Source organism: Streptomyces himalayensis subsp. himalayensis (assembly GCF_013778455.1).
Taxonomy (GTDB): Bacteria; Actinomycetota; Actinomycetes; order Streptomycetales; family Streptomycetaceae; genus Streptomyces; species Streptomyces himalayensis.
On record NZ_JACEHE010000006.1, the window covers coordinates 287,542 to 345,212 of the forward strand.

A 57,671-nucleotide genomic window follows, 5' to 3' on the forward strand; every position below is an offset into this window, starting at 1 on the left:
GCGCAGGGCCCGTTCGAGGATCGCGGCGCCTTCTTCCGCCTCCGCGACCGTGAGCGACAGCGGCGGGGCGATGCGGAGCACGCTGGTGCTGTGGCCCCCGCCCTTGCCGATGAGCAGCCCGCCTGCGCGGGCCTCCTCGAGCACGGCGGCGGCCGCCTCCAGGTTGGCCTCGTCGGTGCCGGGCTTCACCAGTTCCACGCCGATCATCAGGCCGCGGCCGCGCACTTCCCGTACGGTCGGCAGCTGGGCGCAGATGCCGCGCAGCCGCTCGATGAGCAGGCCGCCGACGCGCCGCGCGTTGCCCTGGAGGTCGTGCTCCAGCAGGTACGAGAGGTTGGCGAGGCCCGCGGCCATGGTGACCGGGGAGCCGCCGAACGTCGAGATGGAGTTGGCGTCCAGGCAGTTCATGATCTCGCCGCGGGCCACGACGCCGCCGATGGACATGCCGTTGCCGATGCCCTTGGCGAAGGTGAGGATGTCGGGCGGTCCGGACTGTCCGTGTGCCTGCCAGCCCCAGAAGTTGTCGCCGGTGCGGCCCCAGCCGGTCTGCACCTCGTCGGCGATCCACAGGATGCCGTGCCGCTGGAGGACCTGGCGGAACGCCGCGTACAGCCCGTCGGGCGGGGAGGTGAATCCGCCGACGCCCTGGATGGGTTCGGCGATCAGCGCGGCCACTCCCCCGCGGGTCTGGCCGAGCATGTCCTCGAGGTCGGCGACGCAGGCGGCGATGAAGTCCTCGTCGCTCAGCGCCGCGAACGGCCCGCGGCCGCGGACGCCGCCGTGCACGTACAGGGTCTGCAGCGGCGAGAGGCTGGTCGGGGACCAGCCGCGGTTGCCGGTGATGCCGATCGAGCTGAAGGAGCGGCCGTGGTAGCTGTTGCGCATCGCCAGGATCTGGTTGGAGCGGCGGTACGTGGTGGCGATCAGCAGGGCCGTGTCGTTGGCCTCCGTGCCCGATGTGGTGAAGAAGACCCGGGCGTCCGGGATGCCGGAGAGGGCCGCGATGCGCTCGGCCAGCTCGACCATCGGCCGGTTGAGGTAGAGCGTCGAGGAGTGGATGATCCGCCCGGCCTGCTCGCTGACGGCCTTGGTGACCTCGGGCAGGGCGTGGGCGGTCATCGTGGTGAGGATGCCGCCGAAGAAGTCGAGGTACTTGTTGCCCTCGGCGTCCCAGACGTGCCGGCCCTCGCCGTGCGTGATCTCGATCGGGTCGTCGTAGTAGAGGGCCAGCCAGTCGGGGAGGACGGCGCGGTGGCGGTCGTAGAGGTCTTTCACGGCTGTACCAGTCCTTCGTACGCGTCGGGTCGGCGGTCCCGGTAGAACGCCCACTGGTTGCGTACCTCGTCGATCAGGTCGAAGTCGAGATCCCGGACGACGAGCTCCTCGGCCTTATCGCTCGCGACCTCGCCCACGAACCGGCCGCGCGGGTCGACGAAGTAGCTCGTCCCGTAGAAGTCGTTGTCGCCGTACTCCTCCTGGCCGACGCGGTTGATCGCGGCGATGAAGTACTCGTTGGCGACGGCGGCCGCGGGCTGCTCCAGTTGCCACAGGTACGCGGACAGGCCGCGCGAGGTGGCCGACGGGTTGTAGACGAGCTGGGCGCCGTTCAGGCCGAGCTGCCGCCAGCCCTCCGGGAAGTGCCGGTCGTAGCAGATGTACACGCCGACCCTGCCCACGGCGGTGTCGAAGACAGGCCAGCCCATGTTCCCGGGCTTGAAGTAGTACTTCTCCCAGAAGCCCTTGACCTGCGGGATGTGGTGCTTGCGGTACTTGCCGAGGTACGAGCCGTCGGCGTCGATCACGGCCGCGGTGTTGAAGTAGAACCCCGACTGCTCGACCTCGAAGACCGGGACGACGATCACCATGCCGGTCCCGCGCGCGAGGTCCCGCATCCGGCCCACCGTGGGGCCGTCCGGCACGGGCTCGGCCCAGCGGTAGTGCTCGGCCTCCTGCACCTGGCAGAAATAGGGCGCGTTGAAGACCTCCTGGAACCCGATGATCTTCGCCCCCTGGCGGGCCGCCTCGCGTGCGTGCTCCTCGTGTTTGGCGATCATGGATTCGGTGTCGCCGGTCCAGGTCGCCTGGACCAGTGCGGCGCGTACGACGTTGGCCATGAGCTGCTCCTTCGACGGGAACGTCCGAGAGCCTCTACGCCCGTAGAAACGGGGTGTAGAGGCCGAAAGTAAGCCGCCTCGGGGAGCTGGGCAAGACCATTGCCGTTAACCCGCTGAGTCGATCATGTTTCGCACCCGTGCGGGTGAGATGGGAGCAGGCGCGAGACCCATTCCTGTGTGAGTGCCGCGCGCCCGCCCGCGCTCACGCCCGCCCGTACCCGTTACGCCAGCCCGGCCACCCGGAGTGCGTGCACGACGTCCCAGTGCCGCTCGTCGGACACTGCCTTGACCGCGTCCAGGAGCAGCGGCACGAGCCGCTCCGGGTCACTCTGCGCGCAACGGGCCACCTCCTCGGGGGTACGGACCCGCACGTACACGTCGAGCAAGACGCGGGCCTCGCGGTGCCGGCCCTCGTCGACGAGCCCGACGACGGCGTCGCCGATCTCCCGCGCGGGCCGGACCAGGCCCTGGCGCAGGATCTGGTCGCTGTCCGAGGTGCGGCCCGCTGCGGACAGGGCGTCCGCCGCGGCGACCAGCCGGTCGAGCGGCAGCGACGCGGCCTCCCACAGCAGCGTGGCCCAGTCGGCGCCGAGTCCCGCGCGGTGCAGCTCGGCGGCGAGCAGCGGGAAGCGGGTGGGGGCCCAGTACGCGGCCTCGACGAGTACGGCGTGGGCCTCGCCACTGCGGCCCTCCGCACGCAGCCGGACCAGGCTTTCGACGGCCGCCGTGACGGCCCGGCGTGCCTCGGCGTCGAGCGGCTGGCGCTGCCGGGTGCCCTCGGAGTCCTCGGGAGCTCCGGCGAACCGGGCGCCGCGGCGTGTGCCGACGGTCGTCGCCGGGGCGGGCATCACCGGCACGGGCATCGCGGGCTCGGCGAGGGCGGTGTCCGGCTCAGCCTCGATCCCGGCGAACCGGGCGCTGCCGCGACGGCGTTTGGCGCGGGCCTCGGCTTTGGCTTTGGCTTTGCGACCCTCGGCCTTGCGGGGCTCAGCCTCCCCGGTCTCGGCCTCCCGGGTCTCAGATGCACGGTTCGCGGACCGGGCAGCGGGGTCGTGCCCGGTGTCGCGGGTGGCGCCGGGGGCAGGGCCTCCGGCGGGGGTGCCGGGACGATAGCCGGGGGCGGGCGTGGGGTCGTCGCCGGCCACGCCGGGACGGTAGCCCCCGGCAGAGGCTGGATCGCCACCGGCCACGCCAGGACGATAGCCCCCGGCAGACGCGGAATCGCCACCGGCCACGCCAGACCGATAACCCCCGGCAGACGCGGGACCGCCACCGCTCACGCCAGACCGATAACCCCCGGCAGACGCGGGACCGCCACCGGCCACGCCAGACCGATAACCCCCGGCAGACGCGGAATCGCCACCCGCCACGCCAGACCAGTAATCCCCGGCAGACGTGCGATCGCCGCCGGTGGCGCGGGAACCATAACCCTCGGCAGACGAATGGCCGGTCCCTGTGCCCTCGGGTGCGTACTGTCCGGCGGCGGACGCGCCGCCCCCGGCGGCGCCGCCGTACCCGCCGGCGGCTGCGCGGCCCGGGGCACCCGGCCCGGGGGCCCCCGCCGACGGATGGGCCGGTCCTTCCCGCCGTTGCGCCTGCCTGCCCGCGGCCGCCGACGGTCCACCGGTCGCGGGCGCCTCGTCCTCCGGGCGGAACCAGTCGTCGGGGGCGATGGTGCGGCCTGCAGCGACGGAGTGGCCCTGGCCCGGCCGCCCGGGGCCCGTCGTGCCCACCGGTGCGGCGGGATGCTGCCAGGCCGTGGGATCGTCCGGCGCCCCCGGCCTTCCCCGCACCTCCTGGCCGTCCCGGGTAAAGGCTTCCGCGCCATTCCAGAGCCGGTCCACGGTGGCGATCCGGGAACGCAGTTCGGCGCAGCGTGCGGTCGCGCGCTCGTGGTCGTCGCGGGCCCAGGCCAGGTCGAGTCGGAGGCCCTCCGCCTCGTCCGGCGAGGCGGCGTCGCGCAGCAGCTCGCCCAGTTCCGCCTGGCGCTCGGCGGCGTACCGCTGCTCGCTGAGCATGACGTCGAGCCGGTCGCCGAGCGCCTCACGGCCCCCCGGCCTGGCGTCGTAGGCCGCCAGTGACGCGGCGTGCAGACTGCGCGCCTGCACGGTCTCCGGCCCGGCGACCCAGTCGCCGCGGTCCGCGGCGAGGTCCTGGATCAGGGACTCCACGACGTCCCAGGGCGGCACCTCTCGGCCGTCCAGGCAGGCCTGCATTCCTTCGGGGTCGCGCTGCCAGAAAACGGCACACCAGCCCGCGTCCTGATCGAGCTGCGTCACGAGCCGTCTCAGATAGGCCGCGAACTCCCGGACTTGATCCGGGAGTTGTTCCACTGTCATCGAAGTCCGCCCGTATCAGACTGGAATCTTCCGGTCCGCCAGGAAACACCCGCCGTGTTACAGGAGCGCTACGAGCAGTTTTCAGTGACGCCGCAAAGCTCTCTGGCGGACTGGTTCATGGCTGTGCGGCGGCAGCCCGAGACCCTACGACGCCGGCCGCACCACCATCGCCGAGCCCCCACCCCGCCGTACCGTCTCGGCCGCCGCGAGCCAGCGGCCGTCCGTCAGGCGCTGGACTGCGGTGGCCGCGCCGATTTCCGGGTTCTGGCGGAAGCCGTGGCCGATGGACTCCAGTTCCGCCTTCAGGGGGCTGTTCCACAGGCCCGGTTCGAGTTCCGTGGTCGTCTGGTTGCGCTGGCTGGCCCTGGGGGCGGCGATGGCGTCGACCAGCGGCAGGCCCCGGTCGAGGAAGCCCGTCAGGGTCTGGAGCACGGTCGTGATGATGGTCGCGCCGCCGGGCGAGCCGAGGGCCACCACGGGCTTGCCGTGCTGGTCGAGGACGATCGTCGGGGACATCGAGGAGCGCGGGCGCTTGCCGGGGCCGGGCAGGTTCGGGTCGTGGACATCGGGGCTGGCGGGCGCGAAGGAGAAGTCGGTCAGCTCGTTGTTGAGCAGGAAGCCGCGGCCCGGCACGGTGATGCCGCTGCCGCCGGTCTGCTCGATGGTGAGGGTGTACGAGACGACGTTGCCCCATGTGTCGGCGACCGTGAGGTGCGTGGTGTTCTCGCCCTCGTACGTCGTCGGGGCGGCCTTGTCGCCGGCCGTGCAGGCGGCCGGGTCGCGCGGGTCGCCCGGTGCGAGCGGGCTGGTCAGTACCGCGTCGTCCTTGATGAGGCAGGCGCGCGAGTCCGCGTACTTCTGCGACAGCAGTTCCTTCGTCGGGACGTCCTCGAAGGCCGGGTCGCCGACCCAGCGGCCGCGGTCCGCGAACGCGATCCGGCTCGCCTCGATGTAGCGGTGCAGGTACTCGGCCTCGCTCGCCTTCGACAGGTCCGTCCGCTCCAGGATGTTGAGCGCCTCGCCGACCGTCGTACCGCCGGAGGACGAGGGCGCCATGGAGTAGACGTCGAGACCGCGGTACGAGGCCTTCGTCGGCGCCTGGCGCTTCGTGCGGTAGGCCGCGAGGTCCTTCAGCGAAAGGTCACCGGGCCGGGCCACCCGTCCCGAGGACGGGTCCACGGGCGGCTCGTTCACCGTACGCACGATGTCCTTCGCCATGTCGCCGCTGTAGAGCGCCCCGACGCCCTTGCGCCCCAGCTCGGCGTAGGTGGTGGCCAGATCGGGGTTCTTGAAGATCGAGCCGACCGCGGGCAGCTCGCCGCCGGGCAGGAACAGCTTCGCCGTGTCCGGGAAGTCCTCGAAGCGGGCCTGGTTGGACTCGGTCTGCGAGCGGAAGGTGGCGTCGACGGTGAAGCCGTCGCGGGCCAGCCGCTCGGCCGGTTTCAGCAGCGAGCCCAGCGACCGGCTGCCCCAGGCGTCGAGCGCGGACCGCCAGGTCGCGGGGGTACCGGGCGTACCGACGCTGAGTCCGCTGGTGACCGCGTCGGCGAAGGGGATCGGCTGGCCGTTCTCGAGGAACAGTCCGGAGTCGGCGGTCAGCGGCGCCGTCTCGCGTCCGTCGATGGTCTGGACGGTACGGGACCTGGCGTCGTAGTAGACGAAATAGCCGCCTCCGCCGATGCCCGCCGAGTAGGGCTCGGTGACGCCGAGGGCCGCGGCGGTGGCGACGGCCGCGTCGACGGCGTTGCCGCCCTTCTTCAGGACCTCGATACCGGCGGCGGAGGCGTCGGCGTCCACGCTGGAGACCGCGCCGCCGTACCCGACGGCGACCGGGGTCTTCTCAGGCGGAGCCGTCTCCGAGGAGGGCGGTGCCGCCGCGCCCACCGACACCACGGCCGCCGCAACAGCCACGAACGACAGACTCCGCGCAACAGGGCGACGCATCCGTACCTCCAGTCGACACCGGTCCCGGCAGCGTAACTGCACTGCCATGCTCCCGTCAGGACCACCTTGAACTCGAACGCGAGTACGCGCGACCGCTAGTGTTCTGAGTTAGGAATTCCGCATCGCCGGCCGGCAAGCGATCGTCGCATCACCTGGCCGTAGACTCCCAACCGGCGCGTATTGATCAACGCGAAGACCGCCCTGGGAAACGGGCCTGTCAGTGCCGAATACCTCAAGCGGCACCTGCTGCACCAGGGCGTCTACCTCGAACGCATCCGCGGCGACCGGGTACTGCACGAGGCGCTGACCGTCGGCGCCGACCCGCTGCACCTCGCCCTGCTCTTCAACCTGTCCCACACGACCGCGAGCCGCTATGCGGCCATCGCCCAGAACCTGCTCGACGACCAGATCGAGCAGACCGCCGAGAGCGAATGAGTATCCCGCCGATTCAGTGCCGTTTCCGAACCCCGGGGATGCACGTCAGCGCACTGTTCGCGAGCTGCGCCCCGACGCCCCGGAGGCCGGTCCGTGCGGCGAGCGTTCAGGGGGTGTCCGGCGTCGGCTTGCGGGCCAGGTCGTAGGCGAAGCTCACTGTTTCGGTCAGGCTGCCGTCGATCATGTAGGGGCTGAGCTCGGCGCTGAGGTCGGCGTCGAACTCAGCGGCGCGGTCCGCAAGCACAGACGGAGGCAGGAATGACGTCGAGCGGACGTGGCTGGCGAGTTCGTCGGTCGTCCAGCGGTGCTCGACCGCGAACCGGTGCCGTTCGGCGGGCTCGAAGCCGGCGCGAAAGAGCACGTCCTGGTCCGGGTCCTCCTGCCGTTGGCTCTCCGCGCCGGGCGGAACGCGGCTGGATGCGTCGAGGGTCTCCTGCCACCTGCGCAGCAGCCTGTCGAATGCCTGCTGCCAGTCCAGGGAGCCGGCCCACGGGCTCGTCGACCAGCACAGAGCCAGGCAGCCGCCGGGCTGGAGCCAAGCAAGGGCGCGCCTGGCGACGACGTCGCGGCGCAGGCGGTGGAAGGCGTTGCCGATGACGATCAGTTCGAAGCTTCCTGGGTCCGCGTCCAGCTCCTCGGCGTCGGCGGTGATGGCCCGGAGGCGGGCCGCGTCCGCGATGGCGGCCGCCTTGGCGCGGACCGCGTCCGTCATGTCGGGTTCGGCGTCCACGGCCCATACGTCCGCGAACCGGTCGCGCAGCGGGAAGGCGAGCTGACCGGTGCCGCAGGCCAGGTCCAGAAGGCGTCCACGCCCGGAGGGGGCCGTGCGGCGGGCCAGGTCGGCGAGCATCGCGTCAGGGTAGGGAAGACGGAAGCGGTCGTAGTAGCTCGCGGTGCCCCGGTACAGGTCGGGGTCGAACCTCACCTCGTTGGCCATGCGGCCACCCTCCCACGGGTCCGCCCCGCCAGGCGGCTTCTGATCCGTCCCCGGGCCATCGTGGGGCAACGAACCCACCGCACTTTCATGCCTGACTGCCGAAGACGCCGTGGGTCCCGGTGAAAGCACCTCAGTCACGCTGAACTCACGGCTGACGTGCCGGTAAGAACCGTGTCACCAGCCGCAAACGGCGGTGATCAGCCCCCTTACCTGGACGGCCGGGGCGGTTCTGCCGTGTTGGTCGTCTCGGCAAGCGCGAGGCGACCGCCCTTCAGCTCGGGCACGTAGTTGTAGATTGTGTTCCTCGAGACGCCGAGGAGCTTCGCAATCGAGGTGACGGTGTTCTCCGGGCGGGCGAGCAGGTCGCGGGCGTGACGTACCGTACCTGCTCGTCGGCCATGGCCGGCGGGCGGCCGAGTCGGGCGCCGCGGGCACGGGCGGCGTCCAGGCCCTCATTAGTGCCCTGCACGATGAGTTCGCGGATGAACTCCGCCAGGGCCGCGAACACGTGGAAGACCAGGCGCCCGCCGGGGCGTGGTCGTGTCGAGCGCCTCGTGTAGCGAGTTGAAGCCGATGCCGCGCTTGCGCAGACCGGAGACGATCGCGATGAGGTCCTGGATGGAGCGACCGAGCCGGTCCAGCGACGGGACGACGAGGGTGTCACCCTCGCGCAGGTAGTCGAGGGCCTTCCACAGTTCCTCGCGTTCGGCATTTGCCGGACTGCTTGTCGGCGAAGATCCGGATGCATGCGGCTTCGGTGAGTGCATGGATCTGCCGGTCGAGCAACTGTCCCTTGGTGGACACGCGTGCGTATCCCACGAAACCGCCGGTCCGTACGGCCGGAACTGGGGCGAGAGGGCCGGCTGTGTCGTCGTCCTGGGGTGGCTGCACCCGCTAGACCGTACAGAAAAGGGTGCTCCTCAAGTTCTTGAGCATGTCGGCTTTTTGACACCGTTTTATGGGCATGATCCGGTGCCGATCCGGCTTCGAGCCCTCGCTTACCGATCTTGCCCATCAATCGGTCGATAAATGAGCAGCGGCACCTCGCAAGCGAGCTGAACCGCAAAGACAACTTCGCGAAGGTCTCTTTGCGAAGAAGTCTTTGCGGACTACCGTGTGTCGCATGGCTGATGCAGTGGAGAGGCCGGATGGCCCGAACGTTGAAGAGGACTCGGTTGTCCTGGATGCCAAGGGGCTGCGTGCCCTGGCGCATCCGGTGCGCGTGCAATTGGTCGGGCTGCTGCGGAAGTACGGCCCGTCGACGGCCACCCGCCTCGCGGAGCGGCTGGGTGTGAACTCCGGTACGGCCAGTTACCACCTCCGGCAGCTGGGCGCGGCCGGTTTCGTCGAGGAGGACACCGAACGCGGCAACGCGCGAGAGCGCTGGTGGCGTTCGGTGCACCGGACGACCTGGTTCAACGATCCGGAGCTGGCGGAGCGGGAGCCCGAGGCCACACTGGCCTACCTGCAGTCCGTCGCCGCCATCTACACCCTGCGCACGCAGCAGACCCTGAGCGGGCTTCAGACGATGCCCCGCGCATGGCGAAACACCTTCGATATGAGCGACTGGGCCCTGCGGCTCACGCCCGAGGAAGCCGCCGCCCTGTACCGGGAGTTGGGGGAAGTCATCGCGCGCTACCGGCGAGACGCGCCGGAGACGGCAGCGAGTGCCCCCGAGGGAGCCGAACGGGTCGCTGTGATCACGCAGATCCTGCCCGAACTGGATGCGCCTGCCGCGTCGTCGCTCCCTTCCGGTCCTCAGGAAGAGGAAGGAAGCCCGACGTCATGACCGACGACGCCTCGGAGCCTGGCGGCATACCCGGCAAGAGGTCCTTACGCCCGCTGGGTGGGGTGCTGGCGGCCATGGCCGTGTCGCTGACCGGCACGCGGATCTCCGTTGTGGCACTGCCCTGGTTCGTCCTCGTCACAACCGGCAGCGCCACCCAGACCGGACTGGTCGCCTTTTGCGAGATGGCGCCCTACGTGGTGGTCAAGGCGTTCACCGGACCGCTGGTGGACCGGGTCGGCCCGCGGGCCGTTTCCTGGACCACCGATCTGGCCAGCGCGACCGCCGCCGCCGCGGTTCCCCTGCTCCACGCCCTGGACCTGCTCTCCTTTCCCCTTCTGCTGGTTCTGGTCGCGCTGATCGGCGCGGCCCGGGGACCCGGCGACCTGGCCAAGGAGGTGATGGTCCCGGAGACGGCCGAGCGCAGCCGGGTGCCGCTGGAGCGGGCCACCGGTCTATCCGGCGTGATCGAGCGGCTCGCCTCTACCGTCGGCCTGGCGATCGGCGGATCCCTGGTGGCGCTGCTCGGTCCCCTGACCGGACTCGTCGTCAACGCGGGCTGCTTCGCCCTCGGATCGATGATCATCAAACTCGCGCTGCCTCGCGGCATGGGGCACGCGGCCGAGGAAGCCCCCTCGCCGACCGGAAAGACGGGACCGGGCTACTGGCGGCGGTTCGGCGAGGGCTTCGCCTTCCTGCGCGGCGAGCCGCTGCTGCTCACCGTCATCGTCATGGTCGGCATCACCAACCTGCTGGACGCAGCGTTCAACTCGGTACTCGTACCCGTCTGGGCCAGAGAGTCCGGCAACGGGCCGACCGCGATCGGCCTGACGGGCAGCGTAATGGGGGCCGCAGCGGTCGGCGGGAGCCTGATCGCCGCGGTGGTCGCGCACCGGCTGCGACGGCGGGTGGTGGTTCTCACCGGGTTCCTGCTGCTCGGGGCACCGAGGTTCCTGATCCTCGCCTTCGATGCCCCGTTGGGGGTGGTACTGGCCGTCTTCGCGGTCAGTGGGTTCGGTGCCGGCTTCGTCAACCCAGTGCTGGGGGCCGTCCTCGTCGAGCGGGTGCCGCGCCGGATGCTGGGCCGGGTCAACGCGCTCGGTGACTCGCTGGCCTGGGCCGGTATCCCTCTCGGCGGGCTGCTCGCCGGGGCGGCGGTGACCGCTGTCGGACTCGTGCCGGTGCTGCTCGCCTGCGGCGCCGCGTACTTCCTCACCACGAATCTGGCTGGACTGCGGCCGGAATGGCGCGAGATAGACCGTACGCGTGGGCGGGGCATCGTGAAGCCGCATTCCAAGGAAGACGCCTCACAAGGCAGTGCGAACGCAGCGACATGACGTTTACGGGAGGGAGGCGGACCATCTGGTTTTCTTCTCCCTCCCATCGCTCCTTCTGGCCTCGCCCACGCTTCACGCACGCTCAGATGACTGCTGGTCGGCGGCGTCCGTCGGAACTCGCGGGCCCGGAAGTTTGACCGCAGCAAGGTCGAGGCGGGTGTCCATGTCGAGGTTGACCTCCCGTACGGACGCACGTGGGACCAGAACAGCGGGGTCAGGCCGCGCCGATCGGCGGGCGTGAGAAGCTCGGCCACTCCGGTTCGCGGGCGGTCGCGTTCCGATCCCTCATTGCCGGGGCGATCGTGATGCTGAGCTCACTGGCAACGAGGCGCAGGCTCGACTTCACGGCTGACTGGTGGCCATTCGCAGTGGTCGGCGCGACAACCGAACCTGGCCAGCCGTCGTCAAACCGTCGCGTTCCTCGTCGCCCGGCCTGGACTCAACAGCCAACGGCCGCAGGCTGACCCTGATCTCTACGGGATCCGGCATCCAGACCGGCCTCGACTCCACGTCCGTCAGCAGGTCCATCGCCTGACCCCAGACCCCCGACGCCACCCATCGATACGCCTGCGTCTGCAGCGAACGAGGATTGCCCAACGCCGGAGAGTCTTCCCAGCGGGTGCCTGTAACGGCCTTGGTCAGCATGGCCTCGACCATCGTCCGGCGGTCCAAAGTGGACCTGGAGCCCCCCATCAGATGCCTGATCCTCTCCCAGCCCTCGTCGTCGAGAACCGGCACGCCTCGGCCTGCCTTGAGGAACCAGTTGCGCACGCCGCAGGCGACGCCCTTGCGCCGGGGGGCGCAACGGACGACTTCGGCCTGCAGGCCCATCATGTCCAGCAACTCGGCTTTCTCGTGCGGCTCGATGTTCTGAAGGTTCTTGCGTGCGGCTGCGGCCAGGCGCTCCAAAGCTTCGAGCCGGCGGACCACTTCGGCGGCCTCCTGCTGCCAGGCCACGGCGTCCCGCCGTAACTTCTCCAGGCCCTCCAGTTCTTCGTTCAGGGGCCTGACCGCCCTCTCCACGGCTCCCTCGGCTTCACCGCCTCGCAGACCCCGCTTGGCTGCCTGGCGGGCCGCCACGGCCATGGTGGTGTCGATAACGTCGCTTTGTTCGGCGATCTGCTGGTCCAGTTCAGCGATTCGCTTAGTGTGGTCCACACGCTGCTCGACCGTGGCGCCGATCCAGTCCTGTGCCATCGCCTTCATTCGTTCGGCGTCGCTCAGCAAGTTGACCGCGTCGCCCCATACCTGACGCTCGATGGCGGTGGCCTCCAGGTAGGGGCAGGAGCACTGATCGCCCGCGCCGGCGTACGACTCCTGGCGTCCCTTGCACCGGTAGATGACCTCAGTGGGGCGGTGCTGGTGGCCCTCGTACGTCCTGCCGCACGGGCTCGTCATCAGGCCGGTCAGAAGGTAGACCCGCGGGTCCGACTGGACAGGTCGCGGCCGTTCCTGGGCCGCAGCCTTCAACTCCTCGGTCTCCTTGTCCGTGAAGATCTCCGGGAGGTTGATGACAACGATCTCGCCGTAGACCGGGTCGCCATCCTGATCCCTATACACGGACTTGCCTCGCCAGACGATGCGGCGCTCAAGGACGGCCTCCCCGAGCATGCGACAGCGGATGTTCTTGCGGGTCCATGGCTTGTCGGAGCGGCTGTAGCGCTCCTCGCTGTTGAGGGTCAGCGCCACCGCGGTCCAGCTGCGCTTGGCGAGGAAGAGTTGCCGCGCTCGGCGCAGGGTGGCCGCCTCCGTCTCGTCCACGGCATAGTACGAGACGCCCTTCTTTCCCTGTTCGGCGACGCGGTACCCGAAGGGGACCATCCCTCCGGGGTACAGGCCGTCCGCGGCCTTCTCCTGGATGCCGCCCTGTGTTCGTTCGCGGATGGTCTCGCGTTCGTCCTCGGCGCGGTCCGCGGCCTTGCGCATGCGTGAGCGGCCGTCGGCAGTGGTGTTGTCGTAGTCGCCCTTGACAATGGCGACGAACACGCCGAGGTCTTCCAGCTCCCAGACCCAGGGCCAGAAGGCCCGGCCTGCGCGGCCGATGGCTCGTTCTTCGGCGACCACCACGACATCGAAGGGTCTGGGCGTCTGGCGTGCGGCCTCCATCAGTTTCTTGACGTCGGGGCGCTGGTGGGCCTCTAGGCTGCCGCTATACCCCTCGTCCGCGTACGTGCGGACGTAGAGCCACCCTTTCTTCTCGATGTGCTTCTTGGTCCTCATGCCTGTGTAGGCGATGCCGTAGCCCTTGAGCTGTTCCCCTGTGGATACCCGGAGGTAGTCCACCGCGCGGAGCTGTCTGCTCTCCACGGCCCCTCGTGCTACCTCGACGACAGGCGTGAGAGTCTTGGTCATGTCAGTCCCTTCGCGACTGGCAGACCCCAGGAGCATTCGCCGTGCTCCTGGGGTCACCCATGTGGCGCAGATCTTATGACGCCGGGCGGTCAGCACGGGCAGCAAGAGAAATTCCAGGATGCGCCGGTAAGCGCTGGATCGGGCTCTTCGTCCGGCCACGTGATGTCGATCTTCGGCTCGGGGGCGCAGCGAAGTGCCCTCGCAGCCTTCCGCTGGTCAGGCGGCTGTCATGAAATCAAGTCGCCGAATGGCCTCACCCCTTCATTCTTTGCTGCCGGGTATCGGTGTGAACACCGATACCGATGCCGGACCGCGGCGCCTTCCAGATAGGCAGCGAGCGCTACCGCGCGGAGCACGGCAAGGCCGAGTACGTGATCCTCGCCCGGCTCACCGCGGGCCAGGGCCGGGCGGCGAGACCCGTGTTCCTCTTCTGCGGGCAGCGGGCGATAACCAACCAGGCCGCCACCCGCTATCTGGCCCGCAACCACGAGCGGCTGGCACGCAAGCACGGCAGCGGCTCGTTCGTGCTGCTGCTGAAGGTCGTCAACTCGCAGGCATACGGCCCCGATGTGGTGGAGCTGGTCGCGGACGTCACGCGCGCCGCTCAGGCCCCGGCACCGGCGACGACCGCGCCTCGCACGTCTCATCGCGCTTCATGAGCACGGTGGTTGCACGCACCCACTCACAACAATCGTTACTCCCACGTAACTTACCGACGGGTTACCTCCGGTAAGCCGTCGCGGTTACCGTCAGGTCACTTTTCGCTGGCACGAGTCAGGAGAGTGACCATGGGACACCCGCGAAAGGCCCTGCGTACGACAGGCGTCGGCGCCGTCTCCGCGACTCTGGTCGCCGGCGCCGCGTTCGGCCTCGCCCCCGCCGCACAGGCATCTCCGCCGGTCCAAGCCGCGGCGACCGGCACCACATCCACGGCGGGCATCCGCTTCGTCGACATCACCGGCGACGGCGGCACCGTCCTCAAGGCCAACGTCGTCACGCCCGCGGCAGCCGCCGACGGCACCCGCAGATTCCCGGTCATCGTGCTGCCCACCAGCTGGGCCACGCCGCAGGTCGAATATCTCGCGCAGGCCCAGAAGCTCGCCGACTCGGGCTATGTCGTGGTCACTTACAACTCCCGCGGCTTCTGGCAGTCCGGCGGCTACGTCGAGGTCGCGGGCCCGCCCGACATCGCCGACGCCTCCAAGGTGATCGACTGGGTGCTGGCGAACACCCCCGCGGACCCGGAGAAGGTCGGCATGGCAGGCGTCTCGTACGGGGCGGGCATCAGCCTGCTCGCCGCCGCGCACGACAAGCGCATCAAGGCGGTCGCGGCGCTCAGCGGCTGGGGCGATCTGATCGACTCGATCTACAGCGGGCGCACCCAGCACCTCCAGGCCGCCGCGATGCTCGGCGGCACGGCCTATCTCACGGGCCGCCCGAGCCCCGAACTCCAGCAGATCATGGCGGACTTCTTCGGCTCCAACCTGGCCAAGGAGCAGGAGATCATCGCCTGGGGCAAGAAACGCTCCCCGGCCACCTACGTCGACCGGATCAACGACAACGGCGCCGCCGTGATGCTCGCCAACGCCTGGGGCGACACCATCTTCCCGCCCAACCAGTACGCCTCGTTCTACGAGAAGCTGACCGGCCCGAAGCGCCTCGAGCTCCGGCCCGGCGACCACGCCACGGCCGAGGCGGCAGGCCTGCTCGGCCTGCCCAACGATGTGTGGACCGACACCACCCGCTGGTTCGACCACTACCTCAAGGGCGCGGACAACGGTATCGACCGCGAGCAGCCCGTACAGATCAAGTCCCGCTCCACCGGCGGCTACGAGGGCTATCCGGACTGGAAGTCGGTCGGCCCGACCCGCAAGAAGATCGACCTGGCCGGCTCCACCACGATCCACGCCAACGTCGACTCGGGCGCCAACGGCGGCATCCTGATGCTCTCCAACGCCCTCGACCAGTTCGTGCAACTCCCGCCGATCGCGTCCGTCCCGCTGCTGCCGCGCCGCTACGCCGCCGTGTGGCAGTCCGAGAAGTACGGCACGGCGCAGCAGATCCGCGGCACGACGACGCTGCACACCACGGTCACCAGCACCAAGGAGAGCGGCACGCTCGTCGCGTATCTCTACGACGTGGGGCCGCTCGGCCTCGGCAAGCTGGTCAGCAACGCGCCGTACACCTTCCACGGGCAGACACCGGGCAAGCCGTTCGCCGTCGACCTGGAGCTGTTCTCCACGGCCTACGACGTCCCGGCGGGGCACCGGCTCGCCCTGGTGGTCGACACGGTCGACCCGCTCTACATCGAGCACAACCCGACCGGCGCGCAGCTGACCTTCTCCTCGCCCGCGGCCGACCCGTCGTATGTGTCGGTACCGCTGCGCGAGCAGTGATCTTCGGCTGCCGCCGGGCAGGCACGGCCGTGCGGGCTTGCACTCCCCCTGTGGCTTCCCCCTATGACTTGGGGGCTGTGGGGGGACCCGCCCCAGGCAGCAGCGTCTCTGTCTCCGCCGGGGCGACCTCCACCGCCTCGGTCTTGAGGCTGCGCCGCTCGAACTTCGCCATCCAGTTGGCGAACCAGGAGAGCAGCATGCACATCCCGATGTAGATCGGCGAGATCACCAGCACCACGGGGATGAACGGCAGATCGTAGTCGAGGTTCGACGCGATCAGTTTTCCGGCGTGGAGGAATTCCTCGTACGTGATGAGGAAGCCGAGCGAGGTGTCCTTGAGGGCCACCACAAGCTGGCTGATGATCGCGGGCAGCATGGCACGCACGGCCTGGGGCACGAGGACGTACGACATGACCTGGGTCTTCCGCATGCCGAGCGCGTATGCCGCCTCGCGCTGGCCGCGTTCCACGGAGTTGACGCCGGAGCGGAAGACCTCGGCAAGGACGGAGCCGTTGTAGAGCGTCAGTCCGGCGACGAGTGCGGGCAGCGGCTGCACCTTCAGTGCCACGAAGATGAAGAAGATCATCACCAGTACGGGCATGGCGCGGAAGAACTCGACGATCAGGGTCGCCACCCAGCGCACCGGCGCATGGTCCGACAGTCTGCCGACTGCCAGGACGCCACCGAGCGCCACCGAGAGCACCGCGGCGATCGCGAAGGCCTTGAGCGTGTTGCCGAGGCCCCGCAGAAGGAGTTCCTGGATGCCCTCGTACTGGAAGGGCATCCACTTGGCATACGTGAACTGGCCGGTGTCGAAGAGCAGGTACATCAGCCACGCGACGAGTCCGACGATCACGAGCGTCGCGAGGGCGCCGTAGGCGAGGTGCCGTTGGCGGGTCCGGGGGCCGGGGATGTCGTACAGGGCGGTGTCGGTCGCGGTGGTTCCACGGGCCATGGGGCTCATCGTGCGACTCCATAGCGCTTCTCCAGCACGTTGAAGACCGCGCTGATGGTGAGGGTGATGATCAGGTATCCGACGGCGATCCAGACGAACGTCCAGATGATGTTGTAGCCGCGTTCGCTGAGGAACTTGTAGGTGCCGAGGAGCTCGATGACGCTGAACGCGCCCGCGATCGCGGAGTTCTTGGCAAGCGCGATGAGCGTGGAGCCGATGGGCGGAATCACCGTGCGGAACGCCTGCGGGAGCACGACGGTGGACAGGGTCTGGCGGAACGTCATACCGAGGCTGCGGGCCGCCTCACCCTGCCCTCGGGGCACGGTGTTGATGCCGGATCGCAGCGCCTCGCAGATGAAGGCGGAGGTGTAGCAGCCGAGGGCGAGAACCGCGAAGAGCTGGAAGGGCAGGACGATCCCGAACCGCGGCAGGCCGAGCAGTACTGCGAAGAAGAGCAGGGTGAGCGGGGTGTTGCGCAGCACCGTCACCCACGCCGTCCCGAAGGCTCGCAGCGATCCGACGGGCGCCACGCGGAACGACGCCATGAGGAAGCCGAGGATGAGGGCCAGGATCGAGGCGTAGACGGTGAGTTCGACGGTGCCGAGGAAGCCCTCGCCGTAGACGGAGAAGTTGTCGATCAGTACGTTCACAGAGACCTCCCTCAGTAGCGGTCGATGGGCGGCGGCGTGGGTGCCGGGACGCCGGACAGGCCGAGCGTCGCGTCGTACGCCCTCTTCCAGTCGCCGTTCTTCACACCGGCCTCCAGCGCGTCGTTGATCGCCATCCGCAGGGCGTTGTCATCGCGCGGCACGCCGATGCCGTAGGGCTCCTCGGAGAACGGCTCGCCGACGACCTTGAGCTCGTCCGGCAGCTTTGCCGCGTAGCCGATGAGGATCGCGTCGTCGGTGGTCACTGCGTCGACCTGGTAGGTGAGGAGGTTGTCGACGCAGACGGAGTAGGTGTCGTACGCGACCAGGATCGCCTTCGGGAACTTCTCCTGGATCCGCTGGTACGGGGTCGAGCCGGCGGCGGAGCAGACGCGTTTGCCGTCGAGGTCCTCGGGCCCTTTGATGTCGTTCTCGTCGGCGCGCACCAGCAGGCTTTGGCCTGCCATGTAGTACGGGCCGGCGAAGCCGACGAGCTTCTTGCGGTTGTCGTTGATGGTGTAGGTGCCGACGTAGTAGTCGATCTGGCCGTTCTGCAGGGCCGTTTCGCGGTTCGCGGAGGCGATCGTCCTGAACTGGATCCTGTTCGGATCGAGGCCGAGGTAGGCCGAGACCATCTTGGCGATCTCGATGTCGAAGCCGGTGTAGAGGCCGCTCGCCGGGTCCTTCTCGCCGAGGTACGGCTGATCCTCCTTGGCGCCGACGATGAAGTAGCCGCGCTGCTTGGCTCGCCGCCAGGTGGGCGAGTCGGGCAGCTCGAAGTCCTTGTTCACCTCGAACGTGGGGAGTTTGTCCTGCGCGGGTCCCTTCACCGGCGGGCTGCCCTCCTTGCCGCAGGCGCCGGCGGCGAGAGCGGTGAAGGCGGCGATCAGCAGCACGCCGAGGGCGCGGCACACACGTGTCGTACGCGTCATGGTTCCGTTCCCCCGGCCTCAGTGCTTGAGGATCTTGGAGAGGAAGTCCTGGGCGCGGGCGCTCTCCGGGTTGGTGAAGAAGTCGTGAGGGGTGCGGTCCTCGATGATGCTGCCGTCCGCCATGAACACGACGCGGTTGGCGGCGTTGCGCGCGAAGCCCATCTCGTGGGTCACGACGACCATGGTCATCCCGTCCCGGGCGAGCTGCTGCATGACCTCCAGGACCTCGTTGATCATCTCGGGGTCGAGGGCCGAGGTCGGCTCGTCGAAGAGCAGCGCCTTGGGGTCCATGGCGAGGGCACGGGCGATGGCAACGCGCTGCTGCTGGCCGCCGGAGAGCTGCGCGGGGTACTTCTCGGCGTGCGCGGCGAGGCCGACGCGGTCCAGGAGTTCGCGGGAGCGCTGGTCGGCCTCGTCCTTCCTGCGCTTACGCACCTTGGTCTGCGCGAGGGAGATGTTCTGCAGGACGGTCTTGTGCGCGAAGAGGTTGAAGGACTGGAAGACCATGCCCACCTCGGCGCGGAGCTTCGCGAGGGCCTTGCCCTCCTCCGGGAGCGGCTGCCCGTCCAGGTGGATGCTGCCCGACTGGATCGTCTCGAGCCGGTTGATCGTCCGGCACAGAGTCGACTTGCCCGACCCCGAGGGGCCGATGACCACCACCACCTCCCCCTTGCCGACGATGAGGTTGATGTCCCGCAGGACATGCAGCGTCCCGTAGTACTTGTTCACATCACGTAGTTCGATCAACGGATCGACGGCCAATGGATCAACGGCCATGCCCAGCTCTACCCACTCTCAGCGGTCTCGGTTCGCGCAAACTATCCACCGCAATATGGGATTTAACACAGGACACGCGCTTACTTGAATAAACCGTATTTTGTCGGGCAACTCGCCCTAGTGGGTGTCGGGGTCGGCGTCCGGTCTCGCCTATCGGCGGTCTCCCGTGAGGACTCTTCGCAGCCCCGGTCAGGCCTCTTCGCAGCCCCGGTCAGGCCTCGGACGCCTCCGCGTACACCTGCGAGAGCTGGGGCGCGCCGTTCACCGCCCAGTCGAGCCCGGACTCGACGACGTGGATCTCCCGGCCCGACGCGAGCCGCACCACGGGGTGGCCGCCGGGCCAGACGTGCCAGGTCGCGCCCGGCACGGTGCGCACGATCACCGTGCCGAGGTACAGGCCCGCGTCGTTGCCGAGCCACGGCAGCATCTCCGGGTCGTCGCGCCAGCGCGGCAGCAGCTGGTCGAGGGCCTCCAACGAGGCGGCGGAGTCGTCGAGTTCCAGGCCCGTGTCCCCCGCCTGGGAGCGCAGCAGCTCGCACTCGGACAGGAGGGCCCCGACGCCCTCCGGGTCGGCCTTGAACGCGGCCGCGAGCACATCGCTCCGCTCCGACACCGCCGACTGCCGCTTGCGCCACATGTCCAGGAAAGGGATGTTCATACCACCCAGACTGGCACTGACCCCCGCCTGTGCACCACAGGCGCGCGGACGTACCCGTTCGGGCGGTGTTCGGCCGCAGTTCGGATGGTGATCTGGTGTGACTCATTGACGCGTCCCTGTCGCATCTTTAGCTTCATGGCGCATCTGTCACCTTGTCCCCGAGCGGGAGGAGTCGGTCTTGCGCCGACGCATATGGGGTCCGGCCGCGTTACTCGCTCTTCTCGGTACGGTGGCGCCGGTGGTCACGGTGGCGCCAGTGGCATCCGCCGAGGCCGCCACACAGGCGGCACCTTCAGAGGCCGCGCCCGGCGGGAGAGCCGAGCCGCTCCCCCTGGAGCGGCTCTTCGACAACAGAGCGGTCAGCGACGACGCCCGCCCCGGCGACGCGGACTTCGACGGCTCGGGCGGCTCCCTGTCGGCCCAGGACCTGACGGCCGCCGGATGGACCCGCGGGCGTTCCCTGGCCGTGCACGGCGCCCGGCTGACCTGGCCGCGCACGGCCCCGGGCGAGCCGGACAACGTGCGCGCGGACGGCCAGTCCGTACGGGTGCCGGGGCGCGGCGACGCCCTTGCCTTCCTGGTCGCCGGGACGGGCGGCGCGGCGCAGGGCACCGGAACGGTCCGGTATCAGGACGGCTCGTACAGCACGTACCGGCTGACCGCACCGGACTGGCGCACCGGCCCCCTGGCCACGAAGGCCGTGGCGCTGCCGCACATCAACACACCCGGCGGCCAACTCGCCGAGAAGGCACGGCTCTACGTGGTGACAGTGCCGGTCGCTCGAGGCCGCGCCGTCGCCTCGGTCGAGCTGCCCAGGGACAACGGGCCGGACCTGCATGTCTTCGCGCTGTCCGTGCGGGCGACGACCGAGGGATGGACGGGCAGTTGGTCGGCGTCCACCTCCGGTTACGCGGCTGTGGGGCCCTGGACGGACCGGACGGTACGGCTCGTGGTGCACACCAGCACGGGCGGTCCGCGGGTGCGCATCCGGCTCGAGAACACCTTCGCGGCCACGCCCGTACGCATCGGCAGTGCGACGGTGGCCGTGCAGAGCGCGGGGGCGGAGGCGCGTGGCGAACCCGTGGCGCTGTCGTTCCGGGGCGCGGCCGGGACCGAAATCCCGGCGGGGGCACAGGCGTTCAGCGACCCGCTGGACTTCGACGTGCCCGCCGACACCAACCTGCTGGTGAGCTTCCATCTGCCCGGCACCGTGACGGCGGCGCCCCTGCACAGCCAGGCCATCCAGCGGTCGTACGTGAGCGAGCCGGGCGACCACGCGGCGGACGGCTCCCCCGCCGCGTACACCTCGACGATCAGCACCTGGCCGCTGCTGACCGGGGTCGACGTGGGCGGTGGGTCGGGGTCCGTGGTGCTGCTCGGAGACTCGATCACCGACGGCGTGAGGTCGACGCAGGACGCGAACCGCCGGTGGCCCGATGTGCTGGCCAGGCGGCTGCTGAACCAGAGCGCGGTCCCTCGGTACGGGGTGCTCAACCATGGCATCTCGGCGAACCGTGTGGTCACCGACCGCTACCCCGGTGACGGGGTCTCCACCGACACGGGCGGCGTCAGCGCCCTGCATCGGCTCGACCGCGATGTCCTCGCGCAGACCTCGGTGCGGACGGTGGTGGTCTTCCAGGGCGTCAACGATGTCCGGTGGGGGGCTTCGGCGGACCAGGTGATCGCCGGGCTGCGGGAGATCGCCGAACGGGCGCGGGGGCGTGGGCTTCGGGTGGTGGGTGCGACGATCGCGCCCTGTCAAGGGGAGTCGTTGTGCACCGCGTCTGCGGATGCGGAGCGGGTTGCCGTCAATGCGTATATCCGGGACAGCGGGGTCTTTGACGCGGTGCTGGACTTTGATGCGGTCTTGCGGGATCCCGCGGAGCCGGCGCGGATGCTGGCCGCTTATGACAGCGGGGATCATCTGCATCCGGGGGATGCGGGGTTGAAGGCGATTGCGGAGTCGGTGGATTTGGGGGTGCTGGGGCCGTAGCGGTTGGGGTGGGGCGCTGCGCTGGGCTTTCCCCGGTCCCACCCCTTCCCGAAACTGGGGGCTCCGCCCCCAGGCCCCCGAAATCGCCCTTCGGGCTCGTCCTCAAACGCCGGACGGGCTGAAAATACGGGAAGGGGCGGGATGGGGGAAATCACACGTCGAGGTCCACCACAACGGGGGCGTGATCCGACGCCCCCTTCCCCTTCCGCTCCTCGCGGTCAACGTACGCATCCGACACAGCCTTGGCGAACGCCTCGTTCCCGTAGACGAGATCGATCCGCATCCCCCGGTTCTTGGGGAAGCACAACTGCCGATAATCCCAGTACGTAAAGGGCTGCTCATACTTCAGCGGCCGCGGGACCACATCCGAAAGCCCCGCCTCCCGCAGCGACGCGAGTGCCGCCCGCTCGGCGGGAGTGACATGCGTGGAGCCCTCGAAGAACTCGGGGTCCCACACGTCGTCGTCGGTCGGCGCGATGTTGTAGTCACCCAGGACGGCGAAGGGGCGACTGCCCGCCGCGTCGCCCGCGACCGCCGCCTTGAGCGCCTCGATCCACTGCAGCTTGTACGCATAGTGAGCGTGCTCGACCTCGCGGCCGTTCGGCACGTACACCGACCAGACGCGGGCCGGGCCGCACGTCGCGGAGATGGCGCGGGGCTCCTCGGCGCCGTCGTACCCGGGGTCGCCCGGCAGGCCCCTGACCACGTCCTCGATGCCGACCCGGGAGATCACCGCCACGCCGTTCCACCGGCCCGTGGCGTGCACCGCCGACTCATAGCCGAGCTCGCGAAGCTGCTCGACCGGGAATCCCTCGGCGGTCGTCTTGGCCTCCTGGAGGCACAGCACGTCCGTACCGCTGCTCTCCAGCCAGGCCAGCAGCCTCGGGAGGCGAGCGGTGATCGAGTTCACGTTCCAGGTGGCGATGCGCATGCCCTACAAACTACCGGTCGGGTACGACAAACGTCCGGCCGCGTGGGTGAGCGGCCGCACGGCCGGGGCGCAGACGCTGCGGAAACCGCCCACCGCCGACTTGCCGCCCACCGCCGACATGCCGACCGCCGCCGTCACCGGCCGGCTGGTGAGCAGCCTGCCCGGCGCCGGCGGCGGAGGATACGGCGCGTGCTCTCTTACTTGGTGAGGTAGCTCTCCAGGTCCGCGACGACCTCGTTCGCGGCCGTGACGCCGAGGCCGAGGTACCACGTCTCGTCCGGCACGTCGTAGGCGTGGCCGGCCTTGACGGCCTTCAGGTTCTTCCACAGCGGGTTGCCCTGGGCCTTGGACTTGTCGGTGGCCTTCGGGTCGCCGTAGACGCCGGTGAAGATGTAGTCGGCGTCGGCCTGATCGATGTTCTCGGCGCTCACCTCGGCGGCGAGGTCCTCGATGTCCTGGTTCTTCGGGCGCGGGATGCCGGCGTCCTTGAGGATGGTGCCGATGAACGAGGCGTTGGCGTAGAGGCGGATCACGCCGTCGGGCAGGTAGCGGACCATCGAGACGGTCGGCTTGTCCGCACCGAGCTTGTCGCTGAGCGCCGCCACCTTCTTGTCGTAAGCGGCGAGCTGCGACTTGGCCTCGGCGGTCTTGTCGAGCGCCGCCGCGTTGAGAAGGTAGTTCTCCTTCCACGTGAAGCCGGGGCGGAGGGAGAAGATCGTCGGCGCGATCTGCTTCAGCTCGTCGTACTTGTCCGCGGCGCGCAGCTGGCTGCCGAGAATGAGGTCGGGCTTGAGCGCGGCGATGGCCTCGAGGTTGAGGTTGTTGATGGTGCCGACGTTCGTGGGGCTGCCGGCGTCCTTCTTCAGGTACGAGGGCAGCTCCGGGGAGCCCTCGGTGGGCGCGAGACCGACCGGCTTGATGCCCAGCGACACGACGTTGTCGAGCTCGCCGACGTCCAGGACGACGACGCGCTTGGGCTGGGACTTGATCTCGGTCTCGCCCATGGCATGGGTGACGGTGCGCGGCCATTCGCCGGGCCCTGCGTCGGTGCCCATCTCAGCGGTCTTCTTGGCGGCGTCGCCGAAGTCCTCGCCGCCCTGGGCGACGGCCTTCTTGTCGCTGGCTCCCGCCGTGGCCTTGGCCGACCCCTCACCGGAGTCGGACGAACCGCCGCATGCCGCGAGGGACAGCGTGGCGGCGACGACGAGGGCGACGGCAGCGGTGCCGCGGCGCCGAAGAGACATACAAGGCTCCTGTGTTGCTGTGAATCACCTAAGAGATCCTTAGGTGAGGCTAACTTATGTTGACCCTGCGTAGGTACGGCAAGTGGCGGATCATGTGCTTCCGGTCACGGACGTGCGGTACTCAACTGGTCCAATTACGGGCGAGAATGATCGACTCGCCTGTTCACGGACACATAAGGTCAACTCATCCGTTTACGGACGCGCGGTGGCCAAGTCGGCCATTCACGGACGTGCAGTCGTCAACTCGTCCGCGGGCCCGGCCTCATCGCCCTGACTGTCCCCGGGCCCGGCCTCGTCGCCCTGCCTGTCCGCAAGCCCCGCCTCGTCGCCCTCACCGCCCGGCTGCCAGGGCGCGCCCGGCACGACCAGAGGATCGCCCGTCACCGGGTCCGGTACGACGACCGACGCAAGCCCGAAGACCTCCCGCACGAGATCCGCGGTGACGACGTCGCCGGGAGAGCCCTGCGCGACGATCCGGCCGGCCTTCATGGCGACCAGATGGTCGGCGTACCGTGCGGCCTGGTTGAGGTCGTGCAGGACGGCGACGACCGTCCGACCGCGCTCGCGGTTGAGCTGCCGGACCACGTTCAGCACCTCGACCTGGTGGGCGATGTCGAGGTAGGTGGTCGGCTCGTCGAGCAGCAGCAGGTCGGTGTCCTGGGCGAGGGCCATGGCGATCCAGACCCGCTGGCGCTGACCGCCGGACAGTTCGTCGACCAGCCGGTCGGCCAGGCCGCTGGTCCCGGTGCGCTCCATGGCCTCGGTGACGGCCTTCTCGTCGTCCCCCGACCACTGCCGCCACCACCTCTGGTGCGGCTGCCGCCCACGCGAGACCAGATCCGCGACCGTGATCCCTTCCGGCGCCACCGGGGTCTGCGGGAGCAGTCCGACGGCCTGGGCGATCTTCTTCGAAGGAATACGCGACAGCTCGGTGCCGTCGAGCAGGACCGCGCCGCGCCTCGGCTTGAGCAGCCGTCCCAGCGCCCGCAGGACGGTGGACTTGCCACAGGCGTTGGGGCCGACGATGACCGTGACCTGCCCGTCCGGTATCTCCAGGTCGAGGCCGTCGACGACGATGCGGTCCTCGTAGGCGAGGGTGAGCCCCCGGGCCGTAAGACGGTTGTCGGTCACGCGGTGCCTCCGAAACGGCTAGAGGTGCGGGCGATCAGCCACATCAGATACGGCGCGCCCACGGCCGCGGTGAGCACGCCCACCGGCAGCTCGGTCGGCGAGAACACGACGCGGGCCAGCAGGTCCGCCACGACCATGATCAGCGCGCCCGTCAACGCCGAGCACAGCAGCGGGATCTGGGCGGTGCGCGTGAGCCGGCGGGCGATCTGCGGGGCGAGCAGCGCCACGAAGTCGACCGGGCCCGCGGTGGCGGTCGCCACGGACGCGAGGACGACGCCGAGACCGACCAGGCCGAGGCGGACCCTGCCGAGCCGGACGCCGAGGGCGGTGGCCGTGTCGTCGTCGAACGACACGTCGCGCTGGGCCCGGGCCGCCCACACCACGAACGGCACGGCGACGAGCAGAATCACAGCGACGGGCGCCGCCTGGTCGTAGCCCCGGCCGTTGAGCGAGCCGGTGAGCCACACCTTGGCCTGCTGGGCCACGAGGTAGTCGCCCTTGGTCAGGAACAGCTGGGTCAACGAGCCGAGAGCGATCGAGAAACCGATCCCGATGAGCACGAAGCGGGAGGCGTGCAGGCCACGCCGCCAGGCGAAGACGTAGACCAGCAGTGCGGCGGCCAGACCACCGCCAATGGAGACATACGGCAGCGCGGTGAACGACGTGACGCCGAAGGTCATCGCCGCGACCGTCGCCGCACCCGCGCCATGGGTGACGCCGATGACGTCGGGGCTGGCGAGCGGGTTGCGGGCCACTGTCTGGACGAGGGCGCCGGCCACGCCGAACGCGGTGCCGACCAGCAGACCGACGGTCAGACGGGGCATGCGCAACGTGCCCACGACGAGTTCGTCCGGGCTCGGCTGCCCGAGCAGCACGCGGACGACCTCCGCAGGCGAGACGAAGGACTGCCCGACGCACAGATACGCCACCACTGCCACGGCCAGCAGCACGCCGACCGCAGCCGTGACCACACTCGCGCGCCGGTGCAGCAGAAAACTGGCCTGCCCGGCACGCAGCACGGCGTATCCGGCCGGGCTCACCGTACGCACCGGATCCGCGACCCGCGTCACGCCGCCACCACCGCCTTGCGCCGTACCAGGGCGACCAGGAACGGCACACCCAGCAATGCGGTCATGACGGCCACCGGCACCTCCGACGGCGGGAAGACGATACGGCCTATGACGTCCGCGACCAGGATCATCACCGGTCCGAGCAGCGCGGCCAGGGGCAGGACCCAGCGGTGACCAGTGCCCACCAGCGCCCGTGCGATGTGGGGGACGGCCAGGCCCGTGAAGGCGATGGGCCCGGCGGCAGCGACCGCGACGCCGGTGAGGACCGTCGCCCCGAGCGCTCCGAGGACCCGCAGCAACCCGACATTGTGGCCGAGGCTCTTGGCCACGTCCTCCCCCAGCGCCATCGCGTCGAGGCCGCGCGCCATCGCAGCTACGAGGAGAAGTCCCGCAACCAGGAACGGCAGGATCTGGCCCACGATTTCGGCATCGCGCCCGCTGACCGACCCGACCTGCCAGAAACGGAACTCGTCCAGCGCGCGGGCGTTGGTGGTGACGATGGCCGAAACCAGCGAGGCCAGCAGGGCGTTCATCGCGGCACCGGCCAGCGCGAGCTTCACCGGGGTGGCCCCGCCGCGCCCGCTGCCGGCGATCACATAGGCGGTCACCGCCGCGATGCCGGCGCCCACGAAGGCGAACCACACGTAGCCGCTCAGTGTGTGCACGCCCGCGAAGGCGATCGCGCAGACCACGCCCAGCGACGCGCCCTGGCTGACACCCAGGATTCCGGGCTCGGCGATCGGGTTGCGCGTGATGCCCTGCATCACCGTGCCGGCCACGGCCAGCGCGACCCCGACCAGCACGCCGACGATCGTGCGCGGCACCCGAAGGGCGCGTACGACCTGGGCGTTGTCGTCGGTACCGCCATGCAGCAGGGCGTCCACCACCTCGCCCGGGGCAATGGCACGGCTCCCGACCGCAAGGCTGAGCAGCACAGCGAGGAGCAGCAGCAACGTGCCCACGACCAGCCAGCCGACGCGGCGCGAGGTCGTTCGGGACATGCGCTCGCTCTCTCGAAGTTAGTTAAGGCTCAGCTAAGAATAAGGTGCCCTCCGGGTGGCTTGTGCAGGGGGTGCGTCCTGGCTTGTGCAGGGCGTGCGCTGTCAGAGCTCGGCAGAGGCGCCCGGCGCCAGACGGAGGTGCTCCGCGCCGCCCAGCGCGCCGATCTGGTTGTCGTAGATGGGCCGCGCCAGATCCGTGAGCAGCGCGTCATGGATGTCGTACGCCCGCTGCGGCTTGACCTCGCGGACGTAGTCGATGACCTCGGAGATCTTGTTCCAGGGAGCCATCACCGGAAGCATCAGCGTCTCGACCGCGTGGCCGGGGACCGTGAGGGCGTCGCCCGGGTGGAAGACCGACCCGTCGACGAGGTAGCCGACGTTGGTGATGCGCGGAATGTCCGGGTGGATGACGGCGTGCAGTTCGCCGTGCACCTGGACGTCGAACCCGGCGGCCGTGAACGTGTCGCCGTGCCCGACGGTGTGCACGCGTCCCGGGAAGGCGGGCGCGATCTTGTCCGCGACGGACTTCAGCGTCCAGATCTCGGCGGCCGGGTTGGACTCGAGACCGGCCCGCAGCCGCTGCTCGTTGAAGTGGTCGGCGTGTTCGTGCGTGACGAGGATCGCGTCGGCACCGACCGCGGCGTCCTCCTCGCTGAAGGCGCCGGGGTCGATGACGAGGGTCTGACCGTCCTTCTCCAGCCTGATGCAGGCGTGCGACTTCTTCGTGAGCTTCATGCGTCCCATCCTGCAACGCGGCCCGTGTCGCGTGATGCACCGCGGGGGACTTCGCGGCGGCCCGGGTGTGCCCTTCTCTCCGGTCTCGCCGTTCTCTCCGGTCTCGCCGTTCTCTCCGGTCTCGCCCTTCTCTCCGGTCTCGTCCCCGGTCTCGGGCCGTCACTCCTGAGGAGTGGTCTCCTCCCTTATGACCGCCTGCGCCACCTTGAACGCGCTGTTGGCCGCCGGGACTCCGCAGTAGACCGCGGCGTGCAGCAGCACTTCCTTGATCTCGGCCGGGGTGAGCCCGTTGCGCAGGGCCGCCCGGGTGTGGAAGGCGAGTTCCTCGAGATGGCCGCCCGCGACCAGGGCCGTGAGGGTGACGCAGCTGCGGGTGCGCCGGTCGAGCCCGGGCCGGTTCCAGATCTCGCCCCAGGCGTACCGGGTGATGAGCTCCTGGAAGTCCCCGGAGAAGTCGTCGGCCGCCGCCAGTGCCCGGTCGACGTGCGCATCGCCGAGCACCTCCCGGCGGACCTTCAGACCTGCTTCGTACGGGTCGGGGCGGACCCCGGCGACGGGCTGCTCCGCCATCGGCGCGATCTCCGCGACGGGCCCGGTGGACGGCGGGGCGAGCACCGGCTTGACGGGGGGCGCCACGATCGCCATCTGTCCCGTGGTCGCGTCGACGGCGGTCTGCCAGGCCGTGGAGAAGTGACGTATCAGCAGATCGGTGACGGCCGCCGGCTGCTCGACGGGCGCGAGATGCGAGGCGCCGGGGACGACGGCGAGCCGGGCGTCGGGTATCCCGGCGACCAGCGTGCGGGCCTCGGCGGGCCCGGTCACCTGGTCCTCCGAGCCGACAAGGACGAGCGTGGGAACGCCGATGCGGCCGAGCTCGGCGCGGATGTCGAAGGCGGCGAGCGCCTCGCAGGCCGCTATGTAGCAGCCGGGGTCGGTGGTCCGCACCATCTGTACGGCCCACTCGGTGATCGCGGGCTGGGCGGCGGCGAATCCGGGGGTGAACCACCGCTCGGGCGAGGTGCGGGCGATCGGGTCGAGGCCGTTCGTGCGGACGATCACGCCGCGCTGCCGGAACTCGTCGGCCGTGCCGAACCGGGGTGAGGCGGCGATCAGTACGAGCGAGGCGAGCCGCTCCGGGTGGCGCAGCGCGAGGTCGGCGCCGATGGCACCACCCAGTGCGCAGCCCGCGTAGCCGAACCGCTGCACACCGAGCTCGTCGAGCGTGGCGAGCAGCCGGTCGGCCAGCTCGCCGACCGAAGGGGCGGGGTGCGCCGGGGCGCCGCCGTGTCCCGGCAGGTCGAACCGGAGCACCCGCCACTGGCGCGTCAGCTCCGGGACCTGCCGGTCCCACATGTGCCATGTGGTACCCAGGGAGGGTCCCAAGATCAGGACCGGCGCGTCTTCTGGCCCGTCAAAGCGGTATTGCAGGGTGTTCGGTGGTGTCTCGCTCACCCGTCTGAGCCTCTCATCTGTCACGAGATGTCACATCGCCGGGGTGGGCCTAGCGGGCCTTGCCCCGCTCCGATCCTGCCGACGAGAACCCGGGTATACATTCTCCGGCATGTACTCGTGGCCGTGTCGGCAGTGGGCCCTCCGGGCGCGTGCCCTCCTTCAGTCGCTACGAGCAACGCATTCCACTTTGATCACGGCCTCCAGGCGGTTCAGGAAGCAGCATCGAGTGTGGTGGCACGAACGAGGCTCGGCGTGATCCACCTGGAAACCTTCCGAAATCCCGCCCAACAGCAGCTTAAACACCACACGGTGAACGCTTGGTAGAAGGCTCGGCCGTAGCCGGATGCTCTCAGTTACAGCCACCGGTCCAAAACCAGCAAGCGGACTCCGAAGCCACCTCGCCCCAATCCTGCAGGCCATACGGCGCGCAAGGTCGCTCGGCTCATAGTCCGCGTGGCTCACTCTTGCCCCTCTGCCGCACCCCCGTGCAGGCCATCCCAAGTGGTGGCGGCTCCGCGAAGATCTTCTACATCCGGCTTGACGTACCACCGCTTGGTCGTCTTTACATTCGCATGTCCGGCCCATCGCGCGAGGATGTGGTCCGGGACGCCGTTGTTGGCCAGGAAGGTGAAGCACGACGAGCGTGCGTCGTAGAGCCTGACGCGACGGAGCCCGAGAAGCTCCATAAGCCGGTACGCGCGTCGGCGAAGTTGCTTGATCGTGAAGGCGTCGCCCACCTCATGCGCCAGCACGTAGCCCGACACCGTGTACGCCTCCCCCAGAGCGAGCCTCTCCTCGGCTTGGAGAGCCCGGAATGCCTTGAGGGCTCCCAGCACCAGCGCCGGCAGCGGCAGATCCCGCTCACCCGCAAGAGACTTGGTGTCCTTCTCCACCACGTACCGGTTGCCCATCATCGTGCGCGTGTTGGCAATGACGATCGTGGCGTTCTCCAAGTCAACGTCTTCCCACCGGAGGCCGCAGACTTCAGCTGGACGAAGCCCCATCAGCGAAAGAAGAAGCGCAGCATAGAGACGCTCACCCCTAATTCCATGGATGAATTTCTGAACCTCCTGGACGTTCCAGGGCGGCACCTCCTCTTTAGTCTTCCGCTCTTCCTTGCGCGCCCTCCGGGGAATGGTCACGTGCGCAGCGACATTGACGTACACCAACCGCCGGGTAACGGCTCTCCCCAGCGCTTCCTTCAGCCGAGCGAGGCTCATATCCACACTCGTGACACTGAGTGGCGTCCCGGCCCTTTTACCACGCACGCGGCCATGCGCCAGCGCCCAGTCCCTCCACTCTTCCACGTGCTCTTCAGTAAGGTCCTGGAGACGGATATTGCCGAGCCTCCCCCGAACTCGGTCCAGGGTAATCCCGTAGTTGTAGATGGTGGTTTCTTCGAGGTCCTCCGCTTTCATGGCCAGCCATCGGTCGAGCCACTCATTCACGGTGATCTTATTGGGTGGTACAAGCGACCCATCATGCCGCCGATTAGTTATGTTCGCATACTCAGCCCTAGCTTCCTTCAACGAGTCGAAGGTGCGCCTCAACTGCTTACGCTTCCCAGTTTCGGGGTCGATTCCTGCGTCGACAACAAACCGGTATCGAACCTTCCCCTTCGAGTTCGGCGGAAGTTTCTTGATGGGATCGGACAGAATACTCACTCTCCTCGAACAGGCGGACATAACTTCACAACGCGCGTCTACCGATCGGGGTAGGCAAACTAGCCGCACCATTCGCTACGGCTCCACTGCCTAGCACAGCCGGGTGCGAACACCATTAATGCTCCGCACGATCCCCGGTTTCGGTAACCGGGGATCGTCTGCTACGTATCGCCCTGCATTACGGGAGCCTGCCCATCACCCGTTTCTTCGCCTCGGTCAGGCGGCCAGGCGGTACGAGCGGAGAGCGGGGGTCGCGCCATCGGTGACAAGCACCAGTAGCCCGTCGTCGGTGAGGCGGTCGAGGTTGCTGGCCACGAGACGCTCGAGGCGCCAACGGCCTGGGCAATGTGGGGAGTTACGGCACCGGGATGTACCGCGATGTACGCGAGGACCTCTCGATCACGGTGGCAGCGCGTTGCAGTAAGTCATCACCGAACAGTCCTGCCGCGCAGACGAAGAAACACAGCGCCGTAGACAGAGCGGCATAGTCCACCGTCATCTGGGCGGTCCACACGTTCGCGGCACCAAGCGCCATGAGGATGGGGGCGGTGAAGCGGGCGGATCGGATTGCGGGAACCTGCAGGTGGACCTCCTTTGGGCTGCTCGTTCACGAGACCGAGTGGCGCGTGCTGTGGATTGGGGACGGCCGACCGTCTGCCGGTTCGACTCGGAGGCCCACATCCCTTTGCTGACCTGGCGTTTTCCGGGTCGTTGTACGTTGGCATGATCCCGGAGGAGGTTCCAGTCCGTTGGGGCTCTTTCCCGTCTGCCGTGAGCTGAAGGTTTCCGACAGACACTTACTCACCGTTCGGGCCCGACTGCGTGTGCATGGACCCCTCGGTCACGCCACCGACCGGGAAGCGGCGGGCGCGAGGGCTCGCAGCGTCACAAAAGGCCGGGCTACTCCCGTACAACCTGCGACAGCCACGTCTCCGCCACAGCCGCAGCCAATCCGGCAGCGCTGATCACGACCGCATGGGCATTCTGGGAGGTGTCGCCGATCACCGGGCCCGCGGCGTCCGTGCGTACCGCAGCCGCACAACGAGCCGCCAGCGGGCGGCCATCAGGCTCTCTTCATAGAAGGTGCATGTCCGGGGTCGAAGGGCCGCGCGAGACTCGTCCGGATCACGCTGTCGCTGGCGCGCAAAGCCGATGCCAGTTCTCTATTCAGCTTGTCGGGGATGGACCCTGCCCCGAGGGCGCAGGCGCGAACCAGAGCGCGGCAGTCCTGCGCTTGCCGGTCCGTGGCAAGCGCGGTGAACAGGGAGTGCTGCAGATTCTCGCGGGCCGCGTAGCCGTCCTCAGCCTCCGTCATCCTGCGGTGCAGCTGCTCGACAATGTGGTGCGCGCCTGGCGCCTCGGCAGAACCGATCGCGTCGAGGATGGTCAGGCCGAGCCTGATGTCGAAGACGGTCATCCCAGGTTCGGCCTTCCGCTCGGAGTAGGTCGTCACCAATTCCGCCAGGTGGCCGTCGACCAGCCGCCCGGCATCTCGGCGGCACAGGAAGGTGAGGCAGGCCGTGACAGCTTGCTCCCACGGATCGCCGGGCACGGTGTCGGCGAGGAGGGCAGCGGCCCATTTCGTGTCACCCGCAACGAGGGTGGCGAGTACGGCGACTTGGCGCCCATCGAGCATCCGTTTGCCTACTCCGTGGTGAACTTCGATATGTGCCTTGGCCTCCGCCCAACGGCCCTTGGTGGTGAGGGTGCGGGTCCCATCGGCGAGGAGCACGCGCCACAGCCACGCGCGGACCTCGTGGCGGTCCTCGTAGGTCGTAGTGAGGTCCGCCGGTACGGCGACGCCCTCGAACCGGGCAGCTATGCCTGCCTCGACGGCCTTGTACAGGTCGAGTAGGTGCTGGCGTCCCTCGTCGGTGTGGCCGGCGCGGATCTGGAGGCGGGCGAGGTTGACGACCGGTTCCAGTCCCCTGATTACGCTCATGCCGGGCAGGGGGCAAGCCTCGAGGTAGGCGGCGGCGTGCTGGTGACACATCTCGCGAGCGAGATCGGGAAGGCCGAGATCGGAGGCGATGAGCGCGGCCTGGTTGTAGACGGCGGATGCGAGCCCTTGGTCGCCCTTCTCCACCGCCGTCTCGGCGAGGTCGACGAGGCCGCCCACGCGTTCGGGCAGGGGCAGACAGGCGGGCCGGAATCGGGCGACGAGCGGGAAGCGCTGGGCTATGGGTCCGTACGGGTCCATGGCTCCCCCGTGGTGTGAGTGAGAAGTACTGGGCCGACGGTGCCCGCCAGCCGTACGCCGGCGGGCACCGTCCCCTACGCAAGGGGCGTCACCGCCAGTCGACGACGATGCGGTTCAGCGGGGTGTCGAGAGCGAAGAATCCGGGGCGCTGCTCGATGGCGGGTGCGTCGAGGGGCTGGATTTCGAACGTGGCCTCGCGGTCGCGGTATGCGCGGTCCCAGGTGCGGATGGCGTCGGCGACCTTCGTGGCGAGCTCGTCGCTGCCGGGGCCGTGGCCGATGACGCCGAACTCCCAGAGCTTGTCGCCCTCGGGGGTCTTCTTCTCCGACACGCGTCGCGCCAGGTAGGTGACGGCGCCCTTGTCGACGGCCGCGGTCGACGAGGGGTAGGGGTCCTCCGTGAGCAGAGTGCCCTTGGCGTTCTGGGGGAACAGCATCCGGATGAGGCCGGAGGGAAGGGAACAGGTGACGAAAAGTTCCATCCACTCCGGCGACTCCATGGCGCGGACCATCATGCCGGTCCACTCCTCGGTACGCGGCTGGTCCAGGACTCCGGCGAGGGCATCGGCGTCGATGTTCTGCCCAGCGGGGGCCTGTAGCCGGACGGTGCCGTCTGCGCTGAGCGGGATGACGCGGCGGTCGTCGTCGGCGATGCCCCGCCGGAGCGGCATGAAGGTGTTCATCTCGCTGCCGAGAGACACGCATCGACCCTCGCGCTGCTCGTAGGCGATGGACCGGGAGACGGTGCCCTTCAGGCGTTGGGGGACGAGGAGCCGGCCGTCGGGGGCGAGCTGTTGCATCCAGGCGTGTGGTACGCCGTGAGCGCCCACGGTGGCGATGATCCGGTCGTACGGCGCTCCTTCGGCGTAGCCGAGGGCCCCGTCGCGGGTCACGGCCTCGACGTTGGTGAGACCGGCTGCGGCCAGGTGTGCGCGAGCGCCCTCCACAAGGTCGTCGTCGACATCGAGGGTGGTCACGTGCCCGCTCTCCCCGACCAGGTGGGCGAGGAGAGCGGCGTTGTAGCCGGTGCCGGCGCCGAGTTCGAGGATGCGCTCGCCGGGCTGGGCGTCGAGCTGGTCCAGCATGAGAGCGACAACGCCCGGCTGGGAAGCGCACGAGATCGATGTGCCGTCGGTGTCGTACTTGATGTGCACTGGTGCGTTGGCGTAGGCGTCTTCGAGCGACGCGTCCGGCACGAACACGTGACGGGGCACAGTCCGCAGCGCATTCTCGACTGCGGCCGTGCGGGCGTGCCCGTCCGCGCGAAGCTGGTCGACCAGGGCGTTGCGGAGGCGTTCGGCGTCAGCCGTGGGGGTGGCGATCGTGTCAGTGTTCACCGCCCTGACGCTATCCGTCTCGGCCGTGGCCTCGTCGGTCGACGCGGTGTTGGCACTCGTTCCCATGATTACCTCTCGTGCGATGTTGGACATGGCGCTTTGGTCGTCCCGGAGGAGACCGGCGCGGTTGGCGTGAAAGATCACGTGGTGGGCAATGACGGCTCGCAGACCGCGGGTGAGGGCGCCGCGGCCTGCGAGGTCGGCGAGCGCGGTGCCCGCCCCCTCGAAAGCGGCGACCCACTCGTTGTGCTCGGCGAGCGGGCCGTTCGGGCGACACAGGCTATTGGCGTTGACCGTCATCAGCTTCCGCATCGCGGGCGCCAGTTCGGCGGCCCGCGCAGAGGGCAGAAGGCCGGTGGCCGGTCGGAGGGCGGCGACCTTTACCCATACGTCGCCCTGCTCGAACCAGTCCAGGCCGGCCGCCCGCATCATCGCGCTTGCCAGCAGCACGGCGGTTTCCCGGCGGCCCAGCTGCTCCGGGCCTGGTTGATAGGTGAGCAGGTGGCGGCTGTCCTTGTGGAACAGGTCGTGGGCGACGCCCATGGCCTGGGTCCCGCCGAAGACGTGAGTCTCGGGTTCGTAGATGCAGGGCAGCCATGACACGGCCATGCCGTCCTGGACGAGGTCGCTCAGCAGCGCTTCGACGGCGGGTGAAGGCTCGTCCGCGCGGTACCGCAGGGGCCAGGGCTGCTTGTTCATGAACCACCAGCCGGTGAGCTGCCCGTCCCTCTCGGCGGCGAGGAGGACAGGGGCGATGCGTTCGACGATGGCGCGCTGGGCGCTCTCGCGGTCAGCGAAGGTGATGTTGTGTTGCTGCCAGCGGTCGGAGCGGTCCGGGGGCATGCGGGTGTCCTTCGTTCGATGGGGTCATGCGATGAGCAAGCAGGCGTCCCAAGTGGATCGGGGCGGTTCGGCAGTGCTGGGCGCGAGGAGGGCCAGTGCGATACCGGCTGCGCCGTCGAGGAGACCGGGGCCGCGCTCCTCGTCCTGCATGAGCGTCGTGGCGGCGTGTGTGGGGTCGGCGTCCGGCGGTTGGACTGCGGCTAGGAGTGCCGGGATCGTGGCGCGGAGCTGTCCGGCGGTCGAGGGGTGGGCGTCGTCGGCCGCGCGGGCGGCGACGTGGGCGAGGCCGGCGAAGCCGTGGCACAGGGCGTTGTCCGTCGTGGCCTTGAGCTGAACGGGGTCGGTGAGGGCGGCCACGAGCGCGTTCTCGGTGTCCAGCTGGCGGCCGTCGTCGCCGCGGGCGAGCGCGGCGAGTTGCTGGGCGCGGGCGAGGCCAGCGGTGCCGTAGCACCATGACGGCCGCCGCGGCGTGGACGAGGTGAGGCGGCCGGTGCGCAGCTCGTCCCGGGTGACCCAGTACGGCCACGCCGGGCCTCGGCCGGTGTCCTCTCGGCATCGGTCCAGCCACACCAGGATCCGGCCCAGTGCGTCATCGTGGCCGTCGACGAAGGTGCCCTGCCTGGCGGCGAGCGCCAGCAGCGCGAGCACGCCGCCGATACCGTGCGCCATGCCGTTGTTGGCGTGTCCGCCTCGCAAACGGTCGTCCGGGCGGCCCGAGGGCCCTGTCTCCGTCCACCAACCGGGCAAGTTCTCGCCGTCGTGTGTGATCGGTTGGGTGAGGCGTACGCAGTAGTCGAGTACGGCACGCAGGGCGGCGCTGCCAGGGTTGCGGCGCAGGAGGTAGGAGCCGTAACCGCTCAGGCCGCGAATGGTGTCGAACTCCGCGAGCGCTGGGAGGAGTCCGGCGTCGATGCGCCGGTGTGCGGCGTCGACGCGGCGGCTCACGTCGTCAGCCATTTGTCGGTCGAGAGTGTCAAGCGCGCGCTGGTAGGCGCCGGGCAGGTGATCGGCGGCGCAGGCCAGAGCGTGCGCGAAGGCGGGCGCCCCGTAGAAGGGGTGGCTGTCGGGGCCGCTGGTGAGCGGTTCACGGGAGGCGGCGGCGAGCCAGTCGTGGGCGCGCTGCCACGGCCCCAGGCAGGCCGCAGCCCGCTCGATGTGCAGGAGCGCGATGCCGGGCAAGCCATAGGCAAGGTGCTGCCGATGAGAGACCGCTGGCCCAAGGTACGCCGTGTGGGGGTCGGCGAGCTGCTCGGCGACGACGTCGGCCAGGTCCAGCACGGCCTGTGCGGTCATGGCGTCCTCCCAGTGGTGCAGGCGGTCCAGGCCAGGGAGGCAGCGCGAGCGAGGTAGAGGCAGACCTCTTCTTCGGGGAAGTTCACCGCGATGTGCCGTACGAAATGAACGTGCAGCAGCGAGGTCAGGACGTCATCGAGGGCGATGCCCTGCGTGTGGGGACCTGGCAGGTGCCGCCGGTACGCAGCGAGCGCCGCGTCGCGATCGGCCCACGCCGACATGATCGCCGCTCCTCCAGGGGCGCCGCGCAATGCCGCCCAGTCGTCGCCAGGGTCGGCCAGACGTACGGCATCGGTGAACTGCGGGCGCGGTACGGGCACGGGCGCTGTGGGCGGGATGTGGTCGATCAGCCAGCGCATCCCGGCTTGAGTGCTGCCGAGGAACGCGGAGGCGATAGAGACAGTGTGTGCGGCCACCAGCGTGCGCTCGTGTGGGCGCCGCGGCTGCGAGAGCTGGGCCAGGATGGCACGCGAGTCCGCCCGGAACACTTCCTCGGCTGCGCCCCATGCAGGGCCGGATCCCCAACGGCCCATCTCCCGGTAGGAGGTGGGGTACCGCAAGTCCGCCAGCAGACCGGCGCCGCGCAGCTCGTCGGCCCACGCGCTCACGGTTCGAGCCGTCTCGGCGAACGCCTCCGGCGTGGGTAGCGCGATGCGCAGACGCAAGTGCTGCTCGGGGTCGCGGAAGCGGATGAACCACCACGGCGGGCCACCGAGCCGTTCGAGCAGATCGGGCAAGTGGCAGGAGAGCACGGTGTCCTGGCGGCGAGCGTCTCCATACAAGGTGGCCAGCAACACCGACGAAGCGGCCGGGGTCTGCATCTGGGCTGGGGAGAGGGCGCGAGCCGGGGTGGGGGCCGTAAGCGTCGGCCACGCCGGCGGCCGGATGGCCTTGAGCGGCACCACTACCTCGTGGGCGCGACCGTCGCACCAACCGAACGCCCCCGGTTCCGCCGCCTCGACGAGCACGGCCAGGCCCACTCGGTCGAGGTGCTGGCGCAGCAGCGTCCGGTGGCCGGCCTCGTCGAGGTCAAGGAAGAGACGCCGGTCGTCCTCCACGAGGTAGACCCGTTGAGGTAGCCGCCGCCGAGCCCGCCAATCGGTGAGGGCGGAGTCCCATTCGGCCCGAGGGCGTGCACGACCAGGCTGCTCGGTCGCCTCCAGCCGCCAGCGGGCCGGGGCAAGCACCGTGCGTCCGCACCGCAGGCGCGGTAGGAACGGCATCGCCGCCGCAGCACCCCAGTCGAAGACGGTGACTTGCGCGCATTGAGCACGCGACAACTCGGTGAGGAATCGCACCAACGGCGGAGTGTGCGTGTGGAGGTTAAGCGCGTGCATCCCGACGGCCTCGATGCGCTGGCCGCGCTCGGGGGCGGCCAGGTACATGCGGCGGCCGTCGCACCCCACCGCCAGGTCCGCAGGTGTGAGGACATCGTCGGCGGGGGCTCGGTGTTCCCAGAGGCTGATCACAATGGGCAGGCCTCGCGGGGCGCGTGTGATGTGGGCGCTCTCGGGCAGGAGCGGCGGAAAGGACAGCTGCGCGGGCACGGTGTTCCTGTCAGCGGTCGGAAGGTCAGCCAGCTCGGCGGCCAGGGCCTCACGGTCGGCGGGGGCCAGGACGCTGAGGAACCGGCCTGCGGAGACGCCGGCGCCGCGAGACACGCTCACGACCTCCAGCCGGAACTGCCCGCGCTGCAGCTCGCCAACGCTTGCCGCATGGACGCGCACCCCCACCTCCAGGTGTGGCGGCACCCGGGGTTCGTCGGGCCCTACGTCCAGGGCGTCGATCAACTCGTCGGTGAGGACCACCTCGTCGCGGCCGTCGAGCGCGGCTGCCTGCGCCAGCCGTACGAGGGCGTCATCCCGAGCTGAGACGCGAGGTCGACGGGCGCCGGGCGGGGTGCCTGGGTAGCCCTCGGGGTAGCCAGTGCCGCTGTCCGCGACGACTTCCTGGAGCGGCACCATCGTGCCGATGCCGTACCGCTCGTAGAACCGCTGGTGGTACGCGGCCCACGCCGCGGTGCCGTACGGGCGGGCGCTGACTCGGGTCAGGATCAGGGCCGCGCGCTCGATCTCGCGGGCGACCGCGTCCGGCAGTACGAGCTGCGCGTCCAGGCGCAGGTCGAGCGCGACAGGGTGGCGGCGCAGACCTGGCACGAGGGCCCTCATCCGCGCTGCGACGCTGTCCCGCCCGCCCCGCGAAGTGCACTCATTGAGGCCGGTCCGGATCGCCCGCAGATCGCGCAGCATCTCCGCGACCGGGGGGAGGCTGTCGGTGTCGATCGCGTCGAGTTGGTCGAGTAGATACCCGAGGGCGTCGGTCTCGGTGCTGGGTGTGTGCAAGCTCGTGATCAGGACACGCCGCTGGATCAGCTCTACCAGCAGCCGGCGCACCTTCTCCGGTCCGGCCTCGGGGAACTCCGCCTGGAGCTTGTCCGCGAGCACACCGACCCGGAGCGGCGCCCGCGTTGCGGCGAGGACCGCGCGCACGGGCTCGGTGAGGGCCATGGACGCCTCAACCGCGCGAGTCCGACCGTCCTGGGCGTCGGAATGGAACGGCACGATGAGCCGGTCCCCGCGGCTCGTCACGGCGTTGTTGACGACCACCGGCAGCCGTTCGAGGAGATCGGGGCAGGCCTCCAGCCTCTCGACGACGGCGGCCAACCACCCTGCGCCCGCATGGCCGATGGCCACGTGCTCCACACCCCAACGTGCGCCCGCCTGCGGACCGAATTCCGCGACGGTCACACCGGCGAAAAGCCCGAACGGCGTCGCCCGGTGCTGGGAGCGCAACAGGTAGCGGGCCACGGACAGTGCCGCACGCCGGACGTCTCGCGTTGACGGCTCATCGGCCGTGCACACGGTCCGTACCTGCGCGGCCAGGACCGGGCTGGCGTGTTCCAGGGCTTCGACGAGGTCGCCGTTCGCCCAGACCGCGCGCAACCAGGCGACACAGGTGGCGGACCCGTTGGGAGAGTGATCGTTGAGGTCCGGAAGCGGAGGACACCGCAGTGTCGGCCGGGCAACGGCTCGTACGAGAGCGGTCGTGCCGGTTCGGAACGCTGGGGGCGGAGCATCCACCACTACCTCCGTAGGTGAGGGACGGGCGGCTGGTGCCGCCACACAACAGGGCGCGGCGGCACCAGCCCGGAGCGACGTGAAGCCTCGGCTCAGGCGACGTTGGTGGTGCAGGCGCCGCAGGTGGTTCCGCAGTTGTCGTCGGTCAGGTTGACCAGACCCGCGGGGTCGGCGACCTCGACGAGGGACACGTCCAGGTCGAAACCGTCCGACGTCCTCGGAGTCTGCTGGGTCGCGTAGGTGCTGCTCGGTACTACCGTGCTGCGTGTCATGCCAACTCCTCTGAGTGGTTGCGATGTTGTTGTGCGGTGGTGCCCGCCTCCGGCCGTACGGCACAGTCCGCACGGCCGGAGGCGGGAGTCTGGTCAGACGGCAGCCGGACGCCGCTCCATGAAGTAAGCGAGCGCCTGAGCCTTGAGCCGGTCGAGGCACGCCTTGCAGGCGTGGACCGGGGCATGCTGCCCGTCCCACTGCAGTGGGCCGAGCCAGATCACGGGCACTCCGGTGCGCTCGCACCCGAGCCAGCAGTCACCGGTGACCCAGTGCTCATGCACGCGGGAGGTCATGTCTCAGCTCCCGTCCACGGGCCAGGGGCGGGCGACCGGCAGGTGGGCCCGCACACCCAGAGCCGGAACAGCAGGCCCCGATGACGTACATCGCCCAAGATCTCGCCGCTCGCTCCCAGGTACCTGGCACAGCGTGCGCACTCCATGGCCATCTGCTGGCGGGGACGTAGGCGGGCGACGTCCGGCACGGGCGGGGTAGCCACGGCCGGCTTCACTCGTCGCCCTTCATGAAGAGTTCGGCCCAGACCTCTTTGCACCGTGGGCGCTCGTCCGGGCCATGCAGGTCATAGCCCCATCGGTCGGCAATGCCGTCGATCAGAAGCAGGCCACGGCCTGACTCGTCGTCATCCCCGACCTGCCCGAGCACCGGCATGCGCGATGGCGCCCGGTCCACGACCCCAACGCGCACCCGTGTCGCGCTCGGCCGCCCAATAATCAGGCGGATCGAGTCGCACGGGGTGTGCCTGACGGCGTTCGCGATCAGCTCCGAGATGATCAGCGCGGCGACGTGGGCAAGGTTGTCGAGGTGCCATACGCCGAGGACGTCACGGACGAGCTTGCGGCCGATTTTGGCCGTGGACGGCTCACACGGGAATGTCTGGCTGTAGGCGGGGTGGCCGGTGGGGGCGGCCTGAACTGGCTTAATGAGACTCGTCATTGGGGTTGAGCCTTCGCGTCGTCTCGGCGCCCGGCCCACCCCCGCGGGGGAACCTCAGGGGCGGGCCGGGCCGTCAACAGCCGCCCCCACGGTGGGCGTGGCGGGTGACCGACACCAAGACAACTCCCTTCCCGAGCAAGGTGATTAGGGCGATCAGCCGTCCGTCCATCGGAAGGACCTAGGGCGATTTGACCTTCTCTTTACCTGGCGGGTCAGGGGAGGTGAGGGCTACCGTGCGGACATGGACACCACGCGCAACACCGTTCTTGAGGCGTGGATGGCCGAACACGGCTACAGCTCCAACAGCCTTGCTGACGCTGTGAACAGGGCCTTAGAGGAGCTGACCGGGAGACATGGCGGCCTCGACGGTTCATCGGTCCGGGACTGGAAAGCAGGCCGGGTCACGTGGCCCAAATCGGCTACCCGCAAGGCGCTTGAGGACGTCAGCGGCCTGCCCGCCATCGCTCTAGGGTTCGTGCCACGGGGCCGGACTCCGTCCAGCCCAGCCCCACCGCAGCAGGAGGACCCCGACATGAAGCGCCGTACCCTCGTCGGAGGCATCGCGGCGGCTGCCGCCGCAGCAGCCGCCGCTCCCGGCACCGCATCCCCGCGCCGCATCGGCATGAGCGACGTCGACCGTCTACAGAAGCGCTTCGCCGAGATCATCGCCAGCGACCACCGCCACGGCGGCCAACTCGGCATCGAGCAGCGGGCCGCCGCTCTCGCCGACGAGGCCCTGAATCTCCAGAACGCGGGCAGCGCCAGCCAGCGGGTACGCAGCAGCCTCTACGCCTCCGCAGCGGCGTTCCGTTCCTCAGCGATGTGGGCTGCCATCGACGGCCGGCGCTACGACATCGCCAAGGCGCACATGCGTGAGGCCCAGGCGCTCGTCGAGATGTCCGGCGACCAGGCGATCAAGTTCCGCATCTGGAGCCACGCAGGCACTATGTACCGGCACATGGGCCGTCCCGCGGACGCGTTCGCCGCCAACGACGTCGCCCGCAACCTGCACCTCACCCGCCGAGACCCTCTGTTCGCCTCCCTGGGCCTGGCCCGCCAAGGCGCCATCCACGGCGCGGCCCAGGACCGCACCGGCACCCGCCGGGCGTTCGAGCAGGCGCAGGACGCCATGCTGCGCGCCGACCCCGCCGACTACCGGCCGGTGTGGATGCTCGCCTTCTACGACCAGGCTGAACTGGACTCCCTGGCCCTGTCAGCGCACTTGGCGCTCGGCGACTACTCGACAGCCGAGTACCACGCCCACCGCTGCCTGTCCGCCCTCCGACCCCACATGATCCGCTCCCGGGCCATCACCACGACCCGGCTCGCACACGCCCAGCTCGCCCAGGGTGCCCCCGAAGCTGCCACTGCCACCGCAATGAAGGTCCCCGCCGAGGCCGCTACGCAGCACGCCCGGGTCACGCGCATGCTGCAAGAGTTCGGGGCCGCACTGCGCGCCACCGCGCCGGGCAGTTCCAGTGTGCAGACCTGGACCGAGCACGCCGCCACCTGGAGGATGGCCGCATGACCACGGCGCCCGCCATCGAACTGCGCACCTTCACCACCCTCGACACCGCTCGCGGCGACCTCCTCGATGCGTACGCCGAAGTGCGCGCCCCACTCCTCCACCTGCCGAACTACGCGGTCACCGCGTTCGGCGAACGCCTGGACCGGCACAGCACCGAGCCGGGGTTCGCGGCTGTCCTCGCGTACGCGGGCAGGCATCCGGTCGGCTACGCCTACGGCAATACCATTGAGCACGGCGACCGGTACTGGCAGCGCACCAACCCGGCTCCGGCGGAGAAGTACACCCAGCGACCGGCCGTTGCCCTGAAGGAGATCGGCGTCCGGCCTGCCTGGCGGAAGACCGGCACTGCCCTGCGTATCCACGACGCCCTCCTCGCCACACGTGACGAGCCCTTCGTCACCCTCATGGTCAACCCGGCCGCTGGGGACGGAAAAGTCCACGCGCTCTACAAGTCGTGGGGATACGAAGACATCGGGCAGAGCCAGCCGTCAGTGGCCTCGCCCGTCCTCACTGTGATGATCCGCGCAAGCCGCTGAACAGCACCACGGCCCACCGGCTTGACGGACTTCCACCGATACCAGTTTCCCTGCCTTTTCTCGCAGCCCCCGCAGGTCGTACGCGAGTCGCTGTACGGGCCTGCCGTCCGGGTCGACCGGCTTCTCGCGTCGTCCCGCCCGGAACACTTTTCAAGCGCTTCAAGCCAAAGAGCAGGCGTTCAACCCATGTTTTCCTCCCATCTCGACGCAATCCCGGCCTACCTGTGAAATACCCCTACCGAGAGCGCCCTGCTCGCACGGAAACTATCAATGCACACATCCCTCGCCCCACTCCCCAGCGTGCAAATTTTTCGCGCGTAAGGGGTAGCATGTGAAAACAGATTGCCACCTGAAGGGGGAGCCGCGCATTGGAGACCTCAAGCCAGTCCGAAACTAGGTCGCCCAAGGACAGCAAGGCGCCTGGTGGACTGCTCGATGCCGTCGATCGGCAGCTCGTCGAACTCCTTGTCGCGGACGGGCGGGCGGGTTACGCCGAACTCGGCGCCCGTGTCGAGCTGTCAGGCGACGCGGTCCGTGAGCGGCTGAAGCGACTGATCGCTGACGATGTCATCAAAGTGGTCGGCAGTGTCTCCCCGGCCACCGTGGGCCTGGATAGCTTCGCGCTGGTGGGTATCACTGTCAGTGGCCCGGCGCTGCCCGTGGCCCGAGCGCTGGCGGAACTGCCCGAGGCCGATCTAGTGGTGCAGACGACCGGCATGTTCGACATCATTATCGAACTCGTGTGCCGCGATGACCGCGAAATGCTGCAGGTCCTGGATGAGTCGGTTCGCAGCGTCCTCGGGGTGCACACCTGCATGGCCATGCACTATCTCTCGGTGGAGAAGTACGCGCCCGAGGGCTCCCAGCAACTCCTCGTCGGCGGTGGGCGCCCCGGCAACTCGGCGGGGCCGGATGCCCGGGGAGACTTCGACGACGCCGACCGAGCCTTGGTTGCCGTTCTCCAGCAGGATGGGCGCGCCTCTTTCAAAGAACTCGCCGAGCAGTCGGGCGTGCCATACGCCAGTGCCCGTCGCCGTGTGCTGCGCCTCCTGGAGCGCGGCGAGGTGCGAATCGTGACGATCACCAACCAGCTTTTGTACGGTCGACGCGTGCAGGCCGGGGTCGGGCTGCGCGTGCAGGGCCCGATTCCTGACGTGGTGCAGTACCTCAGTGACATCGATGAGGTGGAAGTAGTGGCCGCCACCACTGGGCCGTACGACCTGCTGCTGGAGGTCAGCTGCGCGAGCCGGGCAGATCTGTACCGGCTGACGGGGACCGTGCTCCGCCAAATCTCGGGGATCACGTCGACGGAGACGTTCAGCTACATCGACGTTCACAAGCTGCCGTACACCTGGACCGCTCTCTGACGGGCTCTCTTCAAAGAGCAGCGTGGGAGTGTCAGACGCCTACCGTCTGGCACTCCCACGCAACTCAATTCCTAGCAGGCCCGACAACCGAGGTGGATTCACCGGGCGCCACGGCGGCTTCGCATCTGTATGTGCCTGAATCACCTTAGAGCTCGGTCCGGGCTTGTGGCCTCCGGGCCTGTGTGGCTCTTTGCCCCTGTCCTTGGTGATCCTGGGGTGCTGTCGCCGGCCCAATCCGCGTGAGGGAGCGCCTCGGGCGGCCCTCACACCTTCAGCCGTACAACCGCCCGTGGACGTGGCCAGCGTGGCCTTGCGTAGCGAGACCGCCTTGGCGAACCGATACTGCCCGCCTGGCATCTGGCCGCAGGCACGGGCGGCGATCGCGCCTACCGGCCCCGGTTAGCCCGCATACGTCTTCGGCTTGCCGACCCTGCACAGATAGCGTTCCGCGAGCTCCACCAGACGTTCTCGGCCGAAGCGCTCGCCATGACCCGCCATGATCGTGTCGACATCGAGCTCCAGCAGCCGTCGCATGGTCACCTGGTAGTCCTCCGGTGAGCTCTCGGCGAGGAAGTCGATCATGTCAGTGCCGTCGTCGTACACGACGTCCCCGGAGAACAGCAGCTTCTGCTCCGGTTCGAATATCGCCACACTCCCCGGTGTATGCCCCGGAAGGTGGAGCACCTCCCACCGTGCGTCACCGAGGTCGATGACGTCGCCCTCCGCCAGTTCACGTGTCGGCACGACGGGCCGCAGTTCGTATGCGCCCCAGTCGTAGCTCTCCTCCGGTACGGCGTCAAGGAGCACTCCGTCCCCGAAGATGCCGTCCGGCGCCCCTAGTACGTGGGCGAGAGATCCGGGTACGAGAGAGCCCCGACCTGGTCGTTCGATCCTCTCGGCGGCGTGCGCCCAGACCTCGGCGAATTCGTGTGCACCACCGAGGTGGTCCAGGTGACCGTGAGTCGCCACGAGTGCCGGCTCGCGGTCGAAGAACTCGGGAATGCATGATCGCATGGATGCGATGCCCAGGCCGCTGTCCACGAAGAGGTCCCTATCCCGTCCATGAATCACCCAGGTGTTCGCAGCGAGGACTGGCTTGGTGTGAGGCTCGCGAATCAGCGTCAGCGTGGGGCTGACCTGTTCGACGGTGAACCAGTTTGGAACCACGGGGAGTTGGGTCATGGATTTCAGCTCCTCGGGTGTTCCGGGGCGGTCACGGGCCGAAGGACGTGGTGCAGTAGATAACCGCCACCGGACACCAGGAGGCCTGCGAACAGCGACAGATCGGCTCCGTCCAACCGCGCCACCAGGGGACCCGACCACAGGCTGCTGTACGCGACCGAGGCGGAGGCGACTGTGCCGAGGACGAACCAGCCAAGCGCCCGCCGGTTCCAGCCCTTGGTGTACCAGTACGGACCTTCGCCGGCCTGGTGCAGGGCCCGGACGTCGTAGTGCGCTCGTCTCAGCAGCATGTCGGCGAGGAAGACGCCACACCATGAGGTGGCCCAGACGATGAGCAAGGTGAGGAACGCTGTCAGCGAATCGGTCAGGTCATGGAAAAAGAGCACGTATGCCGCTGTCGCCACTGCCAGTGCCGTGTTGAACGCGACGGCGGTTGTGCGGCTTCCTTTGATGCCTGCGGCGAGCAGGCTCATGCCAGAGGAGTACGTGTTCAGGAAGTTGTTGGTCACCGTGCCGAGGACGACCACCGCCAGGTAGATGGTCAGGAACCATCCGGGGACGATCATGCCGATACCGGCAATGGGCTCGGTCATGTCGGTGACCGTGCTCGCCAAGAGACCGAGCACAGAGATGAACACCCCGGGCACGAAGCAACCGAGAGCCGTCGTGACGACCACCTTGGCAGGCCTCGCGTCCGCGGGGAGGTATCGCGAGAAGTCCGCACCGGTAGTGACGAAGGACATCGGTCCGGCGCCCATGACGGCGAGGGCGACGAGCCATACGCTCAGCGCAGCCGTTGGCGCGTCGCCCATAGATCCGAAGTCGGCCTCACGGACGATGAAGACTCCGAGCACGACCGTTCCCAGTCCGAGCAGGAAGGACAGGACGGTGTTGGCGGCCAGGATGGTTGCGTGGCCCCACATGGCGATGGTCACGGTGACCCCGGTCACCGCAAGCAACGAGACGACCTTCATGCCGGTGGACGGTCCAACCCCCAATGAGTCGAGAAGGCCCACGAGGGACAGCGTACCGATCACGATGTTCACCGACGTCCAGCCGACGGCCGTGAACCATGAGAGCAGGGCCGGGACACGGTTTCCGATGATGCCGAAGGTGCTTCGCGACACGGTGAGCATGCCGGTTCCGGCTCTCGGGCCCGCGATGGACGTAAACCCAACGAAGGTGAAGAAGGCGTTCCCGGCGACGATCACCGTCAGTCCTTGGGCAAGGGAGAGTCCCAGCGAGCCGACGACTGCCCCGAGGATCACCCAGGTGAACACCGTGTTCGTGCCAAACCACATGAAGAAGATGCCCGGATAGGTCGCAGTCCGCTCGCCTTCAGGGATGAAGTCGATGCCATGCTGCTCAACCGCGAACGCTCGGTTCTCTATTTTGTCCCTGGGCTTTTTCCCCTTGGACTCATCGAGAGAGGAGGTCATCCCTGCGTCCTTTCTGGGGGAGCAGGTTGCCGCAAGTTGCGGCGCATCAACTTTCCGCTGGAGGTGGTAGGCAACTCGTCGACGAAATGCACAGCCCTGGGCACTTTGTAAGCCGCCAGGTGTTGTCGGCAGTAGCCGATGAGCTCATCGGCGCTGGGTGAGCTCCCGGGGGCAGGGACGACGTAGGCGTGCGCCACCTCGCCCTTGACCCTGTCTGCCTCGCGGCCCACGGCGACCAGCGCGACCGCCTCGTGGCCGATGAGAACCCGCTCGATTTCTGCGGGATAGACGTTGTAACCGGCAGTCAGGATCATGTCTTTAAGCCGGTCCACGACGAAGAAGCGGCCGGCACCGTCATGCGTCGCGATGTCGCCCGTGTGCAGCCAGCCGCCGGGTGTGATCGTGTCGGCGGTCGCGGCAGGGCTATTGCAGTAACCCATAGTGACCAGCGGTCCGCGAGCCATCAGCTCGCCGGGATCGCCTGGCCCGCATTCGGAGACGCCATCCTCGATGCTGACGACCTTTAGCTCGTTCCCCGGCAGCACCACGCCGATCGAGCCGTGCACGTTGGGGGCGTACAGGGCGTGCGTGGCGCCCAGGCCGGAGAGTTCCGTCATGCCCCAGAGCTCGATCATCGGAGCGCCAGTGAGCGCCTCCCAGGCGTTCATGACGCTCTCGGCGATGGTCTGCCCGCCCACCGTGCTCCGCGTGAGGCTTGAGAGGTCGGCATCGGACAGGCCCGGCGTGGCGAGCATGGTCGCGTACATGGCCGGGACACCTTCGAAGAGTGTGGCGCGGTGCTGCTCGATGCGCCGGATTGCTCCTTCGGGGTCGAACCGGGTCATCAGGACCACCCGGCCACCGGCCATGAGGGTGCCGTTGATGGCGACGTTGCCGTAGACATGAGCCGAAGGCAGCGCTGTGACGACGACGTCGTCGGGCGTCCGTACATGCATCGTGGCGGTGTACGCACAGTTCAGCACGAGTGATAGGTGTGACTGCATCGCCCCCTTGGGACGGCCGGTCGTTCCCGACGTGTAGGCGATGCACGCAAGGGACCCCGGGTTGACCGATACCGGTTCGAAGGGCTCCGTGTCGGCGGTCTCCACCAGCGTCTCGAAGCTCTCGACGTCACCTCCGACATCGTCGAACGCGACCACCCGCTCAAGGGTGGACACTCCGGCCAGCGCGTCCCCGGCTGCCTTGAGGCGCTCATCGGAGGCCAGCAGCACCTTGGTCCCTGAGTCAGTGAGGATGTAGGCGAGTTCTTCACCGGTCAGCATGACATTCAACGGATTCACGACCGCGCCGCACCGGAGGGCGCCGTGGTAGGCGACGATCCACTCCCACCGGTTCTGGGAGATCAGCGACACCCGGTCACCGGGACGGAGCCCGCGCGCCGTGAGGGCGTGGGCAACTCGACTCGACAGCTGGTCCAGTTGCTCGAAAGTCAGGGTTCGGTGGTCGGTGATGAGAGCGGTACGGCGCGGCCAGCGTCGAGCGGCTCTCGGCAGGAGCTGACCCAGGCTGTCCAGAGGCGGAAACAGAGTGGCACCAACTGCGGGTCCGGCGTTCAAGGACGACCTCCCGGCGGTGAATGCTGAGCGTGACACCGCAGTGAACCCCACTCGATGAGTCGTGCGTCACCTCCCAACGGAAGGGTCTTTTTGGCCAACTCATCCCCGGTGCTCAGGAGCGAGGTCGGCGCTCAGAACAGACCGAGCCGATACGCGATGGCGATGGCGTCAGCACGGTTCCGTGCACCCATCCGCTGGAGAGTTTCCTGCCAGTACGCCTTGACGGTCGTCGGGCGCAGACCGAGTTCCTGCGCGATCTCGTTGTTGGTCATGCCGTTGGCGACACACGCGAGCACGTCGTGTTGTCGCGGGGTCAGAAGGGCGCGCTCCGGGGCCGGTTCGTCGCGCAGTGAGCCGTCGTGCACCGCCCGGATCGCCGCGCGGAGCTCGGCGGGAGCGGTGTCCTTCGGCACAGTCGTCACCGCGCCGGCACGACGGGCAGCCGGGATTTGTCGGTTCCGGGGATCAGCGGTGAAGAGGACGATGCGTGCCACTGGGGCTGCCACGCACAGGGCCGTGACGGCGGCAGTGACGTCCGTGTCCCCCAGACGCACATCGAGGAGGATCACGTCAGGTGGCCGGGCTCGGACCGCCGACACCGCCTGCGCCAGCGTGGTTGCGGCACCCAGCAGTTCGAATTCGTCTTCGTCGACGAAGACGTTCTCAATCCCCGCCTGGACGATCGGGTGATCGTCGATGACAAAGAGTCCGATGCTCATAGCGGGATCCGTGCGCGGATCGTGAAACCCTCGCCTGTCTCGTCGTCGACCACGGACACGTCGCCCCCGAGACAGGTGATCCGTGCCTCAACGCCGGTCAGGCCGATACCGGGGCGGACCTGGGACGGCGCGGGACCGTCGTTCGAAACGGCCACGGCCAGCCGGCTCGGCAGCGCAGCGAGCGTCACAGACGCTCGTCTCGCGGTGGAGTGGCGCTCCACGTTGGCGAGCGTCACGGCCACGAAGCGGGTAACGGCCTCCACGCGCGCGGTGTCCAGAACCGGTACGGCTCCGAGGAATACGGCAACGGTCTCGATACCGGTCCGGTGCTGGAAGTCGTCGACCACGCCCTGCACTTCTGCCCGTAGATCGGTGGTTGCGCTGGCGTGCCATCCGCTGATGAGCTCCTGGACCATGCCGCTCACTTCGGCGATCTCGTGCTGCAGGGTCTCCAGCTCCTGCGCGAGCTCTTGGTCGGCAGCTCGCCTGTGCGCCTTTTCGGTGCGTGACGAGATGGAGAACAACAGGGCGCTGACGCCGTCGTGGATCTCCTCGCTGATGCGACGTCTCTCGGCGAGCGCCGCAGCAGCGGCGTTGTCCCGGCTCTTCTTGGCGATACCAAGAGCGAAGCTCGCTCTCTGGGCGAGTTGTTCCACGTGCGCGATGGTGCGGTCGTTGAAGGGCCCGGCATCCCGTCGTCCGACGCTGAGAACTCCCAGCACCTGTCCTTCGGTCGAGAGCGGTGCCGCGATCATCCGCCGCACACGCTCGGCCTCGATGATGTGGTCGAACTCGTGCGTGATGCTCGCCGACTTGGCGTACTCCTCGACCCAATGGATGGAAGGCTGTTCGAACACTCGGCCGGTCAGACCTTGGCCTGCGCCGATGCCGAGGCGTCTGAGCTGCGAGGTACGCTGACCGAGCACGTGCTCGATGACCAGCCCTCCGTTGGGATCGGGAAGCGCGACCCATGACACTGCCGACTGACGTCCGTCCGTCTCCAGTACGTCCCTGAGCGTGAGGGTCAACACCGACCTGGGGTCGAAGACCGTGCGGATGTCGAGCAACATACCCAGCAAGCGACGGCTCGTAGCATCTCCCTTGAACACCAGCGCCTCCTCGCCGTGGCGACCCCTGACGACACCCCCGCCACATCATCAATGTTATCAACTCTTGCATTGCCGCTGGATCTGCAAATTTCACGCGTCTACGGGATGGGGCGTGGTGTCAAACAGTCTGTGTGATTGGGAAGCACCGCAATGGGGGCGCCGAGCCAGGCAGAAGGCCGGTCGTGGAAGCCGAATGAGCCTACCGCCGTGCTACTCGACCCTGCCGACGAACAACTCATCAGGCTTCTCGTCGCGGACGGGCGGGCCGACTACGCAGTTCCGCCAGCGCATGGGCCACGGGCAGCGCCGGTCCGCTGACGGTGACGCCCACCAGCGCGAAACTGTCCAGCCTGTGCTTCGCCAGATCTCGGGGATCACGTCGACGGAGACGTTCAGCTCCATCGACGTTCACAAGCTGCCGTACACCTGGACCGCTCTGTGACCGTTGTCCTGCCCACCGTGTCACGCCAGGCTGCCCTGCAGAAGACGACGATGGGAGTGCCAGACGTGTACCGTCTGGCACTCCCACGCCAGTGATTTCCAAGCAGGCCCGGTAACCGAGATGGACTACTCATAGGCCGTCTGAGGCGGTCGGCAGGAGCGCTGTGGGCGGCGACGAGTCGGCAAGGCGCGCGACCTTGTCGCGGACCTGGTACCAGAGGAAGAGGCCGAGGAGCGCGACGACGGCCATGGCCAGGAGCACGGCGTAGTTCTCGTACCACGCCAGCTGCGGTGATCGGGGCCAGACGATGTTGACCAGTTCGAACGCAACCCAGAGCGCCGCGACGACAGTGACGAGGTAACCCCACCGTCCCAGGGTCACCCGTCCGGGAATCCAACGTCCGCGCAACCGGTGCATGAGGACGCCGAGGACGGGCATCGCAAAGGCGACGAAGAAGCCGCCCGTCGAGAAGCTCACGAGCGTGTTGTAGAACTTGGCCGACACGCCGACGCACAGGACGAGCATGGAGATGGCGCCGGCTGTCAGGATGGCGGTGAGGGGGTTGAGGCCGCGCCGGGACAGCTTGGACAGCCGACCAGAGGCGGGCAGGACGCCGTCGCGCGCGAAGGACCAGATGATCCGCGACGCACTGGTCTGGGCGGCCAAGGCGCTCGCCATGAAACCGATCACGATCAGCACGAACAGCGGCTTGGTGATGCTGTTGCCCATGGCGGCCTGGGCTGTTTCGGCGGTGGGGTCCTGTACGGCGCCAGTAACAACGGCCTGCATGTCGGGGGTGGCCAGGATGAGCGCCAGCCCGGAGAAGAGAACCACGGCCCCGATGGCGATGAGGGACGCCACCATGGCCTTGGGGACGTTCCGCTCGGCGTCGACGACCTCTTCGGCGATGGCGCCGGCGCTTTCAAAGCCGACGAAGGCCCAGCCGACAAAGCCGACGGCCGCGAACAGGCCCATCCAGAGCCAGTTGCCGCCGTCCGCTCCGCCCGTACCAGCGGTGTCGAAGATGACGCTGAACGGCTGGTTGCGGTGGCTGATGATCAGAACGACGCCGAGAACGATACTTCCGACGACTTCGGCGAGCAGGCTGAGCACGGCGAATGCCTTGACGGCTTTCGGTCCGGCCGCATTGAGAGCGGTCACCGCGGCAGTGACCGCGATGGCGACGAGGATCTTCGTGGTTTGACCGAAGGGCTCGGTGCCCAGGATGACCGGCAGGAAGGACGCCACGTAGTAGGAGCCACCGGCCACTGCGGTCATCAGCGACCACATGTACGCCCAGCCGGCGAACCAGCCGTAGTACTCACCCCCCAGGAGCCGCGACCACTGGTAGACGCTGCCCTCCAGCGGCCACTTGGAGGCGAGCTGGGCGAAGACGCCGGCCACGAAGAGCTGGCCCACCAGGACGATCACGAAGGCCCACCAACCGGCGGGGCCGGCGGAGGTCAGGACGAGGGCGAACACGCCGTACAGCGCAACGATCGGGGAGATGAAGACGAATGCGATGGTAAAAGCGCTGCGCAGCGTGAATTCCTTCTTCAGCTGCCCTGTGCTGTGCTCCAGCTGTTCGGTTGTCATGACGCCACCAGGATGGGTGAAGTCAGTCTCGTGCTACACACGGCGTGCCTCCAGCTGCTTTCTTCCAGGATCCGCAGAATCCGTGCCTGGCGAATTGCGCCGCGCAGATTTTCTGCGGGGCGTGTGTGCCGTTTGGAATTCGAGGCCCGGCCTGCGCCGGGTCAGGCTGCCCTTGCAGGCAGCGGTGGTGGTCAGACATGGCCGTCGAGGGCCTCGTGCAGGACGTCGAGCCCTTCGTTGAGGAGGTCCTCGCCGATGACGAGCGGGGGCAGCAAGCGCAATACGTTGCCGTAGGTACCGGTCACCAGGACCAGCGCGCCCTTTTGGTGGCAGGCCGCGGCCAGGGCGGAGGCTCCTTCGGGGTTGGGCTCCTTGGTGGCGCGGTCCTTGACGAGCTCGATGGCGATCATGGCGCCACGGCCCCGCACGTCACCGATGATGTCGAACTTCTCGGCCATGGCGCCGAGGCGGGCCTTCATGATCGCCTCGATCCTCTTCGCCCTGGCGTTGAGGTCGAACTCCTTCATCGTCTCGATCGCGCCCAGCGCACCTGCGCAGGCGACCGGGTTGCCGCCGTAGGTGCCGCCGAGGCCGCCCGCGTGCGCGGCGTCCATGATCTCGGCGCAGCCGGTGACGGCGGCGAGCGGCAGGCCGCCCGCGATGCCCTTCGCCGTCGTGATCAGGTCGGGAACGATGCCCTCGTCCTCGCACGCGAACCACTGGCCGGTGCGGCAGAAGCCGGACTGGATCTCGTCCGCGACGAAGACGATGCCGTTGTCGGCGGCGAACTGGCGGATCGCGGGCAGGAAGCCCTTGGCGGGCTCGATGACGCCGCCCTCGCCGAGCACCGGCTCGATGATGATCGCGGCCACGTTCTCCGCGCCGACCTGCTTGCTGATCTGGTCGATGGCCTGCGCGGCGGCCTCGGGACCCGCGTTCTCGGCACCGGTCGGCCACCGGTAGCCGTACGCGACCGGGACGCGGTACACCTCGGGCGCGAACGGGCCGAAGCCGTGCTTGTACGGCATGTTCTTCGCCGTCAGCGCCATCGTGAGGTTCGTCCGGCCGTGGTAGCCGTGGTCGAAGACTACGACCGCCTGGCGCTTGGTGTAGGCGCGCGCGATCTTGACGGCGTTCTCGACGGCCTCGGCACCGCTGTTGAACAGTGCGGACTTCTTGGCGTGGTCACCCGGGGTCAGCTCGGCGAGGGCCTCGCACACCTCGATGTACCCCTCATAGGGGGTGACACTGAAGGCAGTGTGGGTGAAGCGCGTTGCCTGGGCCGACAGTCGGCGTACCACTGCTTCCGCGGCGTTGCCGACGACGGTCACACCCAGGCCGGAGCCGAGGTCGATGAGCCGGTTGCCGTCGACGTCCTCAAGGATTCCGCCGCCCGCGCTCGCCGCGAAGATGGGCAGGGCCGTGGCGACGCCGTCCGCCACGACGCTCTTCTTGCGCGCCATCAGCTGCTGCGACCTCGGGCCGGGGATCGCGGTGAGGATCCGACGCTCCTGAGGGACGACTGAGGCTGCGAACAATACGGTCAAGGCGGACTCCTGGGGAGAGCGTGGAGATGGCGGTGGCGCTGTCGGCGGTGGAGTCCGCTCTTGTGGAGCGGGCCTCGACTCAGGGCCTGGAGGCGGAGCCGGGCCGTGCAGCAGTTGCAGTGCCGACGACGCGGATGACGGATGTGCGGTGTCCGCCATCCGCGTCGGGGCGGTATGGGGTTTCGAGGCCGCATTCCAACCGTTTCCGGTCGTCCCGTGCGGCCGAATGGCTCAGCACTATCGCTAGCCATGACGGTCCCACTTGCCCTAAAAGCTTGTCAAGAGTTCATTCTATGAAAAATTCTAGTTCCACTGAGGGAGTTAGTGAATTTGACCAGCCTGCGTCACGGGGTGATGCGACTACGCGCCGCGCGTGCTGCCAGGAGCTCGGGAGGGGTCGATTTTCGGCGCCCAGGCGGACATCAGTTCGTATCCGACGTGTGCGGCAGCTATGCCCGTGATCTCGGCGTGGTCGTAGGCGGGGGCCACTTCGACGATGTCGGCGCCCACGACATTGAGACTGCTTGTGGCGCGCAGCATCGTGAGGAGTTCCCGTGCGGTGAGACCACCCGATTCCGGGGTGCCGGTCCCGGGGGCGAAGGCGGGATCGAGGACGTCGATGTCGACCGAGACGTATACCGGGCGGTCCTGGAGCCTGGCCTGCATGCGCTCGATCGTGCCGCGCACGCCGATGTCCTCGATCTCCTCGCAGCGCACATGTACGAAGCCGAGTGCCCGGTCGTGGTCCATGTCGCCCGGTCCGTACAGACCGCCGCGGATGCCGACGTGCATGCAGCCTTCGAGGTCCAGGAGCCCTTCCTCGCTGGCGCGGCGGAAGGGTGTGCCGTGGAGGTAAGGGGTGTCGAAGTACGTGTCCCAGGTGTCGAGGTGTGCGTCGAAGTGCAGGACGGAGATCGGTCCGTGCTTGGCGTGCAGGGCGCGCAGGACCGGTAGGGCGATGGTGTGGTCGCCGCCGAGGACGAGCACCTTCCCGGCGCGCTCCAGGACGCTGCGGGCGCCGTGCTCAATGGAGGTGACGGCGGCCGGGATGTCGTAGGGGTGAGCGGTGATGTCGCCCAGGTCGACGACCTGCTGGCCGAGGAAGGGCCAGGCGTCGGCCTCGGGGTTGTAGGGGCGCAGCAGGCGTGAGGCGATGCGGATGTGCTGGGGGCCGAAGCGGGCACCGGGACGGTAGCTGACACCGGCGTCGAACGGGACGCCGACGACGGCGACGTCGAGGTCTCCGGTTTCGTGGGGGCGGGGCAGGGAGGCGAAGGTGGTGGGTCCAGCGAAGCGGGGGACCTGGGTGAAGTCGACCTGGCCGCGGACCCGGTCCAGGGTGACCCGGGGCTGGTGCAGTTGGGGTGGCAGGGGCTCGTTCACGAGAGGGTCCTTCTTTGCGGTGGGGAGGGCGGGAGGGGGCTTAGAGCAGGGTGGCCAGTGCCTTGCGGAACCCTTCGGTCAGCTGCTCCAGTTCGGCGTCGCTCGCGCACAGGGCGGGCGAGATCTGCAGGCCGCCGCAGGCGAAGGGCCGGGTGAGGATGCCGGCGTCCCGGACCGCGCGCACCGCGCGCTGAACGAGACCAGGGTCCTTCTTCACGAGCCACGCGTTGAGCTGGACGCAGGCCATGGCGGCCGGGCCGGTGCGCACGCTCTGGATGACGCCTGTGGCATCGAGGTCGTCGAGGAGCGTGGGCAGGTACCCGGCGATCCGGTCAGCGGCGGCGAGCAGGTCGTGGTCGTGGAGGTAGTCGAGGTTGGCGAGGGCGGCGGCGGCTGCTGCGGCGTGGCCGCTGTAGGTGTAGCCGTGGCGGAACACCTCTCCGCCTTCCCAGAAGGGGGTGGCGACGCGCTGGTTGACCAGGACCGCGCCGAGTGGCAGGTAGCCGCTGGTTAGGCCCTTTGCGCAGAGCAGCAGATCGGGCTCCAGGCCGTACTTCTGGCTGGCGAACCATGCGCCGGTGCGTCCCAGCCCGGTGGTCACTTCGTCGACGATGAAGAGGACGCCGTGGCGGCGGCAGGTCTCGGCGACGGTCTGCAGGTAGCCGACGGTCGGGAAGTGGACTCCGCCTGCGCCGACGATCGGCTCGCACACGAAGGCCGCCACGTGCTCGGCCCCGAGTTCGCCTATGGCGGCCTCCAGTGCCTGGGGGTCATCGCGGGCGACGAGGCGGGTGTCCGGCAGCAGGGTGCCGTAGCCGGTGCGGTTGGCGGGTATGCCGCTGATCGCGGTCGCCGCGGTGTGCATGCCGTGGTAGGAGTCACGGCGGCTGAGGACCACGGTTCGCTCGGGCCGGCCGAGGGCCTGCCAGTAGCGGCGGGCGTACTTCACGGCTGTCTCGACGCTGTCGGATCCGCCGCTGGTGAACAGGACCTTCCAGGGGCCGCCCGGGGCGAGATCCGACAGGCGCTCGGCCAGCTGGTCGGCGGGTTCGTTGGAGTAGTCGCCGAAGGTGGAGTACGCGTGCATGCGCAGCAGCTGGGTGTGAGCCGCGTCGGCGATCTCGCGGCGTCCGTAGCCCGCGTGACAGAACCACAGACCGGCTGTGGCATCCAGCAGGCGCCGTCCGTCGGAGCTGGTCATCCACAGCCCGTCCGCGTCGGTCAGGACGAGGGGGTCCACGGCGTCGGACATGTTGTGAAAGGGGTGCCAGTGGGCGGAGGCAGGTGCGGGTGACATGGTGTCAGCTCCTTGCTCGGAGGCCGGTGCGTAAGGGCGTGCCGGTCTACAGGTCGATCACCGTGGTCTTGAGTTCCGTGTAGTGCTCGACGGCGTCCGAGCCGAGTTCACGGCCGAAGCCGGATGCCTTCACGCCGCCGAAGGGCAGGGTGGGATGGAAGACGCCGTAGGTGTTCGCCCAGACGGTTCCGGCCCGCAGGCGTCGGGCGACGCGGTGTACCCGGGAGGCGTTCTGGCTCCAGACGGCGGAGGCCAGGCCGTAGGCGGAGTCGTTGGCCAGGCGGACGGCTTCGTCCTCGGTGTCGAAGGGCAGCACGGTCAGGACCGGTCCGAAGACTTCCTCCCGCTCGATGCTCTGGCCGGGCCGGGCGCCGGTGACGATCGTCGGAGCGATGAAGTAGCCGTCACGGTCGGGCAGTTCGGCAGCGGTCTCCACGTGTGCGCCGTCTTGTGCGGCCTGCTCGATCAGGGCGTTGACGCGGTCGCGCTGGGTGCTGGAGATCAGCGGCCCGAGGGTTGTTGTGGGAGCCAGGCCGTGGCCGAGGGACAGCCGACGGGTCCGGTCGGCGAGTTCGGCGACGAACTCGTCGTGAATACGGCGGTCGACGATCAGTCGGCTGCCGGCGATGCAGACCTGCCCGGCGTTGGTCCAGATGCCGGCCATGACTCCGGCGATGGCGGCGTCCAGGTCGGCGTCGGCGAAGACCAGTTGCGGGCTCTTGCCGCCGAGTTCGAGGCTGACCTTGGTCAGGGTGTCGGCCGCGGCGCGCATCACGGCCTGCCCTGTGCGGGTGGACCCGGTGAACGCGATCTTGTCAATGCCGGGGGTGGCGGTCAGGGCCGCGCCGGTCGCCCCGGCTCCGGGGGCGACGTTGACGACGCCGTCCGGGATGCCGGCTGCCGCGCACAGCTGCGCGAGGTATGCCGTGGACAGCACCGTCTGCTCGGACGGCTTGGCCACGAAGGTGTTGCCGAAGGCGAGGGCGGGCGCCAGCTTGTACATCAGGATGGGAAGGGGATAGTTCCACGGCGTGATGGCCGCGCACACCCCGATCGCCTCCCGGGTGCCGGTCGCCATGTAGCGGCGCGGTGCGGGGATGACCGAGCCCTCGACTTTGGTGGCCCAGCCCGCGTAGTAGCGCAGTA

46 protein-coding genes and 2 pseudogenes (2 of these 48 only partly in view) are annotated in these 57,671 nt (G+C 68.7%); 10 read left to right on the forward strand and 38 right to left on the reverse strand.

Annotation, left to right across the window (positions count from 1 at the left end):
• The 4 genes from H1D24_RS13000 to ggt all read right to left on the reverse strand — a co-directional run.
• On the reverse strand, window positions 1-1,275 hold the 5' portion of the coding sequence (locus tag H1D24_RS13000; protein ID WP_181657621.1) for an aspartate aminotransferase family protein. The gene continues 12 nt to the left of window position 1, outside the view; the window shows 1,275 of its 1,287 coding nt (coding positions 1-1,275); the start codon lies at window positions 1,273-1,275; the stop codon falls past the left edge of the window.
• On the reverse strand, window positions 1,272-2,114 hold the full coding sequence (locus tag H1D24_RS13005; protein ID WP_181657622.1) for a nitrilase-related carbon-nitrogen hydrolase: 843 nt from the start codon (window positions 2,112-2,114) through the stop codon (window positions 1,272-1,274). The genes H1D24_RS13000 and H1D24_RS13005 overlap by 4 nt, the downstream gene beginning before the upstream one ends.
• Before the next feature lie 221 nt (window positions 2,115-2,335).
• The gene (locus H1D24_RS13010) at window positions 2,336-4,393 is read right to left on the reverse strand and encodes a hypothetical protein (RefSeq protein ID WP_374064222.1); all 2,058 of its coding nucleotides are present in this window, start codon (window positions 4,391-4,393) and stop codon (window positions 2,336-2,338) included.
• A 204-nt stretch (window positions 4,394-4,597) separates the two neighbouring features.
• Window positions 4,598-6,397: a gamma-glutamyltransferase gene (ggt, locus tag H1D24_RS13015; protein WP_181657624.1), complete on the reverse strand. Its 1,800-nt coding sequence runs from the start codon at window positions 6,395-6,397 to the stop codon at window positions 4,598-4,600.
• 180 nt (window positions 6,398-6,577) lie between these two features.
• Between ggt and H1D24_RS13020 the strand changes: the two genes are divergently transcribed.
• A complete protein-coding gene (locus H1D24_RS13020; RefSeq protein WP_181657625.1) occupies window positions 6,578-6,832 on the forward strand; it encodes a hypothetical protein in 255 nt (84 codons plus the stop codon).
• Between the two features lie 106 nt (window positions 6,833-6,938).
• Here H1D24_RS13020 and H1D24_RS13025 read toward each other — a convergent pair whose 3' ends face one another.
• From H1D24_RS13025 to H1D24_RS42320, 3 genes and pseudogenes are all read right to left on the reverse strand, one after another.
• On the reverse strand, window positions 6,939-7,769 hold the full coding sequence (locus H1D24_RS13025; RefSeq protein WP_181657626.1) for a class I SAM-dependent methyltransferase: 831 nt from the start codon (window positions 7,767-7,769) through the stop codon (window positions 6,939-6,941).
• A 271-nt stretch (window positions 7,770-8,040) separates the two neighbouring features.
• Complete coding sequence (locus H1D24_RS44015) at window positions 8,041-8,277, reverse strand: hypothetical protein (protein ID WP_374064223.1); 237 nt, start codon at window positions 8,275-8,277, stop codon at window positions 8,041-8,043.
• Window positions 8,225-8,660: pseudogene (locus H1D24_RS42320) on the reverse strand (recombinase family protein). Before H1D24_RS42320 ends, H1D24_RS44015 begins: the two are co-directional and overlap by 53 nt.
• A 232-nt stretch (window positions 8,661-8,892) precedes the next feature.
• Here H1D24_RS42320 and H1D24_RS13035 point away from each other — a divergent pair.
• Both H1D24_RS13035 and H1D24_RS13040 read left to right on the forward strand, forming a co-directional pair.
• On the forward strand, window positions 8,893-9,558 hold the full coding sequence (locus tag H1D24_RS13035) for an ArsR/SmtB family transcription factor (RefSeq protein WP_181657627.1): 666 nt from the start codon (window positions 8,893-8,895) through the stop codon (window positions 9,556-9,558).
• Window positions 9,555-10,892 carry an MFS transporter gene (locus H1D24_RS13040; protein ID WP_181657628.1) on the forward strand — a complete coding sequence of 446 codons (1,338 nt, stop codon included), beginning with the start codon at window positions 9,555-9,557 and terminating at the stop codon, window positions 10,890-10,892. The genes H1D24_RS13035 and H1D24_RS13040 overlap by 4 nt, the downstream gene beginning before the upstream one ends.
• Before the next feature lie 342 nt (window positions 10,893-11,234).
• Here the strand turns inward: H1D24_RS13040 and H1D24_RS13045 are convergent, their stop codons facing one another.
• Window positions 11,235-13,244 (reverse strand): recombinase family protein, encoded by a 2,010-nt coding sequence (locus H1D24_RS13045; RefSeq protein WP_181657629.1) that lies wholly within the window; start codon window positions 13,242-13,244, stop codon window positions 11,235-11,237.
• Between the two features lie 235 nt (window positions 13,245-13,479).
• Here H1D24_RS13045 and H1D24_RS13050 point away from each other — a divergent pair.
• Together H1D24_RS13050 and H1D24_RS13055 are read left to right on the forward strand one after the other, a co-directional pair.
• Window positions 13,480-13,903: pseudogene (locus H1D24_RS13050) on the forward strand (hypothetical protein); the annotation flags it as partial.
• A 129-nt stretch (window positions 13,904-14,032) separates the two neighbouring features.
• Window positions 14,033-15,640, forward strand: coding sequence for an alpha/beta fold hydrolase (locus H1D24_RS13055; protein ID WP_181657630.1), 1,608 nt, complete (start codon window positions 14,033-14,035; stop codon window positions 15,638-15,640).
• Between the two features lie 61 nt (window positions 15,641-15,701).
• Here H1D24_RS13055 and H1D24_RS13060 read toward each other — a convergent pair whose 3' ends face one another.
• The 5 genes from H1D24_RS13060 to H1D24_RS13080 all read right to left on the reverse strand — a co-directional run bounded on the left by H1D24_RS13060 (window position 15,702) and on the right by H1D24_RS13080 (window position 19,609).
• Entirely contained in the window at window positions 15,702-16,595 is an 894-nt protein-coding gene (locus H1D24_RS13060; protein WP_181657631.1) for an amino acid ABC transporter permease, read from the reverse strand.
• Between the two features lie 5 nt (window positions 16,596-16,600).
• Window positions 16,601-17,245, reverse strand: coding sequence for an amino acid ABC transporter permease (locus tag H1D24_RS13065; RefSeq protein WP_181657632.1), 645 nt, complete (start codon window positions 17,243-17,245; stop codon window positions 16,601-16,603).
• 11 nt (window positions 17,246-17,256) lie between these two features.
• Entirely contained in the window at window positions 17,257-18,174 is a 918-nt protein-coding gene (locus H1D24_RS13070) for a glutamate ABC transporter substrate-binding protein (protein ID WP_181657633.1), read from the reverse strand.
• Window positions 18,175-18,192: 18 nt separating this feature from the next.
• Entirely contained in the window at window positions 18,193-18,936 is a 744-nt protein-coding gene (locus H1D24_RS13075) for an amino acid ABC transporter ATP-binding protein (protein WP_281399127.1), read from the reverse strand.
• A gap of 226 nt (window positions 18,937-19,162) precedes the next feature.
• Window positions 19,163-19,609 carry a DUF6278 family protein gene (locus H1D24_RS13080; RefSeq protein ID WP_181657635.1) on the reverse strand — a complete coding sequence of 149 codons (447 nt, stop codon included), beginning with the start codon at window positions 19,607-19,609 and terminating at the stop codon, window positions 19,163-19,165.
• Window positions 19,610-19,787: 178 nt separating this feature from the next.
• On the opposite strand from H1D24_RS13080, the gene H1D24_RS13085 reads away from it, so the two are divergent.
• Window positions 19,788-21,602, forward strand: coding sequence for an SGNH/GDSL hydrolase family protein (locus H1D24_RS13085; protein ID WP_181657636.1), 1,815 nt, complete (start codon window positions 19,788-19,790; stop codon window positions 21,600-21,602).
• Between the two features lie 151 nt (window positions 21,603-21,753).
• Here H1D24_RS13085 and H1D24_RS13090 read toward each other — a convergent pair whose 3' ends face one another.
• Window positions 21,754-22,533 (reverse strand): exodeoxyribonuclease III, encoded by a 780-nt coding sequence (locus H1D24_RS13090; RefSeq protein ID WP_181657637.1) that lies wholly within the window; start codon window positions 22,531-22,533, stop codon window positions 21,754-21,756.
• Here H1D24_RS13090 and H1D24_RS13095 point away from each other — a divergent pair.
• On the forward strand, window positions 22,532-22,741 hold the full coding sequence (locus tag H1D24_RS13095) for a hypothetical protein (protein WP_181657638.1): 210 nt from the start codon (window positions 22,532-22,534) through the stop codon (window positions 22,739-22,741). The genes H1D24_RS13090 and H1D24_RS13095 overlap by 2 nt on opposite strands.
• Here the strand turns inward: H1D24_RS13095 and H1D24_RS13100 are convergent.
• The 14 genes from H1D24_RS13100 to H1D24_RS13170 form a co-directional block, all read right to left on the reverse strand.
• Window positions 22,731-23,777, reverse strand: coding sequence for an ABC transporter substrate-binding protein (locus H1D24_RS13100; protein WP_181657639.1), 1,047 nt, complete (start codon window positions 23,775-23,777; stop codon window positions 22,731-22,733). The genes H1D24_RS13095 and H1D24_RS13100 overlap by 11 nt on opposite strands.
• A gap of 222 nt (window positions 23,778-23,999) precedes the next feature.
• Complete coding sequence (locus H1D24_RS13105) at window positions 24,000-24,908, reverse strand: ABC transporter ATP-binding protein (protein WP_181657640.1); 909 nt, start codon at window positions 24,906-24,908, stop codon at window positions 24,000-24,002.
• Window positions 24,905-25,978, reverse strand: a complete 1,074-nt coding sequence (locus H1D24_RS13110) for a FecCD family ABC transporter permease (RefSeq protein WP_309484292.1) — start codon at window positions 25,976-25,978, stop codon at window positions 24,905-24,907. Before H1D24_RS13110 ends, H1D24_RS13105 begins: the two co-directional genes overlap by 4 nt.
• Window positions 25,975-26,979, reverse strand: a complete 1,005-nt coding sequence (locus H1D24_RS13115; protein WP_181657641.1) for a FecCD family ABC transporter permease — start codon at window positions 26,977-26,979, stop codon at window positions 25,975-25,977. Before H1D24_RS13115 ends, H1D24_RS13110 begins: the two co-directional genes overlap by 4 nt.
• A 102-nt stretch (window positions 26,980-27,081) precedes the next feature.
• Window positions 27,082-27,714: an MBL fold metallo-hydrolase gene (locus tag H1D24_RS13120; RefSeq protein WP_181657642.1), complete on the reverse strand. Its 633-nt coding sequence runs from the start codon at window positions 27,712-27,714 to the stop codon at window positions 27,082-27,084.
• A gap of 159 nt (window positions 27,715-27,873) precedes the next feature.
• Window positions 27,874-29,166: a bifunctional 3-oxoadipate enol-lactonase/4-carboxymuconolactone decarboxylase PcaDC gene (gene pcaDC / locus H1D24_RS13125; RefSeq protein WP_181657643.1), complete on the reverse strand. Its 1,293-nt coding sequence runs from the start codon at window positions 29,164-29,166 to the stop codon at window positions 27,874-27,876.
• 458 nt (window positions 29,167-29,624) lie between these two features.
• The gene (locus tag H1D24_RS13130; RefSeq protein ID WP_309484293.1) at window positions 29,625-30,830 is read right to left on the reverse strand and encodes a site-specific integrase; all 1,206 of its coding nucleotides are present in this window, start codon (window positions 30,828-30,830) and stop codon (window positions 29,625-29,627) included.
• Window positions 30,831-31,893: 1,063 nt separating this feature from the next.
• Window positions 31,894-33,030: a hypothetical protein gene (locus H1D24_RS13140; protein WP_181657644.1), complete on the reverse strand. Its 1,137-nt coding sequence runs from the start codon at window positions 33,028-33,030 to the stop codon at window positions 31,894-31,896.
• An 88-nt stretch (window positions 33,031-33,118) separates the two neighbouring features.
• Window positions 33,119-35,209: a methyltransferase, FxLD system gene (fxlM, locus tag H1D24_RS13145; RefSeq protein WP_181657645.1), complete on the reverse strand. Its 2,091-nt coding sequence runs from the start codon at window positions 35,207-35,209 to the stop codon at window positions 33,119-33,121.
• Window positions 35,210-35,233: 24 nt separating this feature from the next.
• Window positions 35,234-36,502, reverse strand: a complete 1,269-nt coding sequence (locus H1D24_RS13150) for a lanthionine synthetase C family protein (protein ID WP_181657646.1) — start codon at window positions 36,500-36,502, stop codon at window positions 35,234-35,236.
• Complete coding sequence (locus H1D24_RS13155) at window positions 36,499-39,444, reverse strand: lantibiotic dehydratase (protein WP_181657647.1); 2,946 nt, start codon at window positions 39,442-39,444, stop codon at window positions 36,499-36,501. The genes H1D24_RS13150 and H1D24_RS13155 overlap by 4 nt, the downstream gene beginning before the upstream one ends.
• Window positions 39,445-39,671: 227 nt before the next feature.
• Window positions 39,672-39,851, reverse strand: coding sequence for an FxLD family lanthipeptide (locus H1D24_RS13160; RefSeq protein WP_181657648.1), 180 nt, complete (start codon window positions 39,849-39,851; stop codon window positions 39,672-39,674).
• A gap of 93 nt (window positions 39,852-39,944) precedes the next feature.
• Complete coding sequence (locus H1D24_RS13165; RefSeq protein WP_220136662.1) at window positions 39,945-40,145, reverse strand: hypothetical protein; 201 nt, start codon at window positions 40,143-40,145, stop codon at window positions 39,945-39,947.
• Window positions 40,146-40,356: 211 nt separating this feature from the next.
• Complete coding sequence (locus H1D24_RS13170) at window positions 40,357-40,803, reverse strand: ATP-binding protein (protein WP_181657649.1); 447 nt, start codon at window positions 40,801-40,803, stop codon at window positions 40,357-40,359.
• 241 nt (window positions 40,804-41,044) lie between these two features.
• Here H1D24_RS13170 and H1D24_RS13175 point away from each other — a divergent pair, with 241 nt between their 5' ends.
• From H1D24_RS13175 to H1D24_RS13185, 3 genes are all read left to right on the forward strand, one after another.
• Window positions 41,045-42,331, forward strand: a complete 1,287-nt coding sequence (locus tag H1D24_RS13175; protein ID WP_181657650.1) for an NsdA family TPR-like regulatory protein — start codon at window positions 41,045-41,047, stop codon at window positions 42,329-42,331.
• The gene (locus tag H1D24_RS13180) at window positions 42,328-42,867 is read left to right on the forward strand and encodes a GNAT family N-acetyltransferase (RefSeq protein WP_181657651.1); all 540 of its coding nucleotides are present in this window, start codon (window positions 42,328-42,330) and stop codon (window positions 42,865-42,867) included. The genes H1D24_RS13175 and H1D24_RS13180 overlap by 4 nt, the downstream gene beginning before the upstream one ends.
• A gap of 368 nt (window positions 42,868-43,235) precedes the next feature.
• Window positions 43,236-44,234 carry an Lrp/AsnC family transcriptional regulator gene (locus H1D24_RS13185; protein ID WP_181657652.1) on the forward strand — a complete coding sequence of 333 codons (999 nt, stop codon included), beginning with the start codon at window positions 43,236-43,238 and terminating at the stop codon, window positions 44,232-44,234.
• A 399-nt stretch (window positions 44,235-44,633) separates the two neighbouring features.
• Here H1D24_RS13185 and H1D24_RS13190 read toward each other — a convergent pair whose 3' ends face one another.
• From H1D24_RS13190 to H1D24_RS13235, 10 genes are all read right to left on the reverse strand, one after another.
• The gene (locus H1D24_RS13190) at window positions 44,634-45,416 is read right to left on the reverse strand and encodes an MBL fold metallo-hydrolase (protein WP_181657653.1); all 783 of its coding nucleotides are present in this window, start codon (window positions 45,414-45,416) and stop codon (window positions 44,634-44,636) included.
• Between the two features lie 5 nt (window positions 45,417-45,421).
• A complete protein-coding gene (locus tag H1D24_RS13195) occupies window positions 45,422-46,855 on the reverse strand; it encodes a purine-cytosine permease family protein (protein WP_181657654.1) in 1,434 nt (477 codons plus the stop codon).
• Entirely contained in the window at window positions 46,852-48,483 is a 1,632-nt protein-coding gene (locus H1D24_RS13200) for a class I adenylate-forming enzyme family protein (RefSeq protein WP_309484294.1), read from the reverse strand. The genes H1D24_RS13195 and H1D24_RS13200 overlap by 4 nt, the downstream gene beginning before the upstream one ends.
• An 80-nt stretch (window positions 48,484-48,563) precedes the next feature.
• Window positions 48,564-49,151 carry a response regulator transcription factor gene (locus H1D24_RS13205; protein WP_181657655.1) on the reverse strand — a complete coding sequence of 196 codons (588 nt, stop codon included), beginning with the start codon at window positions 49,149-49,151 and terminating at the stop codon, window positions 48,564-48,566.
• Complete coding sequence (locus tag H1D24_RS13210; RefSeq protein WP_258564047.1) at window positions 49,148-50,221, reverse strand: GAF domain-containing sensor histidine kinase; 1,074 nt, start codon at window positions 50,219-50,221, stop codon at window positions 49,148-49,150. The genes H1D24_RS13205 and H1D24_RS13210 overlap by 4 nt, the downstream gene beginning before the upstream one ends.
• Before the next feature lie 610 nt (window positions 50,222-50,831).
• Entirely contained in the window at window positions 50,832-52,298 is a 1,467-nt protein-coding gene (locus H1D24_RS13215) for an APC family permease (protein ID WP_181657657.1), read from the reverse strand.
• Between the two features lie 191 nt (window positions 52,299-52,489).
• Complete coding sequence (gabT, locus tag H1D24_RS13220; RefSeq protein WP_258564048.1) at window positions 52,490-53,836, reverse strand: 4-aminobutyrate--2-oxoglutarate transaminase; 1,347 nt, start codon at window positions 53,834-53,836, stop codon at window positions 52,490-52,492.
• Between the two features lie 369 nt (window positions 53,837-54,205).
• Window positions 54,206-55,228 (reverse strand): agmatinase, encoded by a 1,023-nt coding sequence (speB, locus tag H1D24_RS13225; protein WP_309484295.1) that lies wholly within the window; start codon window positions 55,226-55,228, stop codon window positions 54,206-54,208.
• A gap of 40 nt (window positions 55,229-55,268) precedes the next feature.
• Window positions 55,269-56,525, reverse strand: coding sequence for an aminotransferase family protein (locus tag H1D24_RS13230; protein WP_220136663.1), 1,257 nt, complete (start codon window positions 56,523-56,525; stop codon window positions 55,269-55,271).
• Window positions 56,526-56,571: 46 nt separating this feature from the next.
• Window positions 56,572-57,671: the 3' portion of an aldehyde dehydrogenase family protein gene (locus H1D24_RS13235; protein WP_181657659.1), read on the reverse strand. 394 nt of this gene lie beyond the right edge of the window; the window shows 1,100 of its 1,494 coding nt (coding positions 395-1,494); its start codon lies beyond the right edge, outside the window — the gene reads right to left on this strand; it ends in the stop codon at window positions 56,572-56,574.

Coding starts and splice junctions, on each gene's coding strand:
- H1D24_RS13195 (WP_181657654.1), bottom strand. CDS start 46,855: ATGACCTCCTCTCTCGATGAGTCCAAGGGGAAAAAGCCCAGGGACAAA.
- H1D24_RS13175 (WP_181657650.1), top strand. CDS start 41,045: ATGGACACCACGCGCAACACCGTTCTTGAGGCGTGGATGGCCGAACAC.
- H1D24_RS13190 (WP_181657653.1), bottom strand. CDS start 45,416: ATGACCCAACTCCCCGTGGTTCCAAACTGGTTCACCGTCGAACAGGTC.
- H1D24_RS13210 (WP_258564047.1), bottom strand. CDS start 50,221: ATGTTGCTCGACATCCGCACGGTCTTCGACCCCAGGTCGGTGTTGACC.
- H1D24_RS13150 (WP_181657646.1), bottom strand. CDS start 36,502: ATGACCGCACAGGCCGTGCTGGACCTGGCCGACGTCGTCGCCGAGCAG.
- fxlM (WP_181657645.1), bottom strand. CDS start 35,209: ATGCCCCCGGACCGCTCCGACCGCTGGCAGCAACACAACATCACCTTC.
- H1D24_RS13120 (WP_181657642.1), bottom strand. CDS start 27,714: ATGAAGCTCACGAAGAAGTCGCACGCCTGCATCAGGCTGGAGAAGGAC.
- H1D24_RS13035 (WP_181657627.1), top strand. CDS start 8,893: ATGGCTGATGCAGTGGAGAGGCCGGATGGCCCGAACGTTGAAGAGGAC.
- H1D24_RS13140 (WP_181657644.1), bottom strand. CDS start 33,030: ATGGACCCGTACGGACCCATAGCCCAGCGCTTCCCGCTCGTCGCCCGA.
- H1D24_RS13055 (WP_181657630.1), top strand. CDS start 14,033: ATGGGACACCCGCGAAAGGCCCTGCGTACGACAGGCGTCGGCGCCGTC.
- H1D24_RS13025 (WP_181657626.1), bottom strand. CDS start 7,769: ATGGCCAACGAGGTGAGGTTCGACCCCGACCTGTACCGGGGCACCGCG.
- H1D24_RS13205 (WP_181657655.1), bottom strand. CDS start 49,151: ATGAGCATCGGACTCTTTGTCATCGACGATCACCCGATCGTCCAGGCG.
- H1D24_RS13215 (WP_181657657.1), bottom strand. CDS start 52,298: ATGACAACCGAACAGCTGGAGCACAGCACAGGGCAGCTGAAGAAGGAA.
- H1D24_RS13100 (WP_181657639.1), bottom strand. CDS start 23,777: ATGTCTCTTCGGCGCCGCGGCACCGCTGCCGTCGCCCTCGTCGTCGCC.
- H1D24_RS13165 (WP_220136662.1), bottom strand. CDS start 40,145: ATGACCTCCCGCGTGCATGAGCACTGGGTCACCGGTGACTGCTGGCTC.
- H1D24_RS13060 (WP_181657631.1), bottom strand. CDS start 16,595: ATGGCCCGTGGAACCACCGCGACCGACACCGCCCTGTACGACATCCCC.
- H1D24_RS13160 (WP_181657648.1), bottom strand. CDS start 39,851: ATGACACGCAGCACGGTAGTACCGAGCAGCACCTACGCGACCCAGCAG.
- H1D24_RS13115 (WP_181657641.1), bottom strand. CDS start 26,979: ATGTCCCGAACGACCTCGCGCCGCGTCGGCTGGCTGGTCGTGGGCACG.
- H1D24_RS13005 (WP_181657622.1), bottom strand. CDS start 2,114: ATGGCCAACGTCGTACGCGCCGCACTGGTCCAGGCGACCTGGACCGGC.
- H1D24_RS13180 (WP_181657651.1), top strand. CDS start 42,328: ATGACCACGGCGCCCGCCATCGAACTGCGCACCTTCACCACCCTCGAC.
- H1D24_RS13090 (WP_181657637.1), bottom strand. CDS start 22,533: ATGCGCATCGCCACCTGGAACGTGAACTCGATCACCGCTCGCCTCCCG.
- H1D24_RS13080 (WP_181657635.1), bottom strand. CDS start 19,609: ATGAACATCCCTTTCCTGGACATGTGGCGCAAGCGGCAGTCGGCGGTG.
- H1D24_RS13040 (WP_181657628.1), top strand. CDS start 9,555: ATGACCGACGACGCCTCGGAGCCTGGCGGCATACCCGGCAAGAGGTCC.
- ggt (WP_181657624.1), bottom strand. CDS start 6,397: ATGCGTCGCCCTGTTGCGCGGAGTCTGTCGTTCGTGGCTGTTGCGGCG.
- H1D24_RS13045 (WP_181657629.1), bottom strand. CDS start 13,244: ATGACCAAGACTCTCACGCCTGTCGTCGAGGTAGCACGAGGGGCCGTG.
- H1D24_RS13170 (WP_181657649.1), bottom strand. CDS start 40,803: ATGACGAGTCTCATTAAGCCAGTTCAGGCCGCCCCCACCGGCCACCCC.
- H1D24_RS13095 (WP_181657638.1), top strand. CDS start 22,532: ATGCCCTACAAACTACCGGTCGGGTACGACAAACGTCCGGCCGCGTGG.
- H1D24_RS13070 (WP_181657633.1), bottom strand. CDS start 18,174: ATGACGCGTACGACACGTGTGTGCCGCGCCCTCGGCGTGCTGCTGATC.
- H1D24_RS13230 (WP_220136663.1), bottom strand. CDS start 56,525: ATGTCACCCGCACCTGCCTCCGCCCACTGGCACCCCTTTCACAACATG.